General features: G+C 66.7%; 56 protein-coding genes, 1 tRNA gene and 1 pseudogene (1 of these 58 running past the window's edge). 39 read left to right on the forward strand and 19 right to left on the reverse strand.

The window, feature by feature from the left end:
* Nucleotides 1-250 precede the first annotated feature (250 nt).
* The 17 genes from ASF06_RS16850 (at nucleotide 251) to ASF06_RS16925 (ending at nucleotide 16,564) form a co-directional block, all read left to right on the forward strand.
* Nucleotides 251-1,405 carry a hypothetical protein gene (locus ASF06_RS16850; protein WP_235501053.1) on the forward strand — a complete coding sequence of 385 codons (1,155 nt, stop codon included), beginning with the start codon at nucleotides 251-253 and terminating at the stop codon, nucleotides 1,403-1,405.
* On the forward strand, nucleotides 1,377-2,396 hold the full coding sequence (locus ASF06_RS16855) for an HAD-IIA family hydrolase (RefSeq protein ID WP_055949795.1): 1,020 nt from the start codon (nucleotides 1,377-1,379) through the stop codon (nucleotides 2,394-2,396). The genes ASF06_RS16850 and ASF06_RS16855 overlap by 29 nt, the downstream gene beginning before the upstream one ends.
* A gap of 28 nt (nucleotides 2,397-2,424) precedes the next feature.
* Nucleotides 2,425-2,580, forward strand: a complete 156-nt coding sequence (locus ASF06_RS19900) for a hypothetical protein (protein ID WP_200920405.1) — start codon at nucleotides 2,425-2,427, stop codon at nucleotides 2,578-2,580.
* Nucleotides 2,573-3,376 carry a TlyA family RNA methyltransferase gene (locus tag ASF06_RS16860; protein WP_055949798.1) on the forward strand — a complete coding sequence of 268 codons (804 nt, stop codon included), beginning with the start codon at nucleotides 2,573-2,575 and terminating at the stop codon, nucleotides 3,374-3,376. Before ASF06_RS19900 ends, ASF06_RS16860 begins: the two co-directional genes overlap by 8 nt.
* Before the next feature lie 2 nt (nucleotides 3,377-3,378).
* Nucleotides 3,379-4,293: an NAD kinase gene (locus ASF06_RS16865; RefSeq protein ID WP_055949801.1), complete on the forward strand. Its 915-nt coding sequence runs from the start codon at nucleotides 3,379-3,381 to the stop codon at nucleotides 4,291-4,293.
* On the forward strand, nucleotides 4,286-5,992 hold the full coding sequence (recN, locus tag ASF06_RS16870; RefSeq protein ID WP_055949804.1) for a DNA repair protein RecN: 1,707 nt from the start codon (nucleotides 4,286-4,288) through the stop codon (nucleotides 5,990-5,992). Before ASF06_RS16865 ends, recN begins: the two co-directional genes overlap by 8 nt.
* 118 nt (nucleotides 5,993-6,110) lie before the next feature.
* Complete coding sequence (locus ASF06_RS16875; RefSeq protein WP_055949807.1) at nucleotides 6,111-7,874, forward strand: CTP synthase; 1,764 nt, start codon at nucleotides 6,111-6,113, stop codon at nucleotides 7,872-7,874.
* A complete protein-coding gene (locus tag ASF06_RS16880; protein ID WP_369797305.1) occupies nucleotides 7,867-8,529 on the forward strand; it encodes an NUDIX domain-containing protein in 663 nt (220 codons plus the stop codon). Before ASF06_RS16875 ends, ASF06_RS16880 begins: the two co-directional genes overlap by 8 nt.
* Nucleotides 8,530-8,532: 3 nt before the next feature.
* The gene (xerD, locus tag ASF06_RS16885; RefSeq protein WP_055949810.1) at nucleotides 8,533-9,459 is read left to right on the forward strand and encodes a site-specific tyrosine recombinase XerD; all 927 of its coding nucleotides are present in this window, start codon (nucleotides 8,533-8,535) and stop codon (nucleotides 9,457-9,459) included.
* Nucleotides 9,460-9,530: 71 nt separating this feature from the next.
* A complete protein-coding gene (locus ASF06_RS16890; RefSeq protein WP_055928227.1) occupies nucleotides 9,531-10,436 on the forward strand; it encodes a ParA family protein in 906 nt (301 codons plus the stop codon).
* Nucleotides 10,420-11,247 carry a segregation and condensation protein A gene (locus ASF06_RS16895; RefSeq protein WP_055949812.1) on the forward strand — a complete coding sequence of 276 codons (828 nt, stop codon included), beginning with the start codon at nucleotides 10,420-10,422 and terminating at the stop codon, nucleotides 11,245-11,247. The genes ASF06_RS16890 and ASF06_RS16895 overlap by 17 nt, the downstream gene beginning before the upstream one ends.
* The gene (scpB, locus tag ASF06_RS16900) at nucleotides 11,237-11,857 is read left to right on the forward strand and encodes an SMC-Scp complex subunit ScpB (protein WP_055949815.1); all 621 of its coding nucleotides are present in this window, start codon (nucleotides 11,237-11,239) and stop codon (nucleotides 11,855-11,857) included. Before ASF06_RS16895 ends, scpB begins: the two co-directional genes overlap by 11 nt.
* Complete coding sequence (locus ASF06_RS16905) at nucleotides 11,844-12,677, forward strand: pseudouridine synthase (protein ID WP_055949818.1); 834 nt, start codon at nucleotides 11,844-11,846, stop codon at nucleotides 12,675-12,677. Before scpB ends, ASF06_RS16905 begins: the two co-directional genes overlap by 14 nt.
* A 3-nt stretch (nucleotides 12,678-12,680) precedes the next feature.
* Nucleotides 12,681-13,763 (forward strand): prephenate dehydrogenase, encoded by a 1,083-nt coding sequence (locus tag ASF06_RS16910; RefSeq protein ID WP_055949821.1) that lies wholly within the window; start codon nucleotides 12,681-12,683, stop codon nucleotides 13,761-13,763.
* Nucleotides 13,760-14,500, forward strand: a complete 741-nt coding sequence (gene cmk / locus ASF06_RS16915) for a (d)CMP kinase (protein ID WP_082501035.1) — start codon at nucleotides 13,760-13,762, stop codon at nucleotides 14,498-14,500. Before ASF06_RS16910 ends, cmk begins: the two co-directional genes overlap by 4 nt.
* Before the next feature lie 25 nt (nucleotides 14,501-14,525).
* Nucleotides 14,526-16,034 carry a ribosome biogenesis GTPase Der gene (der, locus tag ASF06_RS16920; RefSeq protein WP_055949824.1) on the forward strand — a complete coding sequence of 503 codons (1,509 nt, stop codon included), beginning with the start codon at nucleotides 14,526-14,528 and terminating at the stop codon, nucleotides 16,032-16,034.
* 122 nt (nucleotides 16,035-16,156) lie between these two features.
* The gene (locus ASF06_RS16925) at nucleotides 16,157-16,564 is read left to right on the forward strand and encodes a DUF3054 domain-containing protein (protein WP_055949827.1); all 408 of its coding nucleotides are present in this window, start codon (nucleotides 16,157-16,159) and stop codon (nucleotides 16,562-16,564) included.
* A gap of 23 nt (nucleotides 16,565-16,587) precedes the next feature.
* Here ASF06_RS16925 and ASF06_RS16930 read toward each other — a convergent pair whose 3' ends face one another.
* From ASF06_RS16930 to ASF06_RS16940, 3 genes are read right to left on the reverse strand one after another with little or no spacing between them, the layout of a single operon-like run.
* Nucleotides 16,588-17,457, reverse strand: coding sequence for an ABC transporter permease (locus tag ASF06_RS16930; protein WP_082501036.1), 870 nt, complete (start codon nucleotides 17,455-17,457; stop codon nucleotides 16,588-16,590).
* Entirely contained in the window at nucleotides 17,444-18,427 is a 984-nt protein-coding gene (locus tag ASF06_RS16935) for an ABC transporter ATP-binding protein (RefSeq protein WP_055949830.1), read from the reverse strand. Before ASF06_RS16935 ends, ASF06_RS16930 begins: the two co-directional genes overlap by 14 nt.
* Nucleotides 18,424-19,521: a LolA family protein gene (locus tag ASF06_RS16940; RefSeq protein ID WP_055949833.1), complete on the reverse strand. Its 1,098-nt coding sequence runs from the start codon at nucleotides 19,519-19,521 to the stop codon at nucleotides 18,424-18,426. Before ASF06_RS16940 ends, ASF06_RS16935 begins: the two co-directional genes overlap by 4 nt.
* Before the next feature lie 194 nt (nucleotides 19,522-19,715).
* On the opposite strand from ASF06_RS16940, the gene ASF06_RS16945 reads away from it, so the two are divergent.
* Together ASF06_RS16945 and ASF06_RS16950 are read left to right on the forward strand one after the other, a co-directional pair.
* Nucleotides 19,716-19,789, forward strand: a tRNA-Pro gene (locus tag ASF06_RS16945).
* A 365-nt stretch (nucleotides 19,790-20,154) separates the two neighbouring features.
* Nucleotides 20,155-20,745 (forward strand): sulfite oxidase-like oxidoreductase, encoded by a 591-nt coding sequence (locus ASF06_RS16950; protein WP_055950089.1) that lies wholly within the window; start codon nucleotides 20,155-20,157, stop codon nucleotides 20,743-20,745.
* A gap of 34 nt (nucleotides 20,746-20,779) precedes the next feature.
* Here ASF06_RS16950 and cysS read toward each other — a convergent pair whose 3' ends face one another.
* Nucleotides 20,780-22,177, reverse strand: a complete 1,398-nt coding sequence (gene cysS / locus ASF06_RS16955; protein WP_055949838.1) for a cysteine--tRNA ligase — start codon at nucleotides 22,175-22,177, stop codon at nucleotides 20,780-20,782.
* A gap of 268 nt (nucleotides 22,178-22,445) precedes the next feature.
* Between cysS and ASF06_RS16960 the strand changes: the two genes are divergently transcribed.
* The gene (locus ASF06_RS16960) at nucleotides 22,446-23,081 is read left to right on the forward strand and encodes a TetR/AcrR family transcriptional regulator (RefSeq protein ID WP_055949840.1); all 636 of its coding nucleotides are present in this window, start codon (nucleotides 22,446-22,448) and stop codon (nucleotides 23,079-23,081) included.
* A gap of 14 nt (nucleotides 23,082-23,095) precedes the next feature.
* On the opposite strand, the gene ASF06_RS16965 is transcribed toward ASF06_RS16960, so the two are convergent.
* Entirely contained in the window at nucleotides 23,096-23,410 is a 315-nt protein-coding gene (locus tag ASF06_RS16965; RefSeq protein WP_157439248.1) for a hypothetical protein, read from the reverse strand.
* Between the two features lie 191 nt (nucleotides 23,411-23,601).
* Here ASF06_RS16965 and ASF06_RS16970 point away from each other — a divergent pair, with 191 nt between their 5' ends.
* Nucleotides 23,602-25,023, forward strand: coding sequence for a DHA2 family efflux MFS transporter permease subunit (locus tag ASF06_RS16970; RefSeq protein ID WP_055949846.1), 1,422 nt, complete (start codon nucleotides 23,602-23,604; stop codon nucleotides 25,021-25,023).
* A gap of 330 nt (nucleotides 25,024-25,353) precedes the next feature.
* Here the strand turns inward: ASF06_RS16970 and ASF06_RS16975 are convergent, their stop codons facing one another.
* A complete protein-coding gene (locus tag ASF06_RS16975; RefSeq protein WP_055949849.1) occupies nucleotides 25,354-25,737 on the reverse strand; it encodes a thioredoxin family protein in 384 nt (127 codons plus the stop codon).
* Between the two features lie 469 nt (nucleotides 25,738-26,206).
* On the reverse strand, nucleotides 26,207-26,638 hold the full coding sequence (locus ASF06_RS16985; RefSeq protein WP_162237722.1) for a GNAT family N-acetyltransferase: 432 nt from the start codon (nucleotides 26,636-26,638) through the stop codon (nucleotides 26,207-26,209).
* Nucleotides 26,639-26,796: 158 nt separating this feature from the next.
* On the opposite strand from ASF06_RS16985, the pseudogene ASF06_RS20230 reads away from it, so the two are divergent.
* Both ASF06_RS20230 and ASF06_RS16990 read left to right on the forward strand, forming a co-directional pair.
* A pseudogene (locus ASF06_RS20230) lies at nucleotides 26,797-26,901 on the forward strand (zf-HC2 domain-containing protein); the annotation flags it as partial.
* A gap of 36 nt (nucleotides 26,902-26,937) precedes the next feature.
* Complete coding sequence (locus ASF06_RS16990; RefSeq protein ID WP_235501055.1) at nucleotides 26,938-27,624, forward strand: RNA polymerase sigma factor; 687 nt, start codon at nucleotides 26,938-26,940, stop codon at nucleotides 27,622-27,624.
* Nucleotides 27,625-27,663: 39 nt separating this feature from the next.
* Here ASF06_RS16990 and ASF06_RS16995 read toward each other — a convergent pair whose 3' ends face one another.
* From ASF06_RS16995 to ASF06_RS17005, 3 genes are all read right to left on the reverse strand, one after another.
* Nucleotides 27,664-28,857, reverse strand: coding sequence for a bifunctional alpha/beta hydrolase/OsmC family protein (locus ASF06_RS16995; protein WP_055950091.1), 1,194 nt, complete (start codon nucleotides 28,855-28,857; stop codon nucleotides 27,664-27,666).
* A gap of 44 nt (nucleotides 28,858-28,901) precedes the next feature.
* A complete protein-coding gene (locus tag ASF06_RS17000; RefSeq protein WP_235501056.1) occupies nucleotides 28,902-29,486 on the reverse strand; it encodes a carboxymuconolactone decarboxylase family protein in 585 nt (194 codons plus the stop codon).
* A 176-nt stretch (nucleotides 29,487-29,662) separates the two neighbouring features.
* Nucleotides 29,663-30,565, reverse strand: coding sequence for an NADP-dependent oxidoreductase (locus ASF06_RS17005; RefSeq protein WP_055949860.1), 903 nt, complete (start codon nucleotides 30,563-30,565; stop codon nucleotides 29,663-29,665).
* A gap of 101 nt (nucleotides 30,566-30,666) precedes the next feature.
* Between ASF06_RS17005 and ASF06_RS17010 the strand changes: the two genes are divergently transcribed.
* Both ASF06_RS17010 and ASF06_RS17015 read left to right on the forward strand, forming a co-directional pair.
* A complete protein-coding gene (locus ASF06_RS17010; RefSeq protein WP_055949863.1) occupies nucleotides 30,667-31,167 on the forward strand; it encodes a MarR family winged helix-turn-helix transcriptional regulator in 501 nt (166 codons plus the stop codon).
* Entirely contained in the window at nucleotides 31,160-32,281 is a 1,122-nt protein-coding gene (locus tag ASF06_RS17015; RefSeq protein WP_055949866.1) for an epoxide hydrolase family protein, read from the forward strand. The genes ASF06_RS17010 and ASF06_RS17015 overlap by 8 nt, the downstream gene beginning before the upstream one ends.
* A gap of 126 nt (nucleotides 32,282-32,407) precedes the next feature.
* Here the strand turns inward: ASF06_RS17015 and ASF06_RS17020 are convergent, their stop codons facing one another.
* Entirely contained in the window at nucleotides 32,408-33,343 is a 936-nt protein-coding gene (locus tag ASF06_RS17020) for an NADP-dependent oxidoreductase (protein ID WP_055949869.1), read from the reverse strand.
* 96 nt (nucleotides 33,344-33,439) lie between these two features.
* Here ASF06_RS17020 and ASF06_RS17025 point away from each other — a divergent pair, with 96 nt between their 5' ends.
* Nucleotides 33,440-33,991: a MarR family winged helix-turn-helix transcriptional regulator gene (locus ASF06_RS17025; RefSeq protein ID WP_082501037.1), complete on the forward strand. Its 552-nt coding sequence runs from the start codon at nucleotides 33,440-33,442 to the stop codon at nucleotides 33,989-33,991.
* On the opposite strand, the gene ASF06_RS17030 is transcribed toward ASF06_RS17025, so the two are convergent.
* Nucleotides 33,880-34,896 (reverse strand): Ppx/GppA phosphatase family protein, encoded by a 1,017-nt coding sequence (locus tag ASF06_RS17030; RefSeq protein WP_082501038.1) that lies wholly within the window; start codon nucleotides 34,894-34,896, stop codon nucleotides 33,880-33,882. The genes ASF06_RS17025 and ASF06_RS17030 overlap by 112 nt on opposite strands.
* Nucleotides 34,897-34,979: 83 nt before the next feature.
* Here ASF06_RS17030 and ASF06_RS17035 point away from each other — a divergent pair, with 83 nt between their 5' ends.
* The 5 genes from ASF06_RS17035 to ASF06_RS17055 all read left to right on the forward strand — a co-directional run bounded on the left by ASF06_RS17035 (nucleotide 34,980) and on the right by ASF06_RS17055 (nucleotide 38,851).
* Complete coding sequence (locus ASF06_RS17035; RefSeq protein ID WP_200920406.1) at nucleotides 34,980-35,699, forward strand: HEAT repeat domain-containing protein; 720 nt, start codon at nucleotides 34,980-34,982, stop codon at nucleotides 35,697-35,699.
* A gap of 5 nt (nucleotides 35,700-35,704) precedes the next feature.
* Complete coding sequence (locus ASF06_RS17040) at nucleotides 35,705-36,001, forward strand: hypothetical protein (protein ID WP_055949873.1); 297 nt, start codon at nucleotides 35,705-35,707, stop codon at nucleotides 35,999-36,001.
* A 94-nt stretch (nucleotides 36,002-36,095) separates the two neighbouring features.
* Complete coding sequence (locus ASF06_RS17045; RefSeq protein WP_055949877.1) at nucleotides 36,096-36,656, forward strand: PadR family transcriptional regulator; 561 nt, start codon at nucleotides 36,096-36,098, stop codon at nucleotides 36,654-36,656.
* 5 nt (nucleotides 36,657-36,661) lie between these two features.
* Nucleotides 36,662-38,404, forward strand: coding sequence for an ABC1 kinase family protein (locus ASF06_RS17050; protein ID WP_055949879.1), 1,743 nt, complete (start codon nucleotides 36,662-36,664; stop codon nucleotides 38,402-38,404).
* A gap of 36 nt (nucleotides 38,405-38,440) precedes the next feature.
* A complete protein-coding gene (locus tag ASF06_RS17055; RefSeq protein ID WP_235501057.1) occupies nucleotides 38,441-38,851 on the forward strand; it encodes a hypothetical protein in 411 nt (136 codons plus the stop codon).
* On the opposite strand, the gene ASF06_RS17060 is transcribed toward ASF06_RS17055, so the two are convergent.
* Both ASF06_RS17060 and ASF06_RS17065 read right to left on the reverse strand, forming a co-directional pair.
* Entirely contained in the window at nucleotides 38,833-41,217 is a 2,385-nt protein-coding gene (locus ASF06_RS17060) for an HAD-IC family P-type ATPase (RefSeq protein WP_055949885.1), read from the reverse strand. The two genes, ASF06_RS17055 and ASF06_RS17060, sit on opposite strands and share 19 nt — an antisense overlap.
* A 64-nt stretch (nucleotides 41,218-41,281) precedes the next feature.
* A complete protein-coding gene (locus tag ASF06_RS17065) occupies nucleotides 41,282-42,298 on the reverse strand; it encodes a LacI family DNA-binding transcriptional regulator (protein ID WP_055949887.1) in 1,017 nt (338 codons plus the stop codon).
* Between the two features lie 226 nt (nucleotides 42,299-42,524).
* On the opposite strand from ASF06_RS17065, the gene ASF06_RS17070 reads away from it, so the two are divergent.
* From ASF06_RS17070 to ASF06_RS17085, 4 genes are all read left to right on the forward strand, one after another.
* Nucleotides 42,525-43,808, forward strand: coding sequence for an extracellular solute-binding protein (locus ASF06_RS17070; protein WP_055949890.1), 1,284 nt, complete (start codon nucleotides 42,525-42,527; stop codon nucleotides 43,806-43,808).
* Nucleotides 43,809-43,819: 11 nt separating this feature from the next.
* On the forward strand, nucleotides 43,820-44,836 hold the full coding sequence (locus ASF06_RS17075; protein WP_082501039.1) for a carbohydrate ABC transporter permease: 1,017 nt from the start codon (nucleotides 43,820-43,822) through the stop codon (nucleotides 44,834-44,836).
* Nucleotides 44,836-45,708: a carbohydrate ABC transporter permease gene (locus ASF06_RS17080; protein ID WP_055928290.1), complete on the forward strand. Its 873-nt coding sequence runs from the start codon at nucleotides 44,836-44,838 to the stop codon at nucleotides 45,706-45,708. Before ASF06_RS17075 ends, ASF06_RS17080 begins: the two co-directional genes overlap by 1 nt.
* 79 nt (nucleotides 45,709-45,787) lie before the next feature.
* Nucleotides 45,788-48,022: a beta-glucosidase gene (locus tag ASF06_RS17085; protein ID WP_082501053.1), complete on the forward strand. Its 2,235-nt coding sequence runs from the start codon at nucleotides 45,788-45,790 to the stop codon at nucleotides 48,020-48,022.
* Between the two features lie 9 nt (nucleotides 48,023-48,031).
* Here ASF06_RS17085 and ASF06_RS17090 read toward each other — a convergent pair whose 3' ends face one another.
* Nucleotides 48,032-48,628 (reverse strand): GIY-YIG nuclease family protein, encoded by a 597-nt coding sequence (locus ASF06_RS17090; protein WP_200920407.1) that lies wholly within the window; start codon nucleotides 48,626-48,628, stop codon nucleotides 48,032-48,034.
* A gap of 94 nt (nucleotides 48,629-48,722) precedes the next feature.
* On the opposite strand from ASF06_RS17090, the gene ASF06_RS17095 reads away from it, so the two are divergent.
* Complete coding sequence (locus tag ASF06_RS17095; RefSeq protein WP_055949900.1) at nucleotides 48,723-49,292, forward strand: ECF transporter S component; 570 nt, start codon at nucleotides 48,723-48,725, stop codon at nucleotides 49,290-49,292.
* An 84-nt stretch (nucleotides 49,293-49,376) separates the two neighbouring features.
* Here ASF06_RS17095 and ASF06_RS17100 read toward each other — a convergent pair whose 3' ends face one another.
* Entirely contained in the window at nucleotides 49,377-50,420 is a 1,044-nt protein-coding gene (locus ASF06_RS17100; protein ID WP_055949903.1) for an NAD(P)-dependent alcohol dehydrogenase, read from the reverse strand.
* A 68-nt stretch (nucleotides 50,421-50,488) separates the two neighbouring features.
* Entirely contained in the window at nucleotides 50,489-51,001 is a 513-nt protein-coding gene (locus ASF06_RS17105; RefSeq protein WP_055949905.1) for a MarR family winged helix-turn-helix transcriptional regulator, read from the reverse strand.
* Between the two features lie 39 nt (nucleotides 51,002-51,040).
* Between ASF06_RS17105 and ASF06_RS17110 the strand changes: the two genes are divergently transcribed.
* Nucleotides 51,041-51,952: an EamA family transporter gene (locus ASF06_RS17110; RefSeq protein ID WP_055949908.1), complete on the forward strand. Its 912-nt coding sequence runs from the start codon at nucleotides 51,041-51,043 to the stop codon at nucleotides 51,950-51,952.
* A complete protein-coding gene (locus tag ASF06_RS17115) occupies nucleotides 51,949-52,341 on the forward strand; it encodes a PPOX class F420-dependent oxidoreductase (protein WP_055949911.1) in 393 nt (130 codons plus the stop codon). The genes ASF06_RS17110 and ASF06_RS17115 overlap by 4 nt, the downstream gene beginning before the upstream one ends.
* Nucleotides 52,342-52,369: 28 nt before the next feature.
* On the opposite strand, the gene ASF06_RS17120 is transcribed toward ASF06_RS17115, so the two are convergent.
* Nucleotides 52,370-54,187: a DEAD/DEAH box helicase gene (locus ASF06_RS17120; RefSeq protein ID WP_055949914.1), complete on the reverse strand. Its 1,818-nt coding sequence runs from the start codon at nucleotides 54,185-54,187 to the stop codon at nucleotides 52,370-52,372.
* Nucleotides 54,188-54,221: 34 nt separating this feature from the next.
* A complete protein-coding gene (locus ASF06_RS17125) occupies nucleotides 54,222-54,578 on the reverse strand; it encodes an MmcQ/YjbR family DNA-binding protein (protein WP_082501040.1) in 357 nt (118 codons plus the stop codon).
* Between the two features lie 29 nt (nucleotides 54,579-54,607).
* Here ASF06_RS17125 and ASF06_RS17130 point away from each other — a divergent pair, with 29 nt between their 5' ends.
* A protein-coding gene (locus tag ASF06_RS17130) for a hypothetical protein (protein ID WP_055949918.1) crosses the window boundary here: on the forward strand, nucleotides 54,608-55,112 show its 5' portion. It continues 197 nt past the right edge of the window; the window shows 505 of its 702 coding nt (coding positions 1-505); it begins with the start codon at nucleotides 54,608-54,610; the stop codon falls past the right edge of the window.

Consider the following 55,112-nt stretch of genomic DNA (forward strand, 5'->3'; position numbering starts at 1 on the left):
TCTGCGCCGATGGTACTGCAAGGGGGACCTTGTGGGAGAGTAGGACACCGCCGGACTCCTATTACACGAATGGCCACCCCACACGGGGTGGCCATTTCGCGTTAACGACCAACACCCCACCCGGCGCGGTTGCCCACAACCGTGTACCGTGTGCGAAGGACCCGACGACTCGCATTGCGAGCGTCTGCGCGTCATCCAACTACACAGCACGCAAAGAACACGCCGGCCCCGTCCGCGCGAGGAGATTTCCATGACCGATTCATCTGACCGTGGTCCGCAGAGACCAGGACGACGCGACGACTCTCCTCGTCGAAACAACGGTCCCCAGTCCGGCCGGCCGTCGAACTCGGACCGGCCGAAGCGGCAGGACGGTTCCGAGCGTGCTGGGCGCCCCGACCGTCCCGCGCGATCGGGAGGAGCGCCAGGCTCCGATCGTCCTGAGCGGTCGAACCGAGACGGAGACCGACCTCAGCGCGATAGGCCCGTACGCGGGGGTCGACCTGACCGTGGTTCCGATCGCAAGCTCTGGACCAGCGGAGGCAAGCCTGCCCGCAACGACCGGGACGCTCGCGCCCGCGAAGTCGAGCTGAGCGAAGAGGAGAAGCAGGCTCGAGCGCTTCGGGCCGTCCGCCCGCGTCACGACGATCCGGAGATCCCCGAGGGTGTCACGGCCCGCGACCTCGACAAAGGCGCTCGGAACGAGCTGAAGACCCTGAGCAAGGAGAACGCGGAGGGCGTGGCCCAGCACCTGGCCATGGTCGCCCGATTGATCGAGTCAGATCCGGAGCTCGCGCACCGGCACGCCATCTCTGCGGCTCGGCGAGCAGGCCGCATCGGCATCGTTCGCGAGACGCTGGCCATCACGGCCTACGCGACAGGTGACTTCGCGCTTGCCATCCGTGAGTTGCGCACCTACCGGCGCATCTCCGGTTCGAACGAGCAGCTGGCACTGATGGTGGACAGCGAGCGAGGCGTCGGTCGTCCTGACAGGGCCCTCGAAGTGGGTCGGTCGGTTCAACGCTCTGAGCTGTCGTCGGCCGCGCAGGTCGCCGTTGCGATCGCCATGAGCGGCGCACGTCTCGACCTCGGCCAGACCGAGGCGGCCCTCGACGAGCTCGACATCCCGCAGCTGAACCCCGACGTCGCATACTCGTACAGCGCCGACCTCTTCTCCGCCTATGCGGAGGTTCTCGACGACTTGGGCAGGGACGAGGAGGCCGAGTCCTGGCGTGACCGCGCCGCCCGGGCCGATGCCGCTCTCGGTGACGACGACGGCGACCTCGTCGAGGTATATGAAGAGGACATCGACGAAGAGGAGATCGTCTTCGATTCCGTCGACGACGCCATTGCAGATTCCAGCGGGGGAGAGAGCGGCGATGAGCCTGTTCGCCCGTCGGAGTCGTAGCGTGGCGACCCCTCTCGATGGAGTGGACGCGGTTCTCGCGGACCTCGACGGCGTCGTCTATCAGGGTCCGAAGGCCATTCCTTTTGCCGTCGAGTCCCTGACCAAGGTCGCCGCAGCGGGCACGAAGATCGGGTACATCACCAACAACGCCTCCCGAACCGACCGGCAGGTCGCAGATCACCTGTCGAGCTTCGGCCTCGACGTCGCGGCAAGCGACGTGGTGACCAGTCCGCAGGCGGCAGTGCGGCTCCTGGCGGACCTCGTGCAGCCGGGCTCCCTCATCCTCGTGGTCGGCGGCGACGGCCTCGTCGACGAACTGGGCAAAGCCGGGTTCCGCGTGACGCGGGAGTCCGCCGATGAGCCGGCCGCCGTCATCCAGGGTTTTTCGCCCGAGGTCGGCTGGAAGCAGCTTGCCGAAGCCAGCTTCGCGCTTCACCGTGGCATCCCGTGGGTCGCGACGAATACCGACTGGACCATTCCTGTGGCCGGGGGCATCGCGCCCGGCAACGGCACCCTCGTGTCAGCCGTTCACACGGCCGTCGGGCGCCTTCCCGTGGTCGCGGGAAAGCCCGAGGTCGCGATCTTCGAAGAGGCTCGGCGCCGTTTCGGGGCGTCGTCGCCGTTGTTCGTCGGCGACAGGCTCGACACCGACATCCTGGGTGCGAACCGGGCAGGAATGCCCGTGGCCCACGTGTTGACCGGCGTCGACACGGCCAAGCAGCTGCTGTCGGCGAAGCCCGACGAGCGTCCACAGTTCATCCTCGACGACCTGCGCGGACTGTTCGAGCCGTACCCGGCGACCACGTTCTCCAAGGACTCGTCGACCGCGACGGTGGGCGGCGCGAAGGTGCAGATGCGCGGCAACGACGTGGTGATCGTGTCGGTCGGCGACAGTCGCACAGACCTGCTGAGGGCCGCCTGCGCGGTCATCTGGACGTCGGGCCGCGCGATCTACGGACTTCAGGTGCCGGAGGAGCTCTACGAGGAGTGAGGCGCATGCCGGCGCTACTCTAGAACCTGTGACTGACACCGACCCCGAGACGTCGAACGCACTTCTCTCTCGCCTTCGCGTGATCGAGGAGCAACCTCTCGACGCCCGAGCCGAGGCCTACGTGCAGGTGCACGACGCCTTGCGCGTGCGACTCGAGGGCGGGGACGCCCTTGTCGATGACTGAGTCTCGACTCGACGCCGCTCTGGCCGCGATGGGCCTCGCCCGAAGCCGCACCCACGCCGCCCAGCTCATCTCCGACGGGCTCGTGCGCGTCGACGGGGTCGGCCAGGTGAAGCCGTCATTCCGTGTGGCCGAGGGGCAGGCGCTCACGGTCGACGGCGATGACGGGTACGTCAGCAGGGCGGCGGGCAAGCTTGTGGCGGCGCTGGATGCCTTCCCCGACGTGGCCGTGCAGGGTCGCCTCGCGCTCGACGCGGGTGCCTCGACGGGCGGGTTCACCCAGGTGCTGCTCGAACGCGGTGCGCGCCAGGTGATCGCCCTCGACGTGGGACACGGTCAGCTCGCGCGGGTGATTGCCGACGATCCGCGAGTGCGGGTGGTCGAGGGGTTCAACGTGCGATTCGCCACGCCCGAGACCCTCGGTGCGGCCGCGAGGGTCGACGAGTCGCCGTCGCTCGTCGTTGGAGACCTATCGTTCATCTCGTTGGCGACGGTTCTGCCGGCACTCCAGTCGGTGGCGACGCCGGATGCGGACTTCGTGCTGCTCGTCAAACCCCAGTTCGAGGTCGGGCGCACGGGCATCAAAGAGGGCATCGTCAAGAATGCCGGGCTTCGCGGCGAGGCCGTCGCGAGCGTTCTGTGGAGCGCCTTCGACCTGGGACTCGGCACGGCGGGCATCACGTCCTCCCCAGTCATCGGTGCGGCCGGAAACAAGGAGTACCTGATCTGGCTGAGCGCGGTTGTCGGAGGCAATCCGACAGAATGGTTGGATCGCGTGACCAGAATGACGGGAGTCTGAGAATGGTGAACCAGCGCAACATCCTCGTGGTGCTGCACACGGGCCGCCAGGATTCCGTCGATGCTGCGGTGCGGGTCTGCGCCCAATTGCGCGACGCCGGCGTGACCGCGGTGATCGCACCCCAGGAGATCGACGACGTCGGCGCCTACCCCGAGCAGCTCGCCGGCATGCCGGTTCTGGGCGTCGATGTCGACATGGCCGATCTCGAGCTCGTGATCGTGCTCGGCGGCGACGGCACGATCCTTCGCGCTGCAGAGCTGGTGCGCGGTTCGGCGGTTCCGCTGCTCGGCGTCAACCTGGGCCACGTGGGCTTCCTGGCCGAGAGCGAACGCGAAGACCTCACCGAGACGGTGCGCCGGGCCCTGGCCCGCGACTACCACGTCGAGGAGCGCATGACGCTCTCCGTGCGGGTCAAGGTCGACTCCGAGGTGGTCTACGAGACCTGGGCACTCAACGAGGCAACGGTCGAGAAGGCCAGTCGAGAACGCATGCTCGAGGTCGTCATGGAGGTCGACGGTCGGCCGATCTCCAGTTTCGGCTGCGACGGAGTGGTCATGTCGACGCCCACAGGCTCCACCGCCTATGCGTTCTCTGCCGGCGGGCCCGTCGTGTGGCCCAGCCTCGACGCCCTGTTGATGGTGCCGCTCAGCCCTCACGCACTCTTCGCCCGCCCCCTCGTCGTGAGTCCCGATTCCGCGCTGGCGGTCGAGGTCCTTCCCCGAACGCAGGGCACCGGAGTGCTCTGGTGCGACGGACGACGCACCCACGATCTCCCGCTGGGGGCACGGGTCGTCGTGCGTCGTTCGCCGACGCCCGTGAGGCTCGCGAGGCTTCACCTCGGCCCGTTCTCAGATCGACTCGTGGGCAAGTTCAACCTGCCCGTCACCGGATGGCGAGGCCCGACGACCCGTGATTAACGAAATCTCCATCCGCGACCTCGGTGTCATCGACGACGCGGTTCTTCCGCTCGGCGCCGGCTTCACGGCCGTCACGGGGGAGACCGGTGCCGGCAAGACGATGGTCGTGCAGGCGCTCGGTCTCGTGCTCGGCGCCCGGGCCGATTCGGGCACAGTGCGCAGCGGCAGCAAGCAGGCATCCGTCGAGGGGCGCTGGATCGTTCCGGCGACGGGCGAGATCGCGACGCGGGTGCAGGACGCCGGGGGAGACCTCGACCCGCAGGGTGACGACACGGCGGAGCTCATCCTGCTGCGCACCGTGTCGAGCGAGGGTCGCAGCCGCGCCGTCGTCGGCGGCCGCGGAGCGCCCGCCAGCCTGCTCGCCGAGCTCGGAGAGCACCTCATCGTGGTTCACGGGCAGTCCGACCAGATGAGGCTCACCTCGTCGACCGAGCAGCGATCGGCTCTCGACCGGTTCGCCGGAGAGGCGTTGAGTCGCATCGCGGAGCAGTACTCCGCGGTGTTCGGCCAGGCGCGCGCGGCACGGGCCGAGCTCGCCAGCCTCATCGACGAGCGTGACGAGCGTGCACGTGAGGCCGAGGGGCTGAGGGTCGCCCTCGGCGAGATCGACGAGCTCGGGCCGATCGAGGGTGAAGACCTGGAACTCGCGGAGAGGGCCGAGAAGCTCACCAACCTCGAGGATCTCCGGCTGGCCGCTGAGGAGTCGCGCGACCTGGTCTCGAGCGAGGCCCTCGACTCCCATCCCGACATCATCGGGCTGCTCGACAGTGCGCGTCGCCAGCTCGAGCGGGTCGCGCCACACGACGCCGCCCTGCAGCCCATCGTCGAGTCCCTCGCCAGTGCAGGGTTCCTCGTGGCCGAGGTGTCCACCCAGCTGTCGAGCTACATCGCCTCGCTCGACTCCGACGGGGCGGCCGAGCTCGACTCGATCCAGCAGCGGCGGGCGTCGCTGGCGGTGCTCGCCCGCAAGTACGGCCCGGAACTCGGCGACGTCATCCGCTTCGGCGAGGCCGCCGGTCCGAGGCTGCTCGAACTCGACAACGATTCCGACCGTATCGAGCAGCTCCGGGCAGAACTCGACGACCTCGACACGCGGGCGACCGCACTGGCGGCCCAGCTCACCGCCGCGCGAACCGAGGCGGCCGCCACCCTGTCTGCACGGGTGACCGACGAACTCGCCGCACTCGCCATGCCGACCGCGCGCTTCGTCATCGAGGTGACGGCCCGCGACGAGCTCACCGCCTCGGGGGCCGACTCGATCAGATTCCTGCTCCAGCCGCACGGCGGCAGCACGCCCCGGTCCCTGGCCAAAGGCGCCTCCGGGGGAGAGCTCTCGCGGGTGATGCTCGCCATCGAGGTGGTTCTCGCCGCCACAGATCCCGTGCCCACCTTCGTATTCGACGAGGTCGACGCCGGCATCGGCGGGGCGGCCGCCATCGAGATCGGGCGACGACTCGCCCTGCTGGCGAAGACGTCGCAGGTGATCGTGGTGACCCACCTCGCCCAGGTCGCCGCGTTCGCCACGAACCACCTGACCGTCGTCAAGGATTCATCGGGCGCGGTGACCGCGTCGAGCGTCACGCAGCTCGACGGCGACGCCCGGGCGGCAGAAATGGCCAGGCTTCTCTCCGGCCTGCCCGATTCGAAGAGCGGCCTCGAGCACGCCCGCGAACTGCTCGATCTTGCGGCTGCCGGGTAGTACGGCTTGTTCGGCGGGCCCGCCGAACGAGATCCACGGGGCTCACCGCCCGCAGCGACTGTTAGGATGAAACTCCGTGGCAGATGGTCAAAATCCCCAGGTCCTTTCCGGCTCGTCGATGGCATCCCAGGCGGGCGCTTCGGTGACCGGCCTCCCCTCGACTTCTAACACCCCGACGAAGCACATCTTCGTCACGGGTGGTGTGGTATCCAGTCTCGGCAAAGGCCTCACGGCCGCCAGTCTCGGCAACCTCCTCACCGCCCGGGGGCTGCATGTCGTCATGCAGAAGCTCGACCCGTATCTCAACGTCGATCCCGGAACGATGAACCCTTTCCAGCACGGCGAGGTGTTCGTGACCGACGATGGCGCCGAGACCGACCTCGACATCGGGCACTACGAGCGCTTCCTCGACATCAACCTCGACCAGGCCGCCAACGTGACGACGGGCCAGATCTATTCGACGGTCATCGCCAAGGAGCGCCGCGGCGAGTACCTCGGCGACACGGTGCAGGTCATACCGCACATCACCGACGAGATCAAGCGCCGCATGCGCCTGCAGGCTGAGCAGCCGGCCGACGGTTCGCCCCGACCCGACGTGATCATCACCGAGATCGGCGGAACGGTGGGCGACATCGAGAGTCAGCCGTTCATCGAGTCCGCCCGCCAGGTGAGGCACGAACTGGGCCGCAAGAACGTCTTCTTCGTGCACGTCTCGCTCGTTCCGTACATGGGAGCATCGGGCGAGCAGAAGACGAAGCCCACCCAGCATTCCGTCGCCGCGCTCCGGTCCATCGGCATCCAGCCCGACGCCCTGGTGCTGCGCAGCGACCGGCCCGTCTCGGAGTCGAACAAGCGCAAGATCGCCCTCATGTGCGATGTCGACGAGGCCGCGGTCGTGAACGCGGTCGACGTGCCGAGCATCTACGACATCCCGACGATGCTGCACGACCAGGGGCTCGACGCCTACATCATCGACAGCCTCGACCTCGCCCAAGGAGCCGGCGACGTCGACTGGTCGCGCTGGTCGCCGCTGCTCACGGCGGTGCACGAGCCGAAGCACGACGTGACCATCGGCCTCGTCGGAAAATACATCGATCTTCCCGACGCCTACCTGTCGGTGACCGAGGCCCTCAAGGCCGGCGGATTCGCCCACAAGACCAAGGTCGCCATCAAGTGGATCCCGTCGGACAACTGCGAGACGCCCGAGGGCGCCGCTCGCGAGCTGTCCGACGTCGACGGCATCTGCGTTCCCGGAGGCTTCGGCGTGCGCGGCATCGAGGGCAAACTCGGCGCACTGCGCTTCGCCAGGGAGAACGGCATTCCCACGCTCGGACTGTGCCTCGGTCTGCAGTGCATGGTCATCGAGTACGCCCGGCACGAGGCCGGCCTCGAGGGTGCGTCATCGAGCGAGTTCGATCCCGACACCGAGTTCCCCGTCATCGCCACCATGGCCGAGCAGGTCGACATCATCGCCGGGGGAGACCTCGGCGGAACGATGCGACTCGGCCTCTACGAGGCCAACCTGGCGCAGGGATCCATCGTCGAGGCCCTGTACGGCGCTCCCGTCGCGAGCGAGCGTCACCGTCACCGCTACGAGGTGAACAACCACTACCGCGCCCAGATCGCCGACGCCGGTCTCTGGTTCAGCGGAACGTCGCCCGACGACTCGCTCGTCGAGTACGTCGAGCTTCCCCGCGCCGTTCACCCGTTCTACGTCGCGACCCAGGCGCACCCCGAGCTGCGAAGCCGACCCAGCAGCCCGCATCCGCTCTTCCGCGGCCTCGTCGAGGCGGCCCTCGAGCGGCATGAGGCGTCGAGCCTGTTCTCGCAAGACGAAGCCGCATCGATCGGCGAGGTCGACGAGGTCTCCGATCGTGCCTGATCAGCAGCCCGAGCAGGTGCAGGGTCTGCTGGCCGACGACCGCGTCGACCTGCCGATCGTGTCGAGCGACATCGTCTTCCAGGGCAAGATCTGGGATGTTCGGCGCGAGACCTTCGACTACAACGGCCAGCAGATCACCCGCGAATTCGTCGACCACACGGGAGCGGTCTCCGTTCTCGCGGTCGACGACGAGGAGCGCGTGCTGCTGATCAAGCAGTACCGGCACCCCATCCGTGCCCGCGAGTGGGAGATCCCTGCCGGCCTGCTCGACGTCGCCGACGAGGATCCCCTCGAGGCCGCCAAGCGCGAGCTGGCCGAGGAGGTCGACCTGGCCGCCGCATCGTGGAGCGTGCTCTCCGACTACGTGACGACGCCCGGCGGAAACAACGAGGCGATCCGCGTGTACCTCGCGAGAGACCTCACAGAGACCGCTGCCTTTGCTCGTGAAGACGAGGAGGCCGACATCGAGAAGCGCTGGGTGCCGCTCGACGAGGCGCTCGATGCGGTCGTCGCGCGGCGCATCCAGAACCCGTCTCTGGTCGTGGCCGTCTACGCGGCGGCGATCTCGCGATCGCGCGGCTGGTCGACCCTGGGTGCGGCCGATGCGCCGTGGCCCCAGCGCGACGTGCTGCGCAGCTCCCGCCGGCCCTCATAGCCCATGGCGCTCGAGCCGCAGGTGCACGACTATCTGCGCCATCTCACGATCGAGCGCGGCCTGTCGACGAACACGCTCGCCGCGTACTCGCGCGACCTGAAGCGGTACACCGACTGGCTCGAGGCTCAGGGCGTGTCGGATGCGCGGGTCATCACCGCCGCGCAGATCGGCCAGTTCGCGGGATCGCTGCGCACCGTTGACACCGGTGACGACGCTCCTTCCGAGCCGCTGGCCGCGTCGAGCGTGGCTCGCATCCTGTCGTCCGTGCGGGGACTCCACCGGCACCTCGCCGACGAGGGGGCGGTCGATTCGGACCCGGCCAGAGAGGTCAAGCCGCCGAAGCTCGCCAGCAGGCTTCCCAAGGCCATCACCATCGACCAAATGAACACCCTGCTCGGCGCCGTCACGGGCGATGACGCGCTCGCCCTGCGGGATCGCGCCCTGCTCGAGATGCTGTACGCGACCGGCGCTCGGGTGTCGGAGGCCGTGGGACTCAACGTCGACGACGTCATGGACGACAACGAGATCGTGCGCCTCGTGGGCAAAGGCAGCAAGCAGAGGGTCGTTCCCGTGGGCAGCTACGCCCGTGAGGCCGTGGATGCCTACCTCGTGCGGGCGCGACCGGCACTGTCGGCTCGTGGTCGGGCCACGCCCGGACTCTTCCTCGGCCAGCGCGGCCAGCGTCTCTCGAGGCAGGGAGCCTGGCTCGTCATTCAGTCGGCGGCGCGCCGTGCCGGGCTCGAGGCGCACGTGTCGCCGCACACCTTCCGGCACTCATTCGCAACCCATTTGTTGCAGGGCGGGGCTGACGTGAGAGTCGTCCAGGACCTGCTCGGACACTCCTCAGTAGCGACCACTCAGCTGTACACGCTCGTCACCGCCGACACGCTCCGCGACATGTACGTGACGGCTCATCCTCGGGCGCGCTGAGTCGCCTACGCGGCGCGGTGCTGCGGGGCCGGTACAGTTGAGTTCGTTCCGGTGACAGGCTGCCGGGAGGAATGGGAGCAGCGTTCGTGGCGGGCACTAAGAACACCGGTCGGTCCGAGCTTCCGGGACTCGAGACACCGAAGTTCGGTCCCACCGGGCGCCCGCTTCGAGAGTTCCCCGATCCGGCACCTCTCAAGTCGCACGGCCCGGCACGCATCATCTCGCTCTGCAACCAGAAGGGTGGCGTCGGCAAGACGACGACCACCATCAATCTCGGCGCGACCCTCGCCGGCTACGGCCGCCGCGTGCTCGCGATCGACTTCGACCCGCAGGGCGCCCTCTCCGCCGGACTCAACGTGAACACGCACGACGCCCTGACGATCTACGACCTACTCCTCGGCAGCGCGAAGGACCCGTCGGCCGCCATTCAGCACACCTCGGTCGAGGGTCTCGACGTGATCCCCGCCAACATCGATCTGTCGGCCGCCGAGGTGCATCTCGTCAACGAGGTGGCCCGCGAGACGATCCTCGCTCGAGTCCTGCGCAAAGTCAGCGCCGACTACGACGTGATCCTCATCGACTGCCAGCCGTCGCTCGGACTGCTCACCATCAACGCCCTCACGGCCAGCCATGGTGTCTTCATTCCCCTCGAGTGCGAGTTCTTCGCGCTCCGCGGTGTCGCCCTCCTGGTCGAGACGATCGACAAGGTGCGCGACAGGCTCAACCCGGCCATCGAGCTCGACGGCATCCTCGCCACGATGTACGACCCGCGCACGCTCCACTCGCGCGAAGTGCTCGAGCGCGTCGTGGATGCGTTCGGCGACGCCGTGCTCGAAACGGTCATCGGCCGCACGGTCAAGTTCCCCGACGCGTCGGTCGCCGGCCGTCCCATCACCCAGTTCGCGCCGGAGCATTCGGCCGCGAAGGCCTACAAGCAGCTCGCCCGAGAACTGGTCGCGCGTGGCGCGGTCGCCTAGCCCCGACTTGCTCGCGGGCGAGAATGCGCCCGCGTTCGAACTCCGCCTCGACAACTTCGAGGGCCCGTTCGACCTGCTGCTCTCGCTCATCTCGAAGCACGAGCTCGACATCACGGACATCGCGCTCAGCAAGGTCACCGACGAGTTCATCGGCTTCCTCCGCGGCCTCGACTCCGCAGAGGAGCTCGACCGCGCATCGGAGTTCCTCGTGGTCGCCGCGACCCTTCTCGACCTGAAGATCGTGGGGCTCCTGCCCCAGGGCGAGCTCGTCGACGCCGAAGACGTGGCGCTGCTCGAGGCGCGCGACCTGCTCTTCGCCCGCCTCCTGCAGTACCGGGCGTTCAAGCAGGTCGCAGAGTGGTTCGGTGCGAGCCTCGAAGCCGAATCGACCCGGCACGTGAGGCAGGTGCGGCTCGAAGAGAAGTACCGGAGACAGACGCCCGAGCTGGTCTGGACCCTCACCCCCGACGACTTCGCCGCGCTTGCGGCCCTGGCCCTCGCTCCCCGGGAGATGCCGACCGTGGGACTGGAGCATCTGCACGCGCCGCTGGTGAGCATCCGGGAACAGGCCGCCCACGTGGTGACCCTTCTCCGTTCGAGCGCCGGCCCGATGTCGTTCCGGCAACTGATCGCAGGGATCGCCGAGAAGGGCGTCGTGGTCGCCCGGTTCCTCGCCGTGCTCGAGCTCTACCGGCGCGCGTCGATCTCGTTCGAGCAGATCGAGCCGCTCGGCGAGCTGACGCTCAGCTGGACGGCCGAGTCGTGGAGCGAGGAGAACCTCTCTAATCTGGGAGCGGACTATGACAACTGACACCTCGCTCGAAGACATCCCCTCACCCGACGATCCGGTCGCGCCGGCCCCCGTCGTGGTCGTCGACGTCGACCGCGCGCTCGAGGCGATTCTCATGGTCGCCGACGAACCGCAGAGCCTGGTCGCCCTCGCCACGGTCGTGTCACGCCCCGTCGCCGTCGTGCGGCAGGCCATCGAACGACTCGTCGACGACTTCGACGGCGTAGACGGATCGATCAGGCGCGGATTCGAACTGCGTGAGGTCGGAGGCGGCTGGCGCCTGTACGTGCGTGCAGACTACGACTACGTCGTCACCGACTTCGTGTCGACCCAGAACCCGTCGCGCCTCAGCCAGGCCGCCCTCGAGACGCTGGCCGTGATCGCCTACAAGCAGCCCATCTCGCGCGGATCCATCGCGTCGATCCGCGCGGTGAACGTGGATTCGGTCGTGCGTACCCTGCTCGGTCGCGGCCTCATCACCGAGGTGTCGACGGATGCCGAGACGCACGCCATCCTGTACGGCACGACAGACCTGGTGCTGACCCAGCTGGGCCTCAACTCCCTCGACGAACTCCCCCCGATCTCGCCGCTCCTCGCAGACGGCGCGGAAGGCTTTGATGAACGACTTTGACCACGGAACCCCCGACGAAACGGGCATTCGCCTGCAGAAGGTGATGGCCGCCGCCGGCGTGGCCTCGCGTCGCGCATCCGAGGAGCTGATCGCCGCCGGGCGCGTGCGCGTCAACGGCCAGGTGGTGCGGGAGCCCGGGCGGCGGATCGATCCGGCCGTCGACAAACTGGCCGTCGACAACGTCGCCATCCAGCTCGACCAGTCGAAGCGCTACGTGATGCTCAACAAGCCCGTGGGCATCGTGTCGAGCCTCGCCGACGAGAACGGGCGGCCCGATCTGCGCGAGTTCACCGACCAGTTCGAGGAGCGGCTCTTCAACGTCGGGCGTCTCGACGCGGAGACGTCGGGTCTACTGATCCTCACCAACGACGGCGACCTCGCGCACGTACTCGCCCACCCGTCGTTCGGCGTGATGAAGACATACATCGCCAAGGTGCGCGGCGCCATGACGCCGCAGACCGTACAGCGGCTGACGACCGGACTCGAGCTGGAGGACGGCCCGATCGCCGCCGATAAGGCTCGACTGCTCGAGACCTCGAACGGGTTCAGCCTGATCGAGATCACGCTCCACTCCGGCCGCAACCGCATCGTGAGACGCATGCTGAAAGAGGTCGGGCACCCCGTGGTCGACCTTGTGCGCCGCTCGTTCGGCCCCCTGCACCTCGGCAACCTGCGCGTCGGCGCGACCAGGGAACTCACCTCGGCCGAGCTCGGCCAGATCCTAACGCTGTCGCGCTCGAAGGATGCGGCTGAGCAAGCCGGTTCTTCCGCGGAGTCACCTGACCGCTCGTCTGGTCGCTCGTCGGAAGCGGGGGAGTAGGCCATGGTCGAATCCCGTCTCACCGGGCAGGTGCGCGTCGTCGGCGTCGGCCTGCTCGGCACCAGCATCGGCCTCGGCCTGCGCGCCCGAGGCGTCGACGTCATCCTCGCCGACGCGTCGCCCACCAACCTCAGCATCGCCATCGACTACGGCGCCGGACGAGCAGCCGAGGCCCACGATTCGCCGCAGATCGTCGTCGTCTGCGTTCCCCCGGACGTGACGGCGCAGATCGTCGCCGCAGAACTCCTCGCCTACCCCGAGGCCCTCGTGACCGATGTCGCCAGCGTGAAAGTCGCCCCCCTCGAGGAGCTGCGCGCATCCGGTGCCGACGTGACGCGCTACCTCGGATCGCACCCGCTCGCCGGGCGCGAGCGCGGCGGCCCCCTGTCTGGCAGGGCCGATCTGTTTCTCGGGCGTCCCTGGGTCGTGGCCGACCACGGGGGAGTCTCTTACCAGCGCGGCTCGCTGCTCGACGACCTCATTCTCGACCTCGGGGCCACGCTCGTGGAGATGAGCCCCGAGCAGCACGACCTGTCGGTCGCCCTCGTCTCCCACGTTCCCCAGGTGATCTCGAGCGTCATGGCCAGGCGGCTCACCGACGCGCCCGATGCCGCTGTGAACCTGTCGGGCCAGGGGCTGCGCGACGTGACCCGCATCGCGGCGAGCGATCCGGAGCTGTGGGTTCAGATCCTCGGAGCCAACGCCGGACCCGTCGCCGACGTGCTTCGAGACTTCCGCGCCGACCTCGACCGGTTCATCGACGCGCTCGAGCATCCGTCGCAGGGATCCTCGCGGCGTCGCATCAACGAGGAGCTCGCGGGCGGCAACATGGGCGTTGCCCGCATTCCGGGCAAGCACGGCCTCGACCGGCGGTACTCGTCGCTCGTGGTCATGGTCGACGACAAGCCGGGCGAACTGGCGAGACTGTTCCACGAGATCGGTGAGGCGAACGTCAACCTCGAAGACCTGCGCCTGGAACACTCGCCCGGCGCCCAGATCGGCCTGGCCGAGATCTCGGTTCTGCCCGAAGCGGTGCAGCGCCTTACCGACGAACTGTCGCAGCGCGGCTGGAGGATTGCAGGATGACCACCCCGGAACGAACGAACACGCCACGCGACACCGCATCGGACGCCAACAGCGACACGACCTTCGTCGTCGCCGTCGACGGCCCGGCGGGCAGCGGCAAGTCGAGCGTGAGCAAGGCCGCGGCGGCTGCGCTCGGCTACGCCTACCTCGACTCGGGAGCCTGCTACCGGGCGCTGGCCTGGAGCCTGCTCGACCGCGGAGTCGACCTCGAGGACCCGGCCGCCGTTGTCGAGGCTCAGAAGACGTTCGACCTGCGCATCGGAACAGAGCCCTCCGACTACTACGTGCGGGTCGGCGAGACCGACGTGACCGACGCCATCCGGGAGCCCCGCGTGACGAATGCCGTGCGGCACATCTCGAAGCTGCCCGAGGTACGAGCAGGGCTCACCGCGCTGTTCCGCCGCATCATCCGCGCCGCACCGAACCCGGGGATCGTCGTGGAAGGTCGCGACATCACGACGGTCGTCGCGTCCGATGCGCCCGTGAGAATCCTGCTAACAGCGTCGGAAGAGGCTAGAATGGCGAGGCGTTCCAAGGAACTGACCGATCAGAGTGCTGCCGTCGTGGGTGAACAGCTCCGGTCCCGAGATCAGGCCGACTCTCGAGTCGTCGATTTCATGAACGCCGCCGATGGTGTTCTCACCCTCGATTCAACCGAACTCGACTTCGACCAGACCGTTCACGCGGTGGTCGAGATCGTCCACACTCAAACAGCGAGGATCTCGCATGGCCGATAAAAAGGCTCCCAACCCGTCCAGCCCGATGACCGACTCCGAAGACGACTTCGAGGGCACCGACCCGACCCTGCTCGACAGGCTCGACACTCTCGACGACGAGCTGATCTCGGCGCGCACCGAGACGCTGCGCGCGGGCCTCGCCGACTTCGATCTCGACGAAGACGATCTTCAGATTCTCGAGGCCGCGACCGACGACCCCGACGCCATCACCTACCTGCCTGCGCTTCCCGTGCTCGCGATCGTGGGCCGGCCGAACGTCGGCAAGTCCGCGCTCGTGAACCGCATCCTCGGCCGCCGCGAGGCCGTCGTCGAGGACACCCCCGGCGTCACCCGCGACCGCGTCTCGTACAAGGCCGAGTGGGCCGACCGCTTCTTCACCATCGTCGACACCGGCGGCTGGGAGCCCGACGCCAAGGGCATCAACGCCTCCGTCGCCATGCAGGCCGAGATCGCGATCGACCTCGCCGACGCCGTGCTCTTCGTCGTCGACGCCAACGTCGGCGCGACCTCGACCGACGAGCACGTGGTGCGTCTGCTGCGCAAGGCGAAGAAGCCCGTGTATCTGGCCGCGAACAAGGTCGATGACCTGCGCCAGGAACCCAACGCCTCGGTGCTGTGGTCTCTCGGGCTCGGCGAGCCGTACCCCGTCTCGGCACTTCACGGCCGCGGCGTCGCCGACCTGCTCGACATCATCCTGAAAGATCTGCCGCCGGTCTCGGCCGTCGCCAAGCAGGAGGTAGGCGGACCGCGTCGCGTCGCCATCCTCGGCCGCCCGAACGTGGGAAAGTCGTCGCTGCTGAACAAGGCCGCGGGCGAAGAACGCGTGGTCGTCAACGAGCTCGCCGGAACGACCCGCGACCCGGTCGACGAGCAGGTCGAGATCGCCGGACGCATCTGGCGCTTCGTCGACACGGCCGGAATCCGTCGTCGCGTGCACCTGCAGCAGGGCGCCGACTTCTACGCGTCGCTGCGCACCTCGGCCGCTCTCGAGAAGGCCGAAGTCGCCGTCGTCATGATCGACGTGACCGAGCCGATCAGCGAGCAGGATGTGCGCATCATCGACCTGGTGCTCGAGTCGGGACGCGCCCTCGTGCTCGCCTTCAACAAGTGGGACATGCTCGACGACGAACGACGTCGCTACCTCGAACGCGAGATCGAACAGGATCTCGCGCACGTGTCGTGGGCGCCGCGCGTCAACATGTCGGCCAAGACCGGTCGTCACCTCGAGAAGCTCGTGCCCGCGCTCGAGCTCGCGCTCGACTCGTGGGACACCCGCCTTCCGACGGGCAAGTTCAACGCGTTCCTGGCCGAACTCACCTCGGCGCACCCGCACCCCGTGCGTGGAGGAAAGCAGCCGCGCATCCTGTTCGGAACGCAGGCCTCGAGCCGCCCGCCGACATTCGTGCTGTTCACGACCGGGTTCCTCGACCCTGGCTACCGTCGTTACATTCAGCGCCGGCTGCGCGAGGTCTACGGCTTCGAAGGCTCGCCGATCATCGTCAGCATGCGCGTGCGCGAGAAGCGCAAGCGCTAGCTGTTCGCGCGGCGTCTGTTGCCGGTGACGACGTCTGTTACCGGGCCGCCGGCAACAGACGTCGCGTACGGTCACATTCGCTGCGCCGCAAGTCCGCTACCGTTGCGTAGGGTTATTCTGTGATGTCCCGCCGCACGCCTGTTCCGACGAGCCTCATCCTCGCCGCCGCCGCAGCAGACCTGCTTCTCGTGCTCGTCTTCGTGCTGATCGGCCGGGGGAGTCACGAGGTGGGCTTCACCCTGCTCGGCACCCTGAACACGGCCTGGCCGTTCGTCACCGGCCTTGCCCTGGGATGGCTGGTCTCACGAGCGTGGCGTGCGCCCCTGCCGATGAGGCGCACGGCCCTGCCGGTCTGGGCATCCACCGTGGTGATCGGCGTGCTTCTGCGGGCCCTCAGTGGTCAGGGAGTCGCCGTGTCGTTCGTGATCGTGACGCTCCTGGTGCTGGCGGCATTCCTGTTAGGCTGGCGCGCCCTCGCCAGGCTTGTCGTCACACGCAGAACCCGCCGCGAGGCGCACGTGGAGCATTGACCGTTACACGAGACGGACGCACGCTACGACAGGATGTCCTTGCTCGAGAACCGCCCGTAGGCGAGCGCCCCGAACACCACGACATAGCCGAGTTGCAGCAGAGCGTTCTGCCCGAACGACGACCACTCGATGGGTTGGCGAAGCAGGTCGGCGAAGTCGAGCCAGTAGTGGCTGAAGAGCCATGGATGCAGCCACTCGGTCTGCGGGAGCGAGTTGAGCACCTGGGCCACGATCGAGAGCACGACTGTGGCGGCCATGGCTCCGACAGGCGCGTCGGTGAGCGTCGAGATGAACAGGCCGATCGCGGACAGGCCGAGCAGCGACACCGTGGCGTAGAGCGCAATCAGCAGCGACCGCACGAGCGATTCGCCGATGTTCACCGTGTCGCCGGAGAGCAGGGTGACCGGTCCCACGGGGAACAGGGCGATGCCGATCAGGATGCCGGCGATCGACAGCGTCAGGGTTGCTGCCAGGCAGAACACGGCAGTCGCGAGGTACTTCACGACGAGCAACCGGATGCGCCCGATGGGCGAGACGAGCAGATAGCGCAGCGTGGCCGTGTTCGCCTCGCCCGCGATCGAGTCGCCCGCGACGACGCCGACGGTGAGAGGGAGGAAGAGCGGGATCGCGATGGTGAGCCCCGCGATGCCGACGAAGAGGCCGTTCTGCGTGATGCTGCCGATGAAGACCGGGCCGCCCCCGCTCGACCCCGAAGACGAGATGCGCACGGCCACGGCGATCAGGATGGGAACGGCAGCCAGCGCCAGGAGCATCGCCCACGTGCGGCGACGCCGGAAGAGCACGGCGAGTTCCGATGCGAAAAAGCCCGCGCCCAGGCTGCGCGTGGATCGGCGGACGGCGAGGCCGCCTGCGGTCGGGTCACTGGACGACATCGAATCCCTCCCCGGTCAGTGCGACGAAGAGGTCTTCGAGCGATGCGTGGTCGACGGCGAATCCGCGTACTCGCACTCCTGCGGCGACCAGCGCGGCGACGATGTCCTCCGGCGCGGTCGACTCGGGCAGCGTTGCGGCGACTGTCGCACCCGGCGCATCCGGATGCCCGGGGTCGAGACCCAGCGTGCGCAGCACCTGGGCGGCGGCGTCGGCATCGGGCGTCGTGACGATCACCCGGGTCGTGCCGGCGGAGCGCAACTCGTCGAGGGTTCCCTGGGCGACGAGCCTGCCGGCCCGCATGACCGCGGCGTGTGTGCACATCTGCTCGATCTCGGCCAGCAGGTGGCTCGAGACGAAGACGGTCGTTCCCTCGTCGGCGAGCGACCGGATGAGACTGCGCACCTCGCGCGTCCCTTGCGGGTCGAGGCCGTTGGTCGGCTCGTCGAGCACGATGAGGTCACGCGGCGCGAGGAGGGCGTTGGCGATGCCGAGCCGCTGCTTCATGCCCAGGGAGTAGGCACGCACCTTCTTGTCGGCGGCGTGGCCGAGGCCCACCCTGTCGAGGGCGCGCGAGACTCGGGCGGCTCGGCTGCCGCTGGGGGCGAACCCGTCGGCGGAATCGAGCCTGTGGAGATTGGCGGAGCCGGAGAGGAACGGGTAGAAGCCGGGACCCTCGATGAGGGCACCGACTCGAGGCAGCACCGAGCCGAGCCTCTGTGGCATGCGTTCGCCCAGCACGCTGATCTCGCCGCCGCTCGCCTGGGCGAGGCCCAGCAGCATGCGGATCGTCGTCGTCTTTCCCGAGCCGTTGGGGCCGAGGAAGCCGAAGACGGAGCCGCGAGGCACCGACAGGGCGAGGTCGTCGACGACCGTCTGGCGGCCGAAACGCTTGGTCAGCGCCGTCGTCTCGATCGCGAGCCCGGATGCGTGTGCGGGCCCGGTCGATCCCGTGACGCGGCCGTCGATCACTTCCCGGCTGCCGCCTGCAGGGTCTCGACCGGCACGGCGCCGGCGAGCACGCGCCCGTCGTCGGTGATGAGCACGGTCAGCAGGGTCGTCTGCAGCACGTGGCCGCCGTCGACGGACGTCGTCAGCTGCGAGAGCATCGGCGAGTCGGTGAGCGACGAGGGGTCTGTGCTCGCGGGGAGTTCGACGATGGTGTCCCATCCCGTTCCCGTGACGATCGGCTCGGGGTGCGTGCCGGCATCCGGTGTCGCGCTGCCCTCGGCGGGAGCGTCGTCGCGGTTCGGGAGGACCTTCTCGGTGACGTCGGTTCCGGCCGGGGGAGTGAAGTCGAAGAGGTCGGCGGAGGGAGCGTCGAGCGACAGCGACGTGAAGGCCACGTGGAACGCCGGGTCGGACGTGCCCTGGGCGAAGACGTCGACGCTGAGGGGGAGTCCGGTGTCGGCGTCGACCGCGATCTCGACCGACGAGACGAGGGTCGTCGAGCTGTCGGGGGTGAGGATGAGGTCATAGGCGGAGCGGCCGGCCACGGTCACCGGGTCGCCGATCGTGACGTCGGTGCTGGGGTCGACGGCGTCGAGGAAGCGGGTGGCGAGCTCGGCGGGGGTGATTGACTCGGCCGAGGCGTCGGGTGCTGTGGATGCGTCGGCCGGCAGGGTGGAATGCACGGCCGTCGAGTCGCTCGAGTCGTAGAGCCACAGATCGTCGCCGTTGCGGATGGCGTCGCGCTCGGCCATGTCGTCGAGGATCTGCACTCGGCTCTGCTCGGGGCCGTCGACGTAGACGCGCAGGGTGTGCGAGGCGGTGAGCAGCTCGAGTGCGGAGGAGAGGTCGCTGCCGTCGGAGGAGTCGGATGAGGAGCCGGAGTCTGTGGAGCCGCCGAGGCCGGACACGTCGGGCAGTCCGAGGTTCGACGACTGCTCGATGGTGCCCGAGAAGGTGTCGACCGTGCTCGAGGCCGCGAGTTCGAGAACCTGCTGCGGCGTCTTGTCTGCCGGGTCGGCCGAAGCGCTGGTCGCGAAGACCCCGCCCAGAACGACGGCGCCAATAGCAACGGGGGCTGCGGCGGCGGGAATCCAACGGTGCCAGGTGCGGGGCATGAGCGGCCAACTTTCGGGTGGTGCGGGCGTCGTGAGCGTGCGCCACGTCGCAGTGGACCTGACGCTACGCCCGAAGTCCGTGAATCTGCTCAGTCTTCTCGTGCGCCCTCAAGGCTGTCACTCGTGGCGCGTGTTCGCGAGGCAGCGAAAGTCAGGCTAATATGGACAAGTTGTCTTCGCGGATGACAAAGCCACGGGCTGTGGCGCAGCTTGGTAGCGCACTTGACTGGGGGTCAAGGGGTCGCAGGTTCAAATCCTGTCAGCCCGACAGATATGCCCCGAACTTCTTCATGAGGTTCGGGGCTTCTTCATTGCCTAGGGGAGACCCGGCGACGCTCGACGTGGGCATCTTCGCCTCGCCAACTGCGGGCAATCCGATCGAGAGGATCGCCCGCACCACGTCACTCCGGGACAGTCCTGCGACGCCACGCGCGCGAATTCACCCCGCGCTTTGGTCGGTTCCGAGCGAGGAGACGGGAAGTGGAGCAGCGGACGGGGTCGATGAAGAAATCGCAGCCACGATGAGCCCGCGACGACGTAGAGTTGGACCCGACGGACCTATTGGGTGGAGTCGATGCCCGATCGGCTCTGATGACCAACGCCGCAGACCTTAAAAGATCAAAGGAGATGGACATGTCGGGCATAACGCGTGGCTTCGGCGGACGGCAGCGAGAGAGTATCCCGGACTTGCCGCCCGGACAATATCTCACCGATGGTTTTCCGGTGCTGTCGGCTGGGCCGACACCCCAGCTCGACACGGCGGAGTGGAACTTCACAATTCATGCCGAGACCGGTAACCACAATTGGTCGTGGGAAGAGTATCTCGAGTTGCCATCAGTGGACGTCTCCACGGACATCCACTGCGTTACTCGATGGTCGAAACTGGGAACGACGTGGCGCGGAGTTTCTCTTGACACATTCTTCGAAGACGTCGAATCCACCCGCGACTTCGTGATGGCACATTCCTACGGCGGTTACACCACGAACATCCCTCTGGAAGATCTGCTCGACGGGCAGGCGTGGATCGTTCATGAGTTCGACGGCGAGCCCCTGGAAGCCGAGCACGGTGGTCCAGCGCGACTTCTCGTTCCACACCTCTACTTCTGGAAGAGCGCCAAATGGATACGCGGCCTCGTGATGAAGTCTGACGATGAGCCAGGATTCTGGGAACAGAACGGATATCACATCTACGGAGACCCTTGGCGGGAGGAGCGGTACTCGTAGAGTGAGCTCATCGACGGGCCTGCGGTTTCGTCGACTAGGTGATCGACCACCGCGAGCCGGTAGGCGAATCCTCGACGCGCACGCCGGCTGCGGAGAGTTCGTCCCTGATGCGGTCGGACGCGGCAAAGTCCCCGATCTGTCTCGCGATCGATCGGTCGTGGAGCATCCGCTCGATCCGCAGACCGCGCTCTCGATCCTCCGAGCTGGGTTGTTGTCGGCTCGTCGACTGTTCAGTCGGAATGCCCAAGACCTCGAGCATGGCGACGATGTACCTGCGGGCGCTGAGCGCTGCGGTCGAGTCGTCCTGGTCCATGGCGGTGTTGCCTTGCCTGACGAAATCGTGGATCACTGCAAGGGCTTGGGGGACATTCAGGTCGTTGTCCATCACCGTCTCGAAGGCGGCCGGCAGCCTCGCTGAATCGGTCGTATCATCGTGGTCCGCCAGCGACGACGAGCGACGAAGAAACGCTTCTATCCGTTCCAGGGCGGCATCCGCCTCGGCAAGCGAATCCTCGTGATAGTCAAGAGGAGACCGATAGTGCGCGCTTGCCAGGTAGTAACGAAGTGCCGATGGTCGCCACACGGCGAAGAGGTCTTCTGCCTCAGTGGAATTGGTGAGCGATCGCGACATCTTCTGCCCGCCGATGACCACCAGTCCGTTGTGAAGCCAGTACGAGGCGAATGGATGGCCGGCCGCCCTGGACTGGGCAAGCTCGTTCTCGTGATGGGGGAACCGGAGGTCCAGCCCACCGCCATGTATGTCGAACCTGTCACCAAGGTAGTGGGACGCCATGGCGGAGCACTGGATGTGCCACCCGGGTCGACCTCTACCCCATGGCGTAGCCCAGGATGCCGAGTTCGGCTCTGATGGCTTCTTGCCCTTCCACAGGGCGAAGTCGCGCGGATCACGCTTACCTCGTGTTTCGAGATCAGGGGACGGTGCGAGAGACTCGGGGCGCTGGCCGCTCAGTTCGCCGTACGTCGGCCAGCTGGTGACATCGAAGTAGACGTCGCCTGACTCGTCGTCGGCAACATACGCGTTGCCGGCGCGCAGCAGCCGGCCTATGAGCTCCACTATCTGCGGGACCGTTCCCGACGTGTGCGGCTCATAGCTTGGCGGAATGATGTTGATCCGGTCATAAGCGTCGGCGAATTGAAGCTGAATCCTGTACGCAAGGGCCCACCACGGTTCCTGCCCGGCGCGGTCCAAGACCTTGTCGTCGATGTCCGTGATGTTTCGTATGAAGGTGACGTCGTAGCCACGATAGATGAACCACCTTCGCCAGAGGTCGTATACGAGAGCACTGCGAAGATGGCCGATATGCGGCTGCGCTTGAACCGTCGGCCCGCAGAGGTAGATACCGACGTGGCCCTCTCGCACGGGCGTGAAGTCGACGAGCGCTCGTCGACTCGTGTCGTATAGACGAATCATGGATGTCCCGTTCGTGTCGGAATTTTCAGGTCGATCGACGGCACTCGCGACTCCGATGGCTCTTGAAATCTACATGGACCGCAGAGTCCTAATCAAGACATGACGCGAACGAGTCGAACAAGAAGGCTCAGGGCTTTCACTTTCGCATTCATGGCGGGGCAGCCTTCTATTAGGACCTTAGGGTCCATTACGATAAAGTCGAACATCGCTGGGGCGTAGGTGGGTCATCGATCATGTGACGGCCTGTCCTGCAACTAATCTGTAAACCATGATCAGCAGCGAAAACCCCACTCGTCGGCTAACGGCGCGAGGGGTTGCCACAAAGGCCCGAATCCTAGCGGCTGCCAATCAGCTCATGTACGAGCGAGGGGTGGCCGCGACGACGCTGGCCGATGTCCGGTTGGCCAGCAAAACATCGAAGTCGCAGCTGTACCAGCACTTCGTCGACAAGGACGCACTAGTGAACGCAGTTATCGAACAGCGCGGAGAAGACGTGCTGGCGCAGCAGCGCAAATTTTTGCAAGAGGTGGATTCGATCCGCGGCTTGGAGCTGTGGCGCGACGAGCTTGTGGAGCGGAACAGTCGCCAGAACGGTGCTTATGGGTGCCCGCTGGGTTCTCTTGCGAATGAGCTCGCTGACCAGGACGACAATGCTCGCCAAGCGATCTCGATTCACTTCGACCACTGGCTGTCGCTGCTCACAGGCGCAATAACCGCGATGAAGAGCAATGGAGTTCTTCGCAAAGACGCGGATGCGCGTGCGCTCGCCAGCGGACTCTTGGCGGCCTTGCAAGGTGGTTACCTCTTGGCGCAGACGGCTCGGGACATGTATCCCATGAAGGTTGCTCTCGACATGGCTATCGCTCAGGTCCGCACGTTCGAGTCGGATAACCGCTCCGAATAAGCGAAGCAACGAACTCAGCTCGGCAATCCAACACCGCTGGTCGGTGTTCTGAATATGCCGGAAAAAGAGCTCTGGTCTCTGTGGCTCGTGAAGGTGAGACCGACCACGACCTGATTCTCGACTCGCCAGGACAGAGAGTAACTGGCTCGAAAACTCGGCGGCCAATACGAGGAGAAGACGCCATCGTCGGCGACACTCCATTCGCCACGAGTGCTGCGTCCTGACTCGACGTAGACCGTTGTTCCGTCTTCCATGAACTGCTGGATGGCTCCATCGTCGTAGACGAGTTCGACGTCGGATAGCGCCTCGAGCGCGGCCTCGTAGGTCACGGGTTCGCCACCGGATGCTCGAGGTGCATCGTGTCCGTTCGCCATCTGAGTAGCCCAATCTGTATCCGCGTGACGTATCGAGCAGGTTCGTAGACGACCCTTCATTCATGATCTCGCGGATTGGACCTGTATGTCCAGTTAATGGAAAAGTCTGACGCTGTGCCCGCACCTTTGGGCGTAGGGTGGCGCCCATGAGCCGTACACAGCGCCTTGTTCTTCTGCTCGCGATAGTGGCATCCTTCGTCGCCTTCCTGAGTGGCACCGTGGTGACCGTAGCGCTGCCGAAGATCAGCGCGGAATTGGGTGGCGGACTGGTCGGCCAGCAATGGACGATGAATGCGTACCTCATCACACTCGGCTCGCTCATCCTTGTAGCTGGATCGCTCAGCGACGCGGTCGGGCGAATGCTGATTCTTCGGATCGGGCTCATCGGTTTCGGATTGACCTCGGTGGCCATCGCGCTGGCGCCGACAATCGAATTCCTCATTGTCTTGCGCGCGGTTCAGGGTGCCGCGGGTGCGTTGTTGGTGCCGAGTTCTCTGGCCCTCATCATCGCGTCGTTCAAGGGCGCGGCCCAGGGGCGAGCTATCGGCATGTGGACGAGCGCAACAAGCGCCGCCGCGATCATCGGACCTCTCGTCGGCGGGCTGTTGTCCGATTTCTCGACGTGGCGCTGGGCTTTCGTCGTCAACGTGATTCCCATTGCCATCGCGCTCGTGCTGATGGGCCGGCTGGATGTCCGTGACGTCCGCACGCCGGGGATACGAATCGATGTTGTCGGCGCTGTGCTGTGCACCCTCGGGTTGGGGGCGATGGTCTACTCCCTCATCGAGGGCCCTTCCCGCGGCTGGAACAGCGTTGTGGTGTTGGTCTCCCTCGTCGGCGGCGCTATCGCGTTTGCTCTCTTCCTCCTTCGGCAGCGTCATCGCACCAACCCGATCGTCCCTCTCGACCTGTTCAGAGTGCGGAACTTCTGGACGGGGAATGTCGCAACGGCTTTCATCTATGCCGCCCTCTCTCTGAACGGGTTCGTTCTGGGGATCTACCTCCAGCAGACCGCCGGGCTCTCTGCGACCCTCGCTGGGCTCGCCTCCCTGCCGATGACGATCATCATGATTCTTGGCAGCTCTCGAATCGGCGCCTTGAGCGGCCGTTTCGGTCCACGGGTGTTTATGACCGTCGGCCCACTGCTCATGGCCGCGGGTTCCTTGATGCTGTTGCTCGTGTCGGGGGACTTCAACTACTGGCAGCAGGTATTGCCAGGCGTGTCGGTGTTCGGCCTCGGGCTGACCGTGACCGTGTCTCCATTGACCAGTGCGATCCTCGGCTCCGTGCCGACGGAACGCTCGGGGACGGCATCCGCCGTCAACAATGCGGTCGCGCGAATAGCCGGATTGGTGATCGTGGCCATCCTGGCCGTCATCGTCGGGGGTCAGATAGACCTCGACGGGTTCCACAGGGCGGCAGTCGTGACGGCCGGACTTCTGGCGCTCGGTGGCATCACGTCGTGGATCGGCATTCGTGCTGTCGCCTCCGCTGAATCGTCGGGAGAAGTCATGGTGTCTCCTGCCCCGTGCGTGGCCGGCGACGTGCCGGTGGTTTCACGCGTCTGATCCGACGCGTCGATCAGTCTTCTTCGGCCGATGGCAAACTCGCGAGGAAATCGATGACGACGTCGGGTGGCACTTCGCACGGTCGAAGTATTGGCCCCTGAGTGGTGTGCCAAAAGTTGGCGCTGAACTTCACCGGGCCCCCCAGTTGTTCTGCCGCGAATGTCGTACTCTTCCCGTTTGCGTGTTCAGTTCGGCTGACCCCCCAGGAGTCGTTCCCTATCACATGTCGTGACCATCCGGCCGGTACTCGCGCCAGAAGCATTTCGAGATCAGTGGTGGGCGGTTCGTCCTCCATGTGCCGCTTCCCGTCGTCGCGTCGTCGCCGACGATCTAGTGATGGGTATGTAGGTGACCTTCTGGATGAGCGGACTCGTCGGCTTTGATGGCTTCCATGTCCAACGAGCGCACGTCAGTGATGAGATCTGCTAATGCGGGCGTAGGAATCGCGCCGGCTTGCGAGAACACAACCGTCGAATCCCTGAAGGCCATCAGCGTGGGGATGGCTTGAATGCCCGCCGCCGAGGCCACCTTCGTTGCTACTTCGGTGTTCACCTTTCCAAAAACGATATCTGGATTGGCCTCCGACGCCGCCTTGTAGATGGGCGCGAATATCTTGCACGGAGCGCACCATTCAGCCCAGAAGTCGAGAAAGACAATGCCCCCAGCGCCGATCACTTCGCTGATGTTCTCTTCAGTTATGTCGATGGTTGCCATCGGGTCTCCTTGTCGCTGGGGCTAAGCCCCGTCGGATGCACGCGTCGACTTTGTCATCGGAGCCTTCTCCGCAGGACCTCGGTCTGATCCACCGAGGCCGGCTCCCAATCCGTAGCGCGCTCTTTGTGAGCAGGTCTGCCCTCTTCGCGGACGAAAATCATCTCGTTGAACTGATCCGCATCCAACCAGGCCAATCGTTCAGGCTCGGACCTGCTCACCAGAGCGAGCGGTCGCTTCCACAGGTCTTGCGCCATGGCACGAATGCTACCAAACATTTGGTCTTTTCGGTCCAAAACGGCGAGAAGCGGCCTCGAAAGAGTACCCGGATATCGTCTTCGGCAAGGTGGACACGGAGGCCTCCATCGAGCTTGCCCGCGAGAATCACATCCGCGCCCTGCCCACCTTGGTGGTCCACTCGTAGTCGCTCGAGCGGGTTGCTGCTTACCAGCCTCTTCTCTCGCAGTCCGCTTCAGTGCTGGCCCCCATGCCTGCGGGCGGCGCCCGGGTGAACGGGGTCGACCACATCTGCGTACTCGGGATGGGAAGCAACGAAGGCGATGGTGAATGGGCAGGTGAGGGTGGCCGTTCGTCCTTGTGCGCGCAGTGTGTCGAGCACGTCGCCGATCAGTTTGCTCGCAAGTCCCTGGCCTCGGAACTGAGGGAACACGGAGGTCGCGAGGAGCGTCACCCGTGTCCCTGCCGTGGAATACAGGAGTCCGGCCGCAGTGCGACCGTCGACCGCGAGCTCGAATACGTCGGCAGCCATGTCGTCGGTCACCACGACCCTCCCGACGCCAGCCGCGCTGTTCGTGGGATTCCCCAGCTCTTCGGTCACCTGATCGGTGTCGGTCAGCGTGATCATGCCTTCGTCGTTGCGTTCCGTGGGCGTCTTGCCTCTCATGAGCTTGCGGATCCGCGCCGCGAAGCACCTTGCCGCGTGTTGCGATGCGGTGGGCAAAAGTCCGACGCGGTAGGCGTTCATATCCACCGAGCAGCCCTCGGTTCCCCTCACGCTAGCCCAAGATGGACCTTTGAGTCCATGCGGACTAGTGTTGCGAAATGGCCACTCTGACATGCTCTCGAATCGTCTCGATCGCCTCGGACTATCTCGACGGCGCACTTCAACCCGAGGAACGAGCAGAGGTCGACGCACACCTGCGTGGATGCGACGCCTGCTCCCAGCACCTCGCTCAACTACGGATGACCATCGACATTCTGGCCGGACGTCCTGACGTCGCGGTACCCGACGAGCTACGGGGCGCGCTCGCCCAGATGTCTGGTGCCGAGAGTGTGGCGGATGTGGCAGCTCGAGCCGCTGTAGATCACTCCGGATACCTGCTCAGACTCGCTCGCACCTTCCGGCCGGACGGGGCTGAAGACGCGGTCCAGTCGACCTGGCTGCGCGCCTTCGGCGAAGGGCCCGGGGCGTTCAGCCGAGCACGCCTGACCCAGTTGTTGCTCGCCCAGGAGGATCGTGACCCCGAGGCGCAGTCCTTCAATGATCACGACGGTGGCGCAGATCGTGCCGTCGAGCAGTTGGACGCCGATGCCGACGAGGCCGAGTTGTTCTATCCCTCGTTTTACAGCGAGGGCCCCGACGCCGGGGCGTGGATCGACCAGCCCAACGCCTGGCCCGGCCCGAACCGGATACTCGGTCCGGAGTCGGACTTGACGACCACCGAGTTGTACGGCGTCGTCGACGATGCCCTCGGCACCGTGAGTCCTCTACAGGCCACGGCGGTAAGTCTGGTGGACTTCGACGGAGAGACCGCCGAACATGCGGCGGCGACCCTCGACGTCGATGTGGCTGATCTTCGCCGTGCGCTGAACGAGGGCCGCAACCATGTTCGTGGTTCACTGGACTCCTATCTGGTCACCGCCAGTTGAGCAGAGCGAGCAGACGCGGCCGCCCTTCTCGACGGTCTCCTACCCAGCCGGGCCGACAGTCGTCTCGATGATGACTTCGGACTGCAGAGTGCGATGCACCGGGCATTTGTCCGCGATCTCGCGCAGTCGCCGGCGCTGGTCGTCGTCGAGGTCGCCTTCGAGATGGATCACCCGTTCGATACGGTCCACCTGACCGGAGGTGGTTTCGCAATCGACGCAGTCCTGCGCGTGGACTCGGGAGTGTCGGAGCGTGACGCTGATCTTCCCCAGGGGCCACTTCTTCTTTTCGGCATACAGTCGAAGGGTCATCGAGGTGCATGCCCCTAGGCTCGCCAGAAGGAGATCATATGGCGACGGACCCGAGTCGCCACCGATCGGGCGGGGTTCGTCGGCGGTGACTCTGTGCCGGCCGATGACAATGCTCTGCGCTAGTCCGCCGGCGTCGCTCTCGGAAACCACGACCAGTCCTTCCGACGGGTTGTCTGCCGGCGACGGGTCAACTGGCTCCGAGACCGGATCGAACGCGTAGCGGCTGGCCCAGGCGGCCAGGGTCGCTGCTGTGAAAGTGGAATCCTCTGATTTCGTGAGGAGATGATCGGCTCCGTCGATCGATATGAACGACTTGGGGTGACGGGCGGCGTCGAAGATGCGGCGCGCGTTGTCTACGTCGACGGTGGTGTCTACGGGCGAGTGCATGACGAGCAGGGCCGCATTCAGGCCATGGATGCGTTCGGCTTGCGGTTGCGCGGAGATGTCGTCGAGAAACTGCTGACGAATGCGGAATGTGCGACCGGCGAGTTGCACTTCAGCTTCTCCGGACGCTTCGATCTCAGCACGGCTGTCGAGCAATAGTCGGATGACATGGTCGGGATCGGCAGGAGCTCCGATGGTGGCTACTGCCCGCACTTCGGGGATGCGATGGGCGACGGCAAGCACGGCCGCCCCGCCCAATGAATGCCCGATCAGAAGCGTCGGCGCTGCGTAGTGGGTGCGGAGAAAACTAGCGGCGCGATCAAGGTCATCGATGTTGGAGCTGAAGTTGGTGTTGGCGAATTCGCCACCGGAGTTACCTAGACCGGTGAAGTCGAATCGGAGCACGGCGATTCCGAAATCAGTCAGAGATCGCGATATCCGGGCCGCCGCGAATACATCCTTGCTACAGGTGAAACAGTGAGCAAACAAGGCATATGCGCGCGGTGCCGACTCCGGAAGGTCGAGTCTCGCCGCCAGCATCGCGCCCTGTGAGCCGGGAAAGTCCAGTCGCTCGCTCCGCCCGCTCACTCGGGGTCCACCCGATGGTCGACGTGCCGTTCACGTGCTTGAGTCGAATCCGAATGAACGGGCACCGCACCCTGCGCGAGCTTGAGGCGAGTCCACACGTTCATGTTGATGATCACAGCGGCGATCTCCGCGACGTCCCGCTCGGCAACGAGGGTGCGCAGTTCATCGTGTGCAACGGCGAACTTCTTCTGATCGAAGATGGTGAGGGCCTCGCAGTACTCCAAGGCTGCCCGCTCCGTCGAGGTGAACATCGTGCTCTCACGCCACGATGCCAGGTGCGCGACGACGACGGGCGGGATCCCTATCGTGGCTGCGACCTCCGTGTGCAGAATGAGGCAGTAGGAGCACGGGTTGATCTGCGCGACGCGCAGCCTGAGCAACTGCAGCAGTCGCCGATCGCCGTGCAGTTCTGCCGAATATCCGAATGCCGCCGCCATCTTGGCTGCAAGGCGGCCGAAGGGGTTCAGGTCGGGATCGAATCTCGTGTTCGTGAAGCTGACGCCCTCGAGTTCTGGGCTGACGCTGCCAACGTGACGCTTAGGCATCCGCACGCCTGCCCGCTGCGGGTCGAGGCGAAGCATGCAACTCAGTCATGTGAGCCCCTCAGATCAGCGCGAATCGATGCTCCGGATGAGGTCGAGCATACTCTCCGTCGCACAATATGAGGACTTGTTGGTCCAATTCATTCCCTTGTGGGTAGGCGGACCCTTGGGCCTCACCGGGTGGTGAGGCCCCAGGGTGCTCCGGGGTGCCCGGGTCAGGGCTGGGTGATGACCACCTTGCCGGCGCCGTTCTCAGTCAAGGTATGCGCCTTGATGATCTCGTCTATCGCGAGCTCGTGGTCGACGCGGGGCGTGTAGAGCCCGTCCCGTCCGAGGGCCGACGCGTGCTGCAGGAGGGTCGAGTCGTTGCGGGCGCTCACGCTCTTCACGCCGAGTCGTGCGGCTCCCTCGTGATCGATGACGGTGACGACCCGGGAGGTGTCTCCGACGATCCCCAACAGGTCCGGCAGCGAATCGGAGGGTGCCGAATGCAGCGCTGCGTCGACGCCGTCTGGCGCGAGGGCGGCCACACGGTCGGCCAACCCCGGGCCATACGTCGTGGGTCGAACGCCGAGAGACTGCAGGTACGGGTGGTTGCTCTCCCGGCCGGTGCCGATGACGGTGGCACCGGCGGCGATCGCGAATGCTGCAGCGGCGCTGCCGACGGCACCTGACGCGCCCTCGATGAGGAAGGTCTTGCCGTTCACGTCTCCCAGGGCATCGAGAACGGCCCCGGCGGTGGTGGAGGCAAGCCCTGCAGCCGCGGCCTGCGCAGTCGACCACGTCTCAGGGACGGGGGCCCACGCGGTCAGGACCGCGAACTCGGCAGAGGTGTCGCTCACCCCGCCCAGGCCGAACACGAGGTCGCCGACGTGCGTATCCGTGATGTCTGGACCGACTTCGTCGACGACACCGACGGCATCCCTTCCGGGAATGGCGGGCAGATCCAGCGGCAGGAACTGGGCCAAGTGGCCGGCGCGCAGGACCACATCGATCGGGTTGACGCTCGTTGCCTGAACCTTGATGCGGATCGAACCTTCACCAGCGTGAGGTTCGGGTGCGTCTTCGATGACAAGAACGTCGGGATCTCCGTATGAATGGAATCGGGCGGCGCGCATGGATTGCCTACTTTCTGAGGGGTAGAGTCAGCAAATACTTGCTGCGGAAAGGAACAATACGCTTGATTCCTTTCCGTGGCAAGGAACTGTAGTCTGGGACCATGCCTAATGAGTACCTTTCGTCGCAGCAGGACCGGACCTGGTCATTGTTTGTAGGCGTCATGATGTGGATGCCCGCAGAGCTGGATGCCTATCTGGAGCGGTCCGCAGATCTCCGCCACGCCGAGTACGGGGTGTTGCGCTGCCTGTCTCTCATCGAGGATCGCGAGATACATATGAGTCGCCTTGCTGCTACTGCCAACGTGACGCCGTCGCATCTGTCTCGGATCGTAGGGCGGCTGGAGAAAAGAGGTCTTCTGGCGCGAAGCGCGGACCCGGCGGACGCCCGGAAGATCTTGGCGAGATTGACGACGTCAGGCGCTCAGCTTCTGACCGAGGTGGAGCCCGGCTACGTCGCGGAAGTCCGTGCTCGAGTGTTCGAGCTACTGGACCCCCAGCAGGTCGACCAATTAGAGGACCTCGCCGAAGCGATCCTCACCCCGCTCAGGAGTGAGTGTGTAGACCTTCTGCCGCCTCGATCAGCTCGGGCTGACCATGGCTGAACCGTTTGATGTGCACGTGTCTCCGGATGACCTTGCCGATCTTCGAGATCGTATTCGGCGCACCAGGTGGGCGCTGCCTTGGCCGGTGAGCGGCTGGTCGGCGGGTACCGATCAGACCGAGTTGCGACGCCTCGCCGACCGCTGGGCCGAAGGTTTCGACTGGGACTCGAGTCGATGTGAGATCCAGGCGCTCCCGTGGGCGAGTATCAGCCTTGACGGTACGCCACTCTCATATCTGCGCTTCGATGCCGAACAAGCCGGACGCCTGCCTCTGGTGCTCACCAACGGCTGGCCCAGTTCGGCGCTCGAACTTGTCGAGCTCGCCAGACGCCTCTCCTCGCCCTCGCAGTTCGGCGGAGACGCAGCCGACGCCGTGACGGTCATCGTTCCTGCGCTTCCTGGCTTCCCTTTCTCTCCGCAACGACCGAGCTTGGACGATCCCACCCACGAGCTCTGGCACCGGCTCATGTCTCACCTCGGCTTCACGCGTTACACCGCCCACGGTGGAGATCTGGGCGCGGGCATCACGTCGCGTCTGGCCGAGAACCACCCCGAGGCAGTTGTCGGCATCCACTTGCTCGCAGTCGCCTCCCCTCCGGACGTGGACGAGGAGACCATCACGGTCGAGGAGCGCGCCTACCTCGACCAAGTGCGGACGTGGACCGAGGCCGAGGGCGGCTATCAACATCAGCAGCAGACGCGTCCACTCACTCTCGCTCCGGCGCTTGCAGATTCCCCCGTAGGGCTCCTGGCATGGATCATGGAAAAGCACCGGTCCTGGAGCGACTGCGAGAGCGATCTATCGAGGCGATTCAGCGATGACTACCTTCTGACCCTCGCCTCCCTGTATTGGTTCACCGGCTCCATCTCGACCTCGTTCAGGCCGTACTACGAGTACGCCACTGGTCACGCGCCCCCCGTGCAGCGCGTCCGGGTTCCCACTGCCGTCGCCATCTTTCCGCACGACTTAAGCCGCCCACCGCGCAGTTGGGCGGAACGCACCTACGACGTGGTCCGCTACACGGTCATGCCCCGGGGCGGCCACTTCGCCCCTCACGAGGAACCCGGGCTCCTCGCCGCCGATATCGGCGCGTTCCTCCGCGACCTGTACTGACGATCGGTCATCCCGCTCCGCCTGCACGGAGACGTTAGACCAGTGAGCACGACTGCGCCCGCGAGTATTCCGTACACCGGCCATTCGATCCCGAGCGAGAAGACGCCGAGCAGGCCGTAGCTGAGGTCAGCCGACGGTGATGACCGTCTTGCCGCCGAGGCTGCCGGAGCCGGCGGCCTCGTGTACCGCAGGCAGCTCGTGGAGAGCCCGTCGGTTTGTGACATTCAGAGTGATGCTCCCGGCGTCGAGGCGGGCCACCATGTCGGCCAGGTGCTCGCCGTTGGGCGTCACCCACACATTCGCGGAACGGGTGCCTCGAGCCTCGTCGGCCGGGATAGCGCCGGCAGAGCTCACCGCGATACCGCCGTCGGCCACGTAGGCAGAGAGCTTCTCGAGCTCTTCCGGAGCGAACCGCACGTGGTTGATGACCACGTCGAAGATGCCGCCGACAGCCGCAGGTCCGGCCTCGAGGTCGAGGGGCCCGACCGTGTGCGTCGCGCCACGCTCGAGGAGTCGGCCTGCATGACGCGGCGATGCGGCCGCGGTCACGGTCGCACCGGCATCTGCCGCGAGCTGCACGACGATGCCGCCGACGGAACCACCCGCACCGATCACGAGGACCGTCTGCCCTGGGCGCACGTCGGCCAGCTCCACCGCGGCCTGCCGAGCTGCCAGGCCGGTGAGGGGGAGTGCGGCGGCGTCCGCCAGGTCGACGCTCTGCGGCGCACGCGCAACGAGATCAGCGGCGATGACCGCGTACTCTGCGGCGCCCCCGTGCTGATCCATCGGGAACATGCCGACGACCTGGTCGCCGACAGAGACCGTCGTCACGCCCTCGCCGATGGCAACAACAGTGCCGGAGACATCGAGGCCAGGCGTAATCGGCAGCTCGGTGGGGATGAGTGCCGCGAGAACGCCGAGGCGGATGTGCTCGTCGACCGGGTTGAACGAGGTCGCGGCGACCTGGATCAGGACCTCGCCTGCGGCGGGGGTCGGCTGATTTATTTCCTCGTTCTGCAGGACGTCGGTGCCGCCGAACTGGTGGTAACGGATGGCCTTCATTGAAACTCCTCGAGATAGTGGGACTTGCCTCGTCAAGTCAAGATAGTCGTTTTGACTTGCCTTGGCAAGTGCGGATTGGCCGACTACGCTTGCCCCATGACAGATGAGCCGAGGTGGTTGAACGACGATCAGCAGCAACTGTGGCAAGACCTGCTCACCGTCGTCATCGCTCTTCCGCCGCTCCTGGATCGGCAGCTGACGCGCGATTCGGGTCTGTCGAATTTCGAGTACAGCGTGCTGGCGCGGCTGTCCATGAGTGACGAGCGCACGATTCGGCTCAGCGAGCTCGCTGCCGTCTGCAACTGCACACTGCCGAGACTGTCGAAAGTGATGGCGCGATTCGAGCAGCAGGCGTGGGTGACCCGGCGGCCTGATCCACAGAACGGACGATTCACCCTGGGAACACTCACCGACCTCGGAATGGAGAAGGTCGTAGACAGTGCGCCCGGCCATGTCGAGCGAGTTCAGCAGCTCGTGTTCGATCCGCTGACGCGGGAGCAGCAGGACGCCCTACGCGGACCGCTCGCCGTCGCGGCTCAAGAACTTCGTTCGCTCCTCCATGGCGAGGAGCTGATCGAGACGGACTCTTCAGGGCCCGCAGTCCGCGCGCCGAACGCACGGTCGCGCCCGTCGAGCGCGTCGATGTAGCGCAGCACTATCCCTTCGCGCAGCGCCCACGGCGAGATCGTCATGGTCTGCACGTCGAACACCTTCATGGCCGTGCGCAGCACGACCGCGCCGGCGAGGATCTGGTATCCGCGCTCGGGCGTGATGCCGGGCAGATGCTCGCGCGCGGCACCCGTCATCGCCCGCAGGGAGGGCTCCCACTCGCGCAGGCCCGCATAGTGAAGCTGGGCCAGATCCCCGGTCACAGGATCCGACGGACCACCGACCAGTCGGGCGAGCGATCGGATCGTTTTGGAGGTGCCCACCACACGCTTGGGGCGAGGCCGGTCTGCGAACAGCTCATCCCGCAGCCGAGTCAGCTCGGCGCGGGCGTGCGCGCGCAGTCTTGAGATGTCGGCGCGCTGAGGTGGATCCTCGGCGAGGAATCCGACCGTCGTGCGCCCGGCGCCGAGAGGAAGCGACGCCTGAACGTCGGGGTACTCGTCGGCGCCCTGCGCGATCTCGAACGACCCGCCACCGATGTCGAACAGCAGGATCTCGCCCGCCGACCAGCCGAGCCATCGTCGCACGGCGAGCATGGTGATGCGCGCCTCGTCCTCTCCCGACAGCACGTGCAGCTCGACTCCGGTCTCCCGCGCGATGCGAGCCAGCACCTCCTCGCCGTTCGTCGCCTCGCGAATGGCACTGGTGGCCGTCGAGATGAGGTCGTCGACCCCGATGTCGCGGGCGGTCTCGGCGGATTCCTTCACCGCCGCGACGATGCGCCGCACGCCCTCCTCGTTGATCGCACCATCGGCATCCAGATAGCGCATGAGCCGCAGCGTGGAGCGCTGGGAGTGGTAGGGCACGGGGCTCGCCCCGGGATGCGCGTCCACAACCAGGAGGTGGACGGTGTTGGACCCTACATCGATGACTCCGAGGCGCATGACCCGGAGTCTATTGCCCGTGCACGCGTCATACAGGCACGCTCCCGTGCCCGACAGTGTTGACTGGCATGCATGAGGACCTCATGAACACACGACCCGACGAGGCACTGCGCGCCGCCCTGGGATCGGCGGACGCCTCGGTTCGGCTTCAGGCCGCGCTCTCGGCCGGTACCTATCCGAACGACGCCTACGTCGATGTGCTCGTCGATCGCTGCGCGGTCGAAGCCGATTTCTTCGTGCGCGACATGCTCACCTGGGCCCTGACGCGGCATCCGGCCGACCTCACCGTGCCGCGCCTGACCGTCGAGACGACATCGGCCGTGCCGCAGGCGCGCAGCCAGGCGTTCCACAGCCTGTCGAAGGTGGGCGACCCGCGCGGGTGGGCGGCCGTCACCGAGAGCGCGATACAGGATGCCGACGAGTCGGTCGCACGGGCGTCCTGGCGTGCCGGGGTCATCCTCGTGCCGGTCGGCCAGGAGGGGGAGGTCGCGACGATGCTGAGCACGCAGTTGGGCCGTGGCGATCGCGACGTGCAGCTCAGTCTCGCCCGGGCGCTCGCGGAGCTCGGTGATCATGCCGTACCGGCGCTCCGAGCGGCGAGGATCCACCCGAGCGCCGGGGTCAGGGCGCACGCCCTCGCGATCGAACGGTTGATCGAGGATCCCGACGACTACTTCGACGAGGCGATCTTCGAGGCCATGAGGATCGTCACCCGACAGGGCGAGCCCGACGGGACGCCCGACGGGACGCCAGATTCGACCCCCGATTCGCAGCGCGATCCCCGCCCCGAAGGCACAGAATAGAACCCATGTCCCGATCCACGATCTTGAGGCAGTTCGCTGCCGGTGTCCTTCTCGTCAACGCGGTGCCGCACGGCGTCGCCGGGGTGCAGGGGAGGCGCTTTCCGTCGCCGTTCGCGCGTCCGCCCGGCCGCGGACTCTCATCGCCGACGGTGAACGTGGCCTGGAGTGCCCTGAATGCGGCGGCCGGAGCGGCACTCCTGCGTCGGGACCGCACGAGTGGCGAGAATGCTGCCGTCGGAGCGGGAGCCGCGATCATGGCGATCTTCCTGTCGCTCTACTTCGAGAAGAGCGACAGGGACTGAGAACAGCCCTCTCGGAATTCGTCGAACACGGAGCCGGCTGTCAGCTTGCCGATATATCGTTGACTATCGTTCGCGAGTTCATTTGGAGGACATCATGGGCAATTCATTCCCCGCAGGCGGGTTCAACCTCGGCAACCTCGGAAACGCCGACGGCATGTGGCAGGCGATGGAGCAGCTGCGCGCCACCTTCGAGAAGAAGGCCGGAGCGGGCACCCGCATGGGCAAGGGCGATGTGCGCGCCGCCGTGCTCTCGCTGCTCGCCGAGCAGCCCATGCACGGCTACCAGATCATCCGCGAGATCGAGGAGCGCTCGGGCGGCAGCTGGAAGCCCAGCGCGGGCAGCGTCTACCCGACCCTGCAGCTGCTGGCCGACGAAGGTCTCGTGAGCGCCGAGGAGTCGAACGGGCGCAAGACCTACGCCCTGACCGACGCCGGCCGGCAGGTCGTCGACACCGACGGCACCTCGACCCCCTGGGCGTCGACCGAGACGAAGCAAGACGGCCCGAGCTTCGGCGCCCTGCCGAAGTCCGGCGTCGAGCTCGCTCAAGCAGCTGCCCAGGTAGGACGTACCGGCACGCCGGAGCAGGTGCAGCAGGCCGTCGCCGTGCTCGACGACGCCCGTCGTCGCCTGTACTCGATCCTCGCGCAGGACTGACGGGAGTGACGTCGGTCAGACCGAACGGGGCACCGACCTTCTCCCAGGAGAACACAGGCTCGGCGGGCGCCGGCAACACGCGAGCGCGCTACCGCCGCATCCTGCGTTTCTCCGCCTGGCACCTGGCTGTGACCTGGTGGTTCGAATTGTTCCTGCCCCGCATCGGCCTGCTGAGAGTCGCCGAGCGCACGCGCACCCGGCGCATGCAGCGCTTCGCCCGCAGCTTCCACGTGCTCGCCGTCGACCTCGGCGGGCTCATGATCAAGGTCGGCCAGTTCATGTCGTCGCGCCTCGACGTGCTTCCGCCTGAGATCACCAGGGAACTCGAGGGACTGCAAGACGAGGTTCCCGCGGTTCCGTTCGCGGCCATTCGGGCGCTCGCGGAGGCCGAGTTGGGCGTGTCGCTCGAGACGGCGTTCGCGCGAGTCGATGAGACGCCCGTCGCCGCGGCATCCCTCGGCCAGGCACATCGGGCGCTGCTGTCGCCGCGCGACGCCGCCGACACCGGCCTCACGGGTGTCGTGCTCAAGGTGCAGCGCCCGGGAATCGACGAGATCGTCGACGTCGACCTGGCCGCACTGCGCAAGGTGGGCGGATGGTTGAGCCACGTGCGCCTCGTCTCCGACCGCGTCGACATGCCCTCCCTCGTCGAGGAGTTCGCGGCCACGAGCCTCGAGGAGATCGACTACCTGCACGAGGCCGCGAGCTCCGAGCGATTCGCCGCGGACTTCGCCGGCGACGACCGGGTGGCCGTGCCGTCGATCGTCTGGGAGCGCACCACGCGCAGGGTGCTGACGCTGGAAGACGTGACGGCGATCAAGATCACCGACGCCGCCGCACTGCGCGCCGCCGGCATCGATCCCGCCGAGGTCGCGCCGGTCTTCGCCGCCGTGATGTTCGACCAGCTGTTCACGAACGGCTTCTTCCACGCAGACCCGCACCCCGGCAACATCTTCGTGACCCCCACGGGCGACGGGCCGGATGCGTCGGGCAGGACGACCTGGAAGCTCACCTTCATCGACTTCGGCATGATGGGCGAGGTGCCCGGCAACACACGCAGCGGGCTGCGCAAGCTGCTGATCGCCGCCGCGTCGCGCGACGGCAAAGGCCTGGTGGATGCGATCCGCGACGTGGGCGTGCTGCTCCCGTCGGCAGACACCACCGAACTCGAACGCGCCATGACCCAGCTATTCGCCCGCTTCGGCGGAATGGGGTTCGCCGAGCTGCGCGAGGTCGACCCTCGGGAGTTCCGCGACTTCGCCGACCAGTTCGGCCACGTCGTCAGGTCGCTGCCCTTCCAGCTGCCGGAGAACTTCCTGCTCATCATCCGCGCCATGTCCCTGACCTCCGGCGTGTGCAGCGCACTCGATCCGTCGTTCAACCTGTGGGACTCCGTCGAGCCCTATGCGGCGCAGCTCATCCGCGACGAGCGAGGCAACGTGGTGGGCGATCTGGGGAGGCAGGCGCTCGACAACGCCGCCCTCGTCTGGAGACTGCCCAAGCGCATCGATGATCTGGTGACACGCATCGAGGACGGCTCCGTCGCCGTGGCCAACCCGGGGCTGGAGCGCCGGGTGATGCGGCTCGAGCACGCGGCCCGCAGGCTCGTATCGGCACTGCTGTTCGGTGCCCTGCTGATCGCGGGTGCTCTCGTGCGAGAAGGCGACACGGTGTTCGGCACCGTGCTCATGGCGGTCTCGGCGATTCCGCTGCTGCACGCCGTCTTCTCGGGGCGGCGCCCGGGGTGATGCGCGTCGGCCCGCATCCGTGGTTCTCTTAGCGGTATGACTCAGAGCGCTTCACGGGATCGGCCTGGCTTCGTCATCGTCGCCGTGGTGGTGATGTACCTGGGCGGGATCGCCCAGATCGTCCTCGGCATCCTGACCCTGTTCATTCGCTACATTCCCGACGCGCCGACCGGCGACGTGGGCCTTCTCGTGTCGCTCTTCGGCGCGGGCATGATCCTGTTCGGACTGTTCGTCATCGCGCTCGCGTCGGGGGTGGCCCGGGGGAGCCGGGCAGCCCGGGTGTCAGCCACGGTCGTGCTCCTGCTCGCACTCGCCCTGGCGATCGCCGATCTGATCGTCGCGGGCGACGGCGACTGGTCGGGCGTCGCCGTGCAGCTCGTGTCGTCGGCCGCCGTCATCCTGCCCCTCTGGACGGGAGCAGGGCGTCGCTATTTCGCCCCGCGCTGACTCACGGCCAGCTCCGCGTCGCGGCGAGCGATCCTGCGGTGGGCGAATCGCACGATCTCGATCAGCGCGATCGACACGAGAGATGCTCCGAGCACCAGCAGGGCCGTCGGCAGCGTGAGGTCGACGAGCTGAAGGAAGTCGCGCACGATCGGCACCGTGTACACCAGCACCAGGCCGATCATCATGGCGCCGATCACCACGCCCTTGAACCTGGTCACCGGGCGTGACAGCACCACGAGGATCCAGAGTCCGATGATCGTGAGGATCAGGGTCGAGCCGGTGCGGATCTCGGGCTCGGCGATGTTCTGGCCGGCTGCGAGCCGCGCGTAGGCGGCGATACCGAGCGTCACGGCGACGCCGGCCGGGATGGCGAAGGTGAGCGAGCGGCGCAGGAAGCCGGGCACGTAGCGTTGGGCGTTCGGCAGCAGCGCGAGGAAGAACGCCGGGATGCCGATGGTCAGGCCGTCGGTCACCGACAGCTGTCGAGGCAGGAACGGAAACGGCAGCAGCAGGATGCCGAAGGTGATCGCGAGGAACGTGGCGTACGCGGTCTTGGTGAGGAACAGCATGGACACGCGCTCGATGTTCGCGATCACCTGGCGCCCCTCCGCCACGACGCTGGGCAGGTGCGAGAAGCGCCCGTCGAGCAGCACCAGCCGGGCGACCGCCTTGGTGGCCGCGGCCCCCGAGTTCATCGCGACCCCGATGTCGGCCTCCTTGATCGCGAGCGCGTCGTTCACGCCGTCTCCGGTCATGGCGACCGTGTGGCCCGCCGCCTTGAGCCGCACCACGATGCGCTTCTTCTGATCCGGGGTGACCCGGCCGAACACGATGTACTCGTTCAGCACCGCGAGCAGCTCGTCGTCGCCGTCGGGCAATTCGCGCGCATCGAAACCGCGGGGCGCGTCGAGACCGACCTCGCGCGCGATGGCCGCGACCGTCTGAGGACTATCGCCGGAGATGATGCGCACGCCCACGCCCTGGGCGGCGAAGTAGCCGAGCGTCTCGGCGGCATCCGGACGGATGTTCTCGCGGAAGGTGAGGAGCGCGACCGGAACCGCGTCTGCGGGGACCGTCTCGTCGATGGTCGGCGAGCCGTGCGCGAGAACGAGGGTGCGGCGACCGGTGGCCGCGAGCTCTGCCGCCCGTGCCGCGAGGTGCTGATGATCGTCGCCGTCGGAGCGCTCGGACGGGAAGACCATCTCTGGCCCGCCCAGAACCCACATGCCGTCGTCGAAGGTCACGGCGCTCCACTTTCTGGCGGAGGAGAACGGCACACGATCGAGAACGGCCTCGCGGGGCGAGTCCGTGAACCGGGAGGCGAGACTGCGTGCCGTCGCGTTCGCGTCGTTCTGCACGCCGTACCAGGCAAGCACTCCCTCCCAGCCGGCGACCTCGATGAGCACGTGCGCCTCCTCGAACACGATGTCGCCCTGCGTCAGCGTTCCGGTCTTGTCGAGGCAGATCATGTCGACCCGGGCGAGGCCCTCGACCGCGGGAAGCTCCTGCACGAGAACCTGCTGCCTCGCGAGCTTGACCGCTCCGACGGCGAAGGTGATGCTCGTCATCAGAACGAGACCCAGCGGCACCATGGCCACGACGGAGGCGATGGTCGCCGTGGCGGCGGCGCGCCAGCCGCCGCTCGAGGCCGCGTCGACCCAGCCGCCCTGTGTCATCATCTGGGCGTTCAGCACCAGCAGGGCGACCGGGCCGATGATCCAGGCCACCCATTTCAGCACCCGGTTGATCGAGGAGCGCAGTTCGCTCGCGACGAGGGAGAACCGCTTCGCTTCGGCGGAGAGCGAGTTCGCGAACGAGTCCGCACCCACGCGGTCGACGACCGCGGTGCCCTCGCCCCCGACGACGACCGAACCCGACAGCACGCGATCCCCGGGTACCTTCTCGACGGCATCCGATTCGCCGGTGAGCATCGACTCGTCGACCTGCAGGCCGCTCGAGGCGTCGACGAGTCCGTCGGCGGCCACCTGGTCGCCCGCCCGCAGCACGAGCGTGTCGTCGACCACGACGAGCGCGATGTCGATCTCGGTCTCGGAGCCGTCTCGCAGCACTCGGGCGTGCGGGGCATTCAGCACGGCCAGTCGGTCGAGGGCCCGTTTGGCCCGGTACTCCTGCACACTGCCGATCACCGCGTTGGCGACCGCGCTGAAGCCGAACAGAGCGTCCTGCCAGCGGCCGATCGCGAGAAGCACCAGGAAGCACATGAGGATGATGCCGTTGAAGAGCGTGAGCACGTTGGTGCGCACGATGCTCCACGCGCTGCGGCTCGTGTCCTGAACGAACGCGTTCGTCCTGCCCTCGGCGACGCGCTGTGCCACCTCGGCGGAACTCAGACCCGAACCCGTCACGTGCGCCCCCTCGACTTCGGCTCACTGTAGCAATCGAGCCGCGCCGAGCGCAGGCGAACTGCTCTCAGCGGGGTGTGTCCGCGACGCGCGGGGGAGCCGTCGTGGCCCGGGAGACGAGTCGGGTAGGCAGGAGCACGTGGGTCGACGCCAGCGTCTCGCCGTCCATGAGGCTGGTCAGCATGCGCGCCGCGGCCTGACCGATGCTCTGCATGGGCTGACGCACCGTGGTCAGAGGCATAGCGAGTCGGGATGCCTCGGGCACGTCGTCGAAACCCACGACGGAGAGGTCTCGTGGAACGTCGAGCCCGAGAGAGCGGGCGACCTCGATGATCGCGATCGCCGAGAGGTCGTTCGAGGCGAACACGGCGGTCGGAGGGTCGCGCTGCATCAGCAGTTCCTGCGCGGCGCGGCGGGCCGTGTCGGCCTCGTAGAAGCCGACCCGCACGAGGTCGGGATCGAAGGCGATGGATGCCGCGGCCAGGGCCTCGCGATAGCCGGCGTCGCGCAGACGCGACGACTTGAGGTCGGGACGCCCGGAGACGAAGCCGATGCGGCGATGGCCGAGGCCGATCAGATAGGCGGTGGCTTCGAAGGCGCCCCCTCGGCTGTCGGCCTCGACCGTCGGGAGGTCGGCTCGACCGGTGTGGGGGTCGACCGCCACGATCGGCACGTCGGCCGCGACGTTCACGATGGTCGGGGTGACGATGATGGCCCCATCGATCAGGGTGCCGCTGAGCCTGCTCAGCGATCGGCGCTCCCATCCCTCCCCGTCTCCGCGGCGCGATCCGCTGTAGGCGAGGAGGTCGTAGCGGGAGTCGCGCAGGCCGACGGCGACGCCCTTCAAGACCTCCGCGCTGAACGGCTCGAAGTCGGCCACGAGCACGCCGATCACGCCTGTTCGTCGCGAGCGCATGCTGCTTGCGACGAGGCTCGACTCGTAGCCGAGGGCCGCCACCGCCGCGAGCACGCGGTCGGTGGTGCCCGCCGACACGCCGTAGCGACCGTTGACGGCTTTCGACACGGTGGCGACAGAAACACCCGCCGCCGCAGCGACGTCGTGGATTGTCGCCCTCGCCATCATGGGCCGATCCTAGTGTGCATTTCAGGGCGTGCGAAAATGATTTCGAAAACGTTTGACGCCCTCCACGGGGTCACGCACACTGATGACGCCCGACCCGACAGCATCGCCTCGGATCCATGACGGGTCCGGGTATCAGGTCGGACGGTACGACGCACGACCCCGTGCACCAGCACAGCGCCCGCACAGCCGCGGGCGCCCCTCAATGAAGAGAGCAGGTTCGAATCACATGAGACTCACCAAATTCGTCGCTGGCTCGGCCGCGATCCTCGTGGGCGCACTTGCGCTCAGCGGATGCAGCGCCGGATCGAGCGACTCCGCCGACGGGAAAGTCACTCTCACGATGTGGCACAACTCCACGACCGGCGACGGCAAGAAGTACTGGGACGACACGGCGGCCGCGTTCGAGAAGGCGAACCCCAACGTCACCGTGGAGATCCAGTCCGTACAGAACGAGGAGATGGACGGCAAGCTGCAGACCGCCCTCAACTCCGGCGACGCGCCTGACATCTTCATGGCGCGCGGCGGCGGCAAGCTCGCCGACGTGGTCAAGGCAGGCCAGGCGATGGACCTCACATCGGGGCTCACCGACGCGACGAAGACGGCGGTCGGAAACAGCCTGTCGGCGTTCGAGATCGACGGCAAGAACTACGGAGTACCCACCGCAGTGCTCCCGTCCGGCTTCTTCTACTCGTCTGATCTGCTCACCCAGGCGGGCATCACGGACACTCCGAAGACGATCGACGAGCTCGAGGCAGCCGACGAGAAGCTCAAAGCGGCCGGCATCGCCCCCATCGCAGTCGGAGCGAAGGACGCGTGGCCTGCAGCCCACTGGTACTACAACTTCGCGCTGCGCGCCTGCTCGCAGGATGTGCTCAACGAGGCAGCCACGAGTCGCAACTTCGACGATGACTGCTGGCTGAAGGCCGGCGAGAATCTGGAGTCGTTCATCAAGACGGAGCCGTTCAACGACGGCTTCCTCACCACCGCAGCCCAGCAGGGCGCGGGTTCCTCTGCCGGTCTGATCGCGAACAAGCAGGCCGCCATGGAACTGATGGGCGCCTGGGATCCGGGAGTCATTGCATCCCTCACCCCCGACCAGAAGCCTCTCGCCGACCTGAAGTGGTTCCCGTTCCCCGAGGTGCCGGGCGGCGACGGTGAGGCCGGAGCCATGATGGGTGGCGTCGACGGGTTCACCTGCTGGGTGAACGCTCCGAAGGAGTGCGTCGACTTCCTCAACTTCACGGCAGAGAAGGCCAACCAGGAGGCGTACGCCACGGCGTTCCAGACCTTGCCCGCATCGACCGAGGCCCAGTCGTCCGTCACCGACCCTGCGCTGAAAGACGTGCTGGCCGCGTACAACGACGCTCCCTACGTGAGTGTGTGGCTCGACACGCTCTACGGGCAGAACGTCGGCAACGCTCTGAACGTCGCGGTCGTCGACATGTTCGCGGGCAAGGGCGATGCGCAGAGCATCGTCGACGCCGTGAACGCTGCGGCAGCGAAGTCCTAGGAGAGAAACCGATGGCTGTCCTGCGCGAAGAAACGCACACAGAGGAAGCCGCGCGGGGCAGCCGGCGCCCAGCCGGGGGAGGCGCTTCGGCGCTTCCCCCGGCGGTTCCGAGCCCGCGCGCCCGGTCCCACTGGCCCAAGCGAGCAGAGCTCCTGCTGCTGATCGGCCCCGCCCTGCTGGTCTTTTTGGCCTTCGTCATCCTGCCCGTCGTCCTTGCCGCGTACTACGGCTTCTTCAGCTGGTCGGGCTACGGCGCGGCCACAGACTTCGTGGGCCTGCGCAATTACATCACCATCCTCACTGATCCGGCCTTCTTGGAGGCCCTCGGTCACAACGGGTTCATAGTGGTGATGTCACTCGTGCTGCAGGGCCCCCTCGCCCTCGGCATCGCGCTGCTGCTCAACCGCAAACTGCGCTTCCAATCGTTGATCAGGGTTCTCATCTTCGTGCCCTATGTCATCTCCGAGGTCGTCGTGGGCCTCGGCTGGAGCCTGATGCTCCAGTCCAACGGCGCGCTGAACGGCCTGCTCGAGAAAGTCGGACTCGGAGGCCTCGCCACCGACTGGCTCAGCGACCCGAGCGTCGCGATCTGGACCCTGCTCGTGATCATCACGTGGAAGTACGTCGGGTTCGCGGTCATCCTGTTCCTCGCCGGACTCCAGGGGATCCCCGACGAGATCACCGAGGCCGCGCGAATCGACGGGGCCAGCTACTGGCAGGTCCAGCGGTACATTGTTCTGCCGCTCATGGGACCGACCGTTCGCATCTGGGCGTTCCTGTCGATCATCGGCTCGCTGCAGCTCTTCGACCTGGTCTGGATCGTCTGGGGTCAGTACGTGGCCGGCACTGCGGGCACCTCGACCATGGCGACCTACATGGTGGCGAATGGCCGCAACTCGGGCAGCTACGGCTACGGCAACGCTGTCGCGGTCGTCATCTTCCTCATCTCCCTCGTCGTCGCGCTCCTCTACCAGCGCTTCATCCTGCGCCGCGATTCAGCGGTCACCACTACCGGAGGCGCACACTGATGGCCATCGCCGCACCCCTCGCATCCCGACCCCGCCGCAGGCGAGTGTCGGAACAGAGCAGGCGCTCCAGCCTGATCTCCTACCTCGTGGCCCTCGTGCTGGTCGGGCTGATGCTGGCGCCCGTGGCGTACATCATCCTCGGCGGGTTCCGCACGAACTCCGAGATCACGGTCGATCCCTCGGGATTCCCCCAGGCCTGGGCCTGGTCGAACTTCGGCGACGTCCTGGCCAGCGGGTCTTTCTGGACGCAGGTGCTCAACTCGACGGTCGCCGCCGTTTGCACCACCGTCTTCGTGGTCGTGCTGGGACTCATGGCCGCCTACGGTCTGTCGCGCTACGCGTTCCGCGGAAGGGCGGCCGTCTACGCGCTGTTCACCGCGGGGCTCATGTTCCCGCTCACGGTCGCGATCACACCGCTGTACATCCTGGTGCGCAACCTCGGCCTGACCAACTCCCTCGCCGGCGTCATCATCCCGCAGATCGCCTTCGCTCTGCCGCTCACGATCATCGTGCTGGTGCCATTCCTCGCGGCCATTCCGAACGAGCTGCAGGAGGCCGCCGCGATCGACGGACTCGGCCGGCTCGGGTTCTTCTTCCGCATGGTCGTGCGACTGTCGCTTCCCGGTGTCATCACCGTCGGCATCCTGGCGTTCATCGCGAGCTGGAACGCCTACCTGCTGCCGCTGTTCATCCTGAACGGAGAGGCGTCGTACACCCTGCCGCTCGGAACGCAGGCGTTCGCCTCGCAATACGCCGTCGACACCGCCAAGGTGCTCGCCTTCACATCGTTGTCGATGATTCCGGCCCTCGTCTTCTTCAGCCTGTTCGAACGCCGCATCGTCGGCGGCCTCACCGGTGCGGTCAAGGGCTGAGCGCGTGAGTATCGGACAGGTGGAGATCGCCGCGGCGACTCCCGGGGCATCCTCCCGCGTGCACGAGCTGCTCGCGCGCATGACACTCGAGGAGAAAGTGGCTCAACTGGTGGGTTTCTGGGTCGACCAGGGCGACGAGGTCGTGGCGCCCATGGCGGGCGAGATGGCCTCGTCGACGAGGTACGAGGATGCGACGGCGCACGGCCTCGGCCACCTCACGCGGGTCTACGGCACGCGGCCCGTCGACCCCGCGGAGCGCGCAGCATGGCTGTGGTCGGAGCAGCGTCGGCTGCAGACGGAGACCCGTCTCGGGATCCCCGCCCTCGTGCACGAGGAGTGCCTCACCGGCCTCGCCGCCTGGAAGGCCGCGACGTTCCCGACGCCGCTTGCCTGGGGTGCGGCCTTCGATCCGCAGCTGGTCGAACGCATGGGACACGCCATCGGCCGCTCCATGCGTGAGCTCGGTGTGCACCAGGGCCTCGCCCCGGTGCTCGACGTCATCCGCGACCCCCGATGGGGCCGCGTCGACGAGTGCATCGCCGAGGATCCCTACGTCGTCGGCACCATCGGCACCGCCTACGTGCGGGGCCTGCAGGATGCCGGGGTGCACGCGACCCTGAAGCACTTCGTCGGCTACTCGGCGTCTCAGGCGGGCCGCAACCACGCCCCGGTCCATGTCGGGCGTCGAGAGCTCGAGGACGTGCTGCTGCCTCCGTTCGAGATGGCCGTGCGCTCCGGCGCGGTGCGCAGCGTCATGAACTCCTACGCCGAGGTCGACGGTGTGCCGGTCGCCGCGACACCCGAATACCTGACGGGCATCCTCCGGGACCGGTGGGGTTTCGACGGCGTCGTCGTCTCCGACTACTTCGCCGTCGCATTCCTCGAGACCATGCACGCCGTGGCCGCCGATCGAGGACAGGCCGCCCATCTCGCCCTCGAGGCGGGAATCGATGTCGAGCTTCCGAGCGGCGATGCCTATCTGGAGCCGCTCCTCGAACGGATTCGCGACGGACGCACCCCCGAGGAGTTCGTGGATCGAGCGGTTCTGCGTGTGCTCGCCCAGAAAGAGGATCTCGGCCTGCTCGATGCGACCTTCGACAGTCCTCCCGCATCCATCGACCTCGACGACCCCGAGCACCGGGCGATCGCACGAGAACTCGCCGAGAAGTCGATCGTGCTCCTGTCGAACGACGGGATCCTGCCGCTCGCGACGCCGACGAGCATCGCACTGATCGGCCCGAACTCCGACAGCGCCGAGGCGCTGATGGGCTGCTACTCGTTCGCGAACCACGTGCTCGCGCACCACCCCGGCACGCCTCTCGGATTCGAGATCCCGAGCGTGGAGGAGGCGCTTCGATCGAGATATCCCGGCGCACGGATCGACGTGCAGCACGGGTGCGCCGTGGAGGGCGACGATCGCACGGGAATCGCCGCAGCCGTCGAGTCCGCCCGGTCGAGTGACGTGGCCATCGTGGTCGTCGGCGATCGAGCCGGTCTCTTCGGCAGAGGAACCGTCGGCGAGGGCAATGACGTCGAGTCGCTCGACCTGCCGGGAGTGCAGCGTGACCTGGTCGAGGCGGTGATTGCGACGGGCACGCCCGTCGTCGTCATCGTTCTCTCGGGACGCCCCTACGCCATCGGCTGGGCGCTCGACGGACCGACGCCCGCCGCAGCCGTCGTGCAGTCGTTCTTTCCGGGGGAGGAGGGCGGCAACGCTCTCACCGCGATCCTGGCCGGCGACGCGGAACCGTCCGGTCGCCTGCCGGTATCTCTTCCTCGCTCGGCCGGAGCCCAGCCCTACAGCTACCTGCACCCGATCCTCGGCGGACCGAACGAGGTGACCAGCTCGGACAGCACGCCGGTGAGACCGTTCGGGTTCGGGCTCGGTTACACGACGTTCGACCGCACAGATCTGCGCGTCGAGCCACGAGTGGCCACCGACGGAACCATCCGGGCGAGCGCGCGCATCAGCAACAGCGGACAGCGCCGGGGAAGCGACCTCGTGCAGCTCTACGGGCGCGACCTCGTGGCCAGCGTCACCCGCCCGGTGGCCCAGCTGCTCGGCTATGCCCGGGTGGAGCTCGAGCCCGGAGAGGTCGTCGTCGTCGCATTCGAGGTTCCGACGGCTCGCCTCGCCTTCAGCAACCGCTACTTCGATCGGGTGGTCGAGCCGGGCGACATCGAGCTCTGGGTCGGCGGCTCGTGCGCCGACAAGCAGACCAGTGCCTCGGTCACCCTGACCGGCGACGACCACAGCGTCGGTTCGGAGCCGCCCGTGCTCACCGGCGTGACGGTGGAACGCGGCCGAGAGTGAGGCGGCGGGTCAGCCGTGCACGGCGAGGTGCTGGCTGATCCACAGGCTGTAGCTGTTCCACGGGTCGTCGACGCCGGCCCGCAGTTCGTCGATGTGCGCCAGCAACGCGTCGTGCACGGTGAACCACTCGCCGCCTCCCAGTCGGTGTTCGCCGAATTGCACGTGCCTGCGGTGCTCGAGCGTGCGCGTGCCTCGCTCGAATGCGAGGAGTTCGTCGAAACTCAACTGGGCGAGGCGTGCTCGAGGATTGCCGGACGTGCCGATCTTGATGCGGTCGCCCGCCCGCAGGTAGTAGACGACGTCGACCCGGGTGGATGAGACACCGCCGTCGGGCAGGTCGCCCACCTTCCACTCGCACACGGCGCACAGCCAGCCCGAGGGGTAGCGCACGCCGAGCCTCGAGCCGCACGCCAGGCAGGGTGAGGGGAGGATGTCGGTGACTCCGACGTCGCGGGCCACCCAGTCGTAGGCGACGAGGTGGTGTCGGAGGCAGAGATCGAGTTCGGCGCCCTGCGCGACCGGCGCCGTGCATGCGCCCTGCGCATCCACGCCACGGCATACCGCGACCCCTGCCGAGGTCTGCCGGGCCGATTCGGTGGGATTCATGACGTCACGGTATCGCGCACGACCGACATCCCCGCTAAGTTAGGGTTGCCTAACCCGCTGTCGTCCCGTCCGTATCGCCGAGGAGAGTCATCCGATGAAGAGAGCATCCACCGCCTACCTGCTGACGTGCGCCGTGCTGGGTGTCGCGGGAGGCTTGCTGCTCGCCCCCGCGAACTGGCTCTCGACCGCCCTGTACGCGACAGTGCCCTTCTTCTCGATCGCCATCGCCGGCCTGTGGCTGCTTCCGGCGATCATCGCGCTGCGCCTCATTCAGCGCCCGGGTGCCGGTCTTCTCGTGGGGGTCATCTCGGGACTGGTGCTCGCGCCCTTCTCCGGCTACGGATTCACGACGGTCGCCACGAACGTCTGGTGGGCCTTCTTCGCCGAGATCGGATTCCTTGTGGTCGGCTATCGTTTCTGGACCATCTGGCAGCACTACGCCGGGGCCGTCGTCGTGGGCATCGCCTACCCGATCCTCGCGCGCCAGTCGTTCGCGCTCGACACCTACCCGCTCGGGCTGCAGATCGTCTTCTTCGTGCTGACGCTCGCGAGCTGCCTGGCGGCGACCGCCATCGGCATCGCCATCGCCGCGGCCCTCCGTCGAGCGGGAGTCGGGGCTGCAGCCCGCCGCCGACCTCAGGCGGTCGAGTCCCAGGCTGCCTAGGCGGGCTTCGCCGGACATGACTCGACGCCCACCTCCGGCTGCGGGGATGGGCGTCGAATCAGGTGCTCGCGGGGGCGGGCTCGATCAGGCCAGCGTCGCCACGTCGATCACGAAGCGGTAGCGCACGTCGGAGGCGAGCACGCGCTCGTAAGCCTCGTTGATGTAGTCGGCCGAGACGAGCTCCGTCTCGGGCGCGATGCCGTGCTCGGCGCAGAAGTCGAGCATCTCCTGGGTCTCGCGGATGCTGCCGATGCCCGACCCGGCGAACGAGCGGCGGTTGCCGAACAGGCTGAAGACCTGCACGGGCAGGGGCTCGGGCGGGGCGCCCACGCTCACGAGAGTGCCGTCGAGCCGGAGCAGGGACAGGTACGCGTTGATGTCGATCTTGGCGCTCACGGAGTTGACGATCAGGTCGAAGGTGTTCGCGAGCTCGTCGAACGTGGCCGGGTCGCTCGTGGCGTAGTAGTGGTCGGCGCCGAGGCGCAGTCCATCCTCCTGCTTGCTGAGGGTCTGCGAGAGTACCGTCACCTCGGCGCCCATGGCGTGCGCGATCTTCACGGCCATGTGTCCCAGCCCGCCCATGCCGACGACGGCCACCTTCGAGCCCGGGCCGACCTTCCAGTGGGCGAGGGGCGAGTAGGTGGTGATGCCGGCGCACAGCAGTGGGGCGGCCTTCTCGAAGGGGATGGACTCCGGCACGCGGAGCACGAAGTCCTCGACGACGACGATGTGGGTCGAGTACCCGCCCTGGGTGATGGTGCCGTCGCGGTCGACCGAGGCGTAGGTGCCCGTGTTGCCCTTCAGGCAGTACTGTTCCTCGCCGGCGAGGCAGTTCTCGCACTCACGGCACGAGTTGACCATGCAGCCGACGCCGACGCGGTCGCCCACCGAGTGAAGGGTCACCTCGGAGCCCACCTCGGTGACGGTTCCCACGATCTCGTGCCCGACCACCTGCGGGTAGGCGATGTCGCCCCACTCGCCGCGCACCGTGTGGATGTCGGAGTGGCAGATCCCCGAGTAGGCGATCTCGATCAGGACGTCTTTCGCGCCGACGTCTCGGCGTTCGATGGTGGTTCGGGAGAGGGGCTCGGTGGCTGAGGTCGCGGCGAACGCGTTCACTGTAGGCATAGAGCGATTATCCCGCGTGGTTCCCGTGCGAAGTCCGGGTGCGCGGACTGTGATACGGACCTGCCGGGTCAGCCCTCGAAGCGCGCAAGCCAGGCAGTGAGGAGCGACTCGAGCTGCTCGACCTGGTCGCGCGTGAGGCCGTCGAGCAGATCGCGTTCGTTCTCCATGTGCTCGGTGAACACCTCGTCGATCAGGTGTCGACCTTCTTCGGTGAGCCCCACGACGCGCGAACGCCCGTCTTTCTCGCTTACGCGGCGCGCCACGAGTCCGGCGCGTTCGAGACGGTCGACCCGCTTCGTGACGGCGCCCGTTGTCACCATGGTGTGCGCGGCCAGTTCCCCCGGCACTCGTTCGAATGGATCGCCTGCCCGACGCAGGGCGGCGAGTACATCGAACTCGCCCTCTCCCAATCCGTGACGGGCGTACACCTCCACGATCGACTCGGTCAGATGCATGCCCACGCGATGCAGCCTGCCGATGACGCCCTGGGGGCGCACATCGACATCAGGCCTCTCTCGCTCCCACTCCTGTTGGATTCGGGCGACGTGGTCGGGCTCGCTGGACGACTGATCTTCGCGCATATCGCCATATTACCTTCCGCGGAAGATATAATAGCTTCCATGGAAGCTATATCAGGCGGGCGTGCCGTTCACCGCCCTGGCACCTGGGCGCTGGTCACCGCGGTGGCGCCGATCGCCTGGGGCACGACCTACTTCGTCACCCGGGAGTACCTGCCGGAGGGGTATCCGCTGTACGGCGCGCTCATCAGGGCGCTCCCGGCGGGACTCCTGCTACTGGCGATCGTGCGTCGCCGTCCGCACGGGTCGTGGTGGTGGAAGGCCGTAGTTCTCGGCACCTTGAACATGGGTGCCTTCTTCGTGCTGGTCTACCTGGCCGCCCAGCTGCTGCCCACCAGCGTCGCGTCGACCGTCATGGCCGCTGCTCCCGTTGTGATGATGCTGTTCGCCTGGGCTCTTCTCGGCGCAAGGCCGCGCGTGGCGCAGGTGCTCGCGGCGGCCATCGGCATCCTGGGTGTGGCTCTGCTGCTTCTGGCCGGAACGCGCGCCGTCGACCCGGCCGGAGTGATCGCATCCGTTGCCGCTCTCGCGATGTCGTCTCTCGGCTACGTGCTCGCCCAGAGATGGAGCGCCGGCATCGACGCCGTCTCGCTGACAGCGTGGCAGCTCGTCGCCGCCGGCCTGATCCTGGCGCCGGTCGCCGTCGCGGTCGAGGGCGCGCCGCCGGCGATGGATGTCACGACCGTGCTCGCATACGGATACATCACCATCGTGGGAACGGCCGTTGCCTTCGTGGCCTGGTTCACGGGACTGCGCCACCTCGGCGCCGGAACTGTCGGACTTATCGGTCTGCTGAATCCGGTCACGGGCGTGCTGCTCGGAACCCTCGTCGCGGGCGAGCTCCTGACCCCGCGGCAGCTGATCGGTGTACTCATCGTGCTCGCCGCCGTGGTGCTCGGCCAACCCGGAATCTCTCGTGCACTCGTGCGTCTGCGTGCTTGGATGAGGGCATGACAGACATCATCCCCGCCGACTACGCCGAGCTGCTCGAGAACGCCAACTACGGCCACCTGGGAACGATCCGCCCCGACGACACCGTGCAGGTGAACCCGATGTGGTTCCTGCGCGACGGCGACACCCTGCGTTTCACCCACACGACGAAGAGGGCCAAGTTCAGGAACCTGCAGCACAATCCGTCGATGAGTCTCTCCGTGATCGACCCGGAGAATCCGTTCCGCTACCTCGAAGTGCGCGGACGGCTCATCGCCGTCGAACCGGACCCCACCGGGGCGTTCTACGTCGTGCTCGGAAAGCGTTACGGCAACGCCGAACAGACGCCGCCGCCCGACTCCGCTGATCGCGTCGTTCTCGTGATGAGCATCGAGAAGAGCACGAAGCAGTAGCCGACCGTACGGCGCCGTTCAGCGGGGCTCAGTCGCGACCGTAGCGGGGGCGATCCTCACGCTTGGCCGAGTTGCCCGCGCGATCCGGCTTCAGCTCGATGAGCTTTCCGCTGATGCGCGTGTTCTGCAGGCGGTCGAGCACCTCGCCCGACAGGTCGGACGGCAGTTCGACCAGCGAGAAGTCGGGCCTGATCTGGATGGCGCCGAAGTCGCCACGATTGAGCCCACCCTCGTTCGCGATGGCGCCGACGATCTGGCGCGGTTCGACCTTCTGGCGCTTGCCCACCGCGATGCGGTAGGTGGTCTTCGGTCCCGAGCTGCGGGGCGCACGGTCGGGTCGGTCGCCGCGGTCGGGACGCTCCCACTTGTCTCCGTGGCTGCCGCGTTCGCCGCGGGCCGGTCGGTCGTCGCGGAACCGGTCCTGGCGATCCGAGCGTTCGGGCCGTTCGCGGGAATCGCGTTCGAACCGCGGCGTGCGCACCGGCTCCGGATCGAGCAGCAGGGGAGTGTCGCCCTGGGCAACGACGGCGAGCGCCGCGGCGACATCGGCCTCGGGCACGTCGTGGTGTTCCACATAGTGGCCGACGATGTCGCGGAACTGCTGGATCTGCTCCGGCTGGCTGAGAGCGGCGGTGATCGCGTCGTCGAAGCGGGTGAGTCGCGTGGCGTTCACGTCGTCGACGCTCGGCAGCTTCATCTCGGTCAGCGGCTGCCTGGTCGCCTTCTCGATCGCGGTGAGCATGCGACGCTCGCGCGGCGTGACGAAGCTGATCGCGTCGCCCGTGCGGCCGGCTCGTCCGGTGCGGCCGATGCGGTGCACGTACGACTCGGTGTCGATGGGGATGTCGAAGTTGACGACGTGGCTGATGCGCTCCACGTCGAGACCGCGCGCGGCGACGTCGGTGGCCACGAGGATGTCGAGCTTGCCCGACTTGAGCTGGTTGACCGTGCGTTCACGCTGGGCCTGCACGATATCGCCGTTGATCGCGGCAGCGGAGTATCCCCGCGCCCGCAGCTTCTCGGCGAGCGTCTCGGTCTCGTTCTTGGTGCGGGTGAAGACGATCATGCCCTCGAAGTTCTCGGTCTCGAGGATGCGGGTCAGCGCGTCGACCTTCTGCGGATACGACACGATGAGGTAGCGCTGGGTCGTGTTGACCGAGGTGGTGGTCTTGTTCTTGACCGTGATCTCTTCGGGATCGTGCAGGTACTTGGCCGAGATACGTCGGATCTGCGACGGCATGGTGGCCGAGAACAACGCCACCTGCTTGTCGTCGGGGGTGTCGGCGAGGATCGTCTCGACGTCTTCGGCGAAGCCCATCTTGAGCATCTCGTCTGCCTCGTCGAGCACCAGGTACTTCAGCTGCGACAGGTCGAGCGTGCCCTTCTCGAGGTGATCCATGATGCGGCCGGGGGTGCCGACCACGATGTGCACACCGCGGCGCAGGGCCGAGAGCTGAACGCCGTATCCCTGGCCGCCGTAGACCGGAAGCACGTGCACGCCGCGCAGGTGAGAGGCATACTTCTCGAACGCCTCGCAGACCTGGAGGGCGAGTTCGCGGGTCGGAGCGAGCACCAGGGCCTGCGGCGTCTTCTGCGAGAGGTCGAGGCGGGAGAGGATCGGAAGAGCGAACGCGGCCGTCTTGCCCGTGCCCGTCTGGGCGAGGCCGACGACGTCGCGGCCGTCGAGAAGAAGGGGGATCGTTGCTGCCTGGATCGCGGACGGGGTCTCGTAGCCGACGTCTTTGAGCGCCTTGAGCACTGCGTCATCGAGGCCGAGATCGGAGAAAGTCTGCTCGGCCCGAGCGGCGTCGGCCTCGGTCGGGCCGGAAATTGTAGAGGATGCCATCCCTCAACGGTAGTCCACGCCGTGGATGCGGGCGTCAGGTCGGGCGCTTGGCGCGCGGCAGGCCCTCGACGACCCGCTCGTAGGAGTTGACGATGAGGTCGGTGACGAGCTGAGGATCCGCGTCGGGACCGATCGTCACCGTCACCCAGTGACGCTTGTTCATGTGGTAGCCGGGCGTGATCCACGGGTAGTCCCTGACCAGGGCCTCGGCGTGGGGAGGATCGGCCTTGAGGGTGACCGTCACGGGTTCTCCGTCGAGGTTCGTGATGGCGAAGACCTTGCCGACGACCTTGTACACGCTCGTCTCGGGGCCGAACGGGGTCTCGTTCCGTGTGGCCGGCAGGGCGTCGCAGACCGCGAAGACGTCATCTCTCGAGAACAGTGCTGCCATGATCCGAGCGTACAGTTGGCCTACTGCCCATGAACAGCTATCACCTGCCCCCGTCGAGGCCGGTCGCCAGGCCGGTCTCTGTTCGCGCGCGACTCGCGCGGCGCATCCTGGGCCTCACCGCAGGAGCAGCGGTGCTGGCGCTGGCCGCCCTCACCGCGATCGCACCGGCACCCCTGCCCGCACAGGATGAGCCGGCTCTCGCGAACTCCGCCTCCGCGCGCCAGGCCGGTGAGCAGGTGCTCGACCTGCCCGATGCCGTGGCGCAGGCATCCATCGCGCGCGACTCGTTCGCGACCGTGGCCGGCGTTCAGGGGCTGGCCGCCGGAAGCACGAACCGTGACTGGGCCGAACTCGTGCTGCTCCTCGGCGACTTTCCGCGCACCGACGACAACATCACCGTGATGCTGCGCTGGATGCGACAGGAGAACGGCCCCGACGACTGGTGGAACCGCAACAACCCGCTCAACAATGGCTGGGGGTCCGGCGGCAACAGCGGGCTGGGAAGCTACGACACCCTCGTGATCGCCGCCGAGA

It is taken from the genome of Agreia sp. Leaf244 (assembly GCF_001422695.1).
Lineage (GTDB): Bacteria > Actinomycetota > Actinomycetes > Actinomycetales > Microbacteriaceae > Agreia.

Excerpts from the sequence above, each read along its gene's own strand:
- ASF06_RS16850 (WP_235501053.1), top strand. The coding sequence starts at position 251 with ATGACCGATTCATCTGACCGTGGTCCGCAGAGACCAGGACGACGCGAC.
- ASF06_RS16855 (WP_055949795.1), top strand. The coding sequence starts at position 1,377 with ATGAGCCTGTTCGCCCGTCGGAGTCGTAGCGTGGCGACCCCTCTCGAT.
- ASF06_RS16860 (WP_055949798.1), top strand. The coding sequence starts at position 2,573 with ATGACTGAGTCTCGACTCGACGCCGCTCTGGCCGCGATGGGCCTCGCC.
- ASF06_RS16865 (WP_055949801.1), top strand. The coding sequence starts at position 3,379 with ATGGTGAACCAGCGCAACATCCTCGTGGTGCTGCACACGGGCCGCCAG.
- ASF06_RS16875 (WP_055949807.1), top strand. The coding sequence starts at position 6,111 with ATGGCATCCCAGGCGGGCGCTTCGGTGACCGGCCTCCCCTCGACTTCT.
- xerD (WP_055949810.1), top strand. The coding sequence starts at position 8,533 with ATGGCGCTCGAGCCGCAGGTGCACGACTATCTGCGCCATCTCACGATC.
- ASF06_RS16890 (WP_055928227.1), top strand. The coding sequence starts at position 9,531 with ATGGGAGCAGCGTTCGTGGCGGGCACTAAGAACACCGGTCGGTCCGAG.
- scpB (WP_055949815.1), top strand. The coding sequence starts at position 11,237 with ATGACAACTGACACCTCGCTCGAAGACATCCCCTCACCCGACGATCCG.
- ASF06_RS16905 (WP_055949818.1), top strand. The coding sequence starts at position 11,844 with ATGAACGACTTTGACCACGGAACCCCCGACGAAACGGGCATTCGCCTG.
- ASF06_RS16910 (WP_055949821.1), top strand. The coding sequence starts at position 12,681 with ATGGTCGAATCCCGTCTCACCGGGCAGGTGCGCGTCGTCGGCGTCGGC.
- cmk (WP_082501035.1), top strand. The coding sequence starts at position 13,760 with ATGACCACCCCGGAACGAACGAACACGCCACGCGACACCGCATCGGAC.
- der (WP_055949824.1), top strand. The coding sequence starts at position 14,526 with ATGACCGACTCCGAAGACGACTTCGAGGGCACCGACCCGACCCTGCTC.
- ASF06_RS16925 (WP_055949827.1), top strand. The coding sequence starts at position 16,157 with ATGTCCCGCCGCACGCCTGTTCCGACGAGCCTCATCCTCGCCGCCGCC.
- ASF06_RS16930 (WP_082501036.1), bottom strand. The coding sequence starts at position 17,457 with ATGTCGTCCAGTGACCCGACCGCAGGCGGCCTCGCCGTCCGCCGATCC.
- ASF06_RS16940 (WP_055949833.1), bottom strand. The coding sequence starts at position 19,521 with ATGCCCCGCACCTGGCACCGTTGGATTCCCGCCGCCGCAGCCCCCGTT.
- ASF06_RS16950 (WP_055950089.1), top strand. The coding sequence starts at position 20,155 with ATGTCGGGCATAACGCGTGGCTTCGGCGGACGGCAGCGAGAGAGTATC.
- cysS (WP_055949838.1), bottom strand. The coding sequence starts at position 22,177 with ATGATTCGTCTATACGACACGAGTCGACGAGCGCTCGTCGACTTCACG.
- ASF06_RS16960 (WP_055949840.1), top strand. The coding sequence starts at position 22,446 with ATGATCAGCAGCGAAAACCCCACTCGTCGGCTAACGGCGCGAGGGGTT.
- ASF06_RS16970 (WP_055949846.1), top strand. The coding sequence starts at position 23,602 with ATGAGCCGTACACAGCGCCTTGTTCTTCTGCTCGCGATAGTGGCATCC.
- ASF06_RS16975 (WP_055949849.1), bottom strand. The coding sequence starts at position 25,737 with ATGGCAACCATCGACATAACTGAAGAGAACATCAGCGAAGTGATCGGC.
- ASF06_RS16985 (WP_162237722.1), bottom strand. The coding sequence starts at position 26,638 with ATGAGAGGCAAGACGCCCACGGAACGCAACGACGAAGGCATGATCACG.
- ASF06_RS16990 (WP_235501055.1), top strand. The coding sequence starts at position 26,938 with ATGACCATCGACATTCTGGCCGGACGTCCTGACGTCGCGGTACCCGAC.
- ASF06_RS16995 (WP_055950091.1), bottom strand. The coding sequence starts at position 28,857 with ATGCTGGCGGCGAGACTCGACCTTCCGGAGTCGGCACCGCGCGCATAT.
- ASF06_RS17000 (WP_235501056.1), bottom strand. The coding sequence starts at position 29,486 with ATGCTTCGCCTCGACCCGCAGCGGGCAGGCGTGCGGATGCCTAAGCGT.
- ASF06_RS17005 (WP_055949860.1), bottom strand. The coding sequence starts at position 30,565 with ATGCGCGCCGCCCGATTCCATTCATACGGAGATCCCGACGTTCTTGTC.
- ASF06_RS17010 (WP_055949863.1), top strand. The coding sequence starts at position 30,667 with ATGCCTAATGAGTACCTTTCGTCGCAGCAGGACCGGACCTGGTCATTG.
- ASF06_RS17015 (WP_055949866.1), top strand. The coding sequence starts at position 31,160 with ATGGCTGAACCGTTTGATGTGCACGTGTCTCCGGATGACCTTGCCGAT.
- ASF06_RS17020 (WP_055949869.1), bottom strand. The coding sequence starts at position 33,343 with ATGAAGGCCATCCGTTACCACCAGTTCGGCGGCACCGACGTCCTGCAG.
- ASF06_RS17025 (WP_082501037.1), top strand. The coding sequence starts at position 33,440 with ATGACAGATGAGCCGAGGTGGTTGAACGACGATCAGCAGCAACTGTGG.
- ASF06_RS17030 (WP_082501038.1), bottom strand. The coding sequence starts at position 34,896 with ATGCGCCTCGGAGTCATCGATGTAGGGTCCAACACCGTCCACCTCCTG.
- ASF06_RS17035 (WP_200920406.1), top strand. The coding sequence starts at position 34,980 with ATGAACACACGACCCGACGAGGCACTGCGCGCCGCCCTGGGATCGGCG.
- ASF06_RS17040 (WP_055949873.1), top strand. The coding sequence starts at position 35,705 with ATGTCCCGATCCACGATCTTGAGGCAGTTCGCTGCCGGTGTCCTTCTC.
- ASF06_RS17045 (WP_055949877.1), top strand. The coding sequence starts at position 36,096 with ATGGGCAATTCATTCCCCGCAGGCGGGTTCAACCTCGGCAACCTCGGA.
- ASF06_RS17055 (WP_235501057.1), top strand. The coding sequence starts at position 38,441 with ATGACTCAGAGCGCTTCACGGGATCGGCCTGGCTTCGTCATCGTCGCC.
- ASF06_RS17065 (WP_055949887.1), bottom strand. The coding sequence starts at position 42,298 with ATGATGGCGAGGGCGACAATCCACGACGTCGCTGCGGCGGCGGGTGTT.
- ASF06_RS17070 (WP_055949890.1), top strand. The coding sequence starts at position 42,525 with ATGAGACTCACCAAATTCGTCGCTGGCTCGGCCGCGATCCTCGTGGGC.
- ASF06_RS17075 (WP_082501039.1), top strand. The coding sequence starts at position 43,820 with ATGGCTGTCCTGCGCGAAGAAACGCACACAGAGGAAGCCGCGCGGGGC.
- ASF06_RS17080 (WP_055928290.1), top strand. The coding sequence starts at position 44,836 with ATGGCCATCGCCGCACCCCTCGCATCCCGACCCCGCCGCAGGCGAGTG.
- ASF06_RS17085 (WP_082501053.1), top strand. The coding sequence starts at position 45,788 with ATGACACTCGAGGAGAAAGTGGCTCAACTGGTGGGTTTCTGGGTCGAC.
- ASF06_RS17090 (WP_200920407.1), bottom strand. The coding sequence starts at position 48,628 with ATGAATCCCACCGAATCGGCCCGGCAGACCTCGGCAGGGGTCGCGGTA.
- ASF06_RS17095 (WP_055949900.1), top strand. The coding sequence starts at position 48,723 with ATGAAGAGAGCATCCACCGCCTACCTGCTGACGTGCGCCGTGCTGGGT.
- ASF06_RS17100 (WP_055949903.1), bottom strand. The coding sequence starts at position 50,420 with ATGCCTACAGTGAACGCGTTCGCCGCGACCTCAGCCACCGAGCCCCTC.
- ASF06_RS17105 (WP_055949905.1), bottom strand. The coding sequence starts at position 51,001 with ATGCGCGAAGATCAGTCGTCCAGCGAGCCCGACCACGTCGCCCGAATC.
- ASF06_RS17110 (WP_055949908.1), top strand. The coding sequence starts at position 51,041 with ATGGAAGCTATATCAGGCGGGCGTGCCGTTCACCGCCCTGGCACCTGG.
- ASF06_RS17115 (WP_055949911.1), top strand. The coding sequence starts at position 51,949 with ATGACAGACATCATCCCCGCCGACTACGCCGAGCTGCTCGAGAACGCC.
- ASF06_RS17120 (WP_055949914.1), bottom strand. The coding sequence starts at position 54,187 with ATGGCATCCTCTACAATTTCCGGCCCGACCGAGGCCGACGCCGCTCGG.
- ASF06_RS17125 (WP_082501040.1), bottom strand. The coding sequence starts at position 54,578 with ATGGCAGCACTGTTCTCGAGAGATGACGTCTTCGCGGTCTGCGACGCC.